Annotated in this window: 57 protein-coding genes and 2 pseudogenes (1 of these 59 only partly in view); 35 read left to right on the top strand and 24 right to left on the bottom strand. The window is 71.3% G+C overall.

Going from position 1 to position 55,752, the window contains the following annotated elements:
• The 3 genes in view from E1300_RS06405 to E1300_RS52195 are tightly spaced (at most 44 nt apart) and all read left to right on the top strand, a layout consistent with a single transcriptional unit that may run on beyond the window.
• On the top strand, positions 1-384 hold the end of the coding sequence (locus E1300_RS06405; protein WP_131755947.1) for an SDR family NAD(P)-dependent oxidoreductase. The gene continues 456 nt to the left of window position 1, outside the view; the window shows 384 of its 840 coding nt (coding positions 457-840); its start codon lies beyond the left edge, outside the window; its stop codon occupies positions 382-384.
• 37 nt (positions 385-421) lie between these two features.
• On the top strand, positions 422-1,198 hold the full coding sequence (locus E1300_RS06400) for an SDR family oxidoreductase (RefSeq protein ID WP_131755946.1): 777 nt from the start codon (positions 422-424) through the stop codon (positions 1,196-1,198).
• A gap of 44 nt (positions 1,199-1,242) precedes the next feature.
• Positions 1,243-1,479: a hypothetical protein gene (locus tag E1300_RS52195; RefSeq protein WP_242618969.1), complete on the top strand. Its 237-nt coding sequence runs from the start codon at positions 1,243-1,245 to the stop codon at positions 1,477-1,479.
• Between the two features lie 1,180 nt (positions 1,480-2,659).
• On the opposite strand, the gene E1300_RS06390 is transcribed toward E1300_RS52195, so the two are convergent.
• Together E1300_RS06390 and E1300_RS06385 are read right to left on the bottom strand one after the other, a co-directional pair.
• A complete protein-coding gene (locus E1300_RS06390; protein WP_165502704.1) occupies positions 2,660-3,091 on the bottom strand; it encodes a peptidase inhibitor family I36 protein in 432 nt (143 codons plus the stop codon).
• 309 nt (positions 3,092-3,400) lie between these two features.
• Positions 3,401-4,429, bottom strand: a complete 1,029-nt coding sequence (locus tag E1300_RS06385; protein WP_131755944.1) for a helix-turn-helix domain-containing protein — start codon at positions 4,427-4,429, stop codon at positions 3,401-3,403.
• Positions 4,430-5,294: 865 nt separating this feature from the next.
• Here E1300_RS06385 and E1300_RS53845 point away from each other — a divergent pair.
• From E1300_RS53845 to E1300_RS06360, 5 genes are all read left to right on the top strand, one after another.
• Entirely contained in the window at positions 5,295-5,465 is a 171-nt protein-coding gene (locus E1300_RS53845) for a helix-turn-helix domain-containing protein (protein WP_370784473.1), read from the top strand.
• A 451-nt stretch (positions 5,466-5,916) separates the two neighbouring features.
• On the top strand, positions 5,917-6,327 hold the full coding sequence (locus tag E1300_RS06375) for a hypothetical protein (protein WP_131755943.1): 411 nt from the start codon (positions 5,917-5,919) through the stop codon (positions 6,325-6,327).
• 450 nt (positions 6,328-6,777) lie between these two features.
• On the top strand, positions 6,778-7,536 hold the full coding sequence (locus E1300_RS06370) for an SDR family oxidoreductase (protein ID WP_131755942.1): 759 nt from the start codon (positions 6,778-6,780) through the stop codon (positions 7,534-7,536).
• Between the two features lie 278 nt (positions 7,537-7,814).
• Complete coding sequence (locus tag E1300_RS06365) at positions 7,815-8,453, top strand: alpha/beta fold hydrolase (protein WP_131755941.1); 639 nt, start codon at positions 7,815-7,817, stop codon at positions 8,451-8,453.
• A gap of 213 nt (positions 8,454-8,666) precedes the next feature.
• Positions 8,667-9,620 (top strand): RNA polymerase sigma-70 factor, encoded by a 954-nt coding sequence (locus E1300_RS06360; RefSeq protein ID WP_131755940.1) that lies wholly within the window; start codon positions 8,667-8,669, stop codon positions 9,618-9,620.
• 98 nt (positions 9,621-9,718) lie between these two features.
• On the opposite strand, the gene E1300_RS06355 is transcribed toward E1300_RS06360, so the two are convergent.
• Positions 9,719-10,555, bottom strand: coding sequence for a hypothetical protein (locus E1300_RS06355; RefSeq protein ID WP_131755939.1), 837 nt, complete (start codon positions 10,553-10,555; stop codon positions 9,719-9,721).
• Positions 10,556-10,655: 100 nt separating this feature from the next.
• Between E1300_RS06355 and E1300_RS51330 the strand changes: the two genes are divergently transcribed.
• Positions 10,656-11,171: a helix-turn-helix domain-containing protein gene (locus tag E1300_RS51330; protein ID WP_207399512.1), complete on the top strand. Its 516-nt coding sequence runs from the start codon at positions 10,656-10,658 to the stop codon at positions 11,169-11,171.
• A 295-nt stretch (positions 11,172-11,466) separates the two neighbouring features.
• Here E1300_RS51330 and E1300_RS06345 read toward each other — a convergent pair whose 3' ends face one another.
• From E1300_RS06345 to E1300_RS06330, 4 genes are all read right to left on the bottom strand, one after another.
• Positions 11,467-12,243, bottom strand: a complete 777-nt coding sequence (locus E1300_RS06345; RefSeq protein ID WP_131755938.1) for a polysaccharide deacetylase family protein — start codon at positions 12,241-12,243, stop codon at positions 11,467-11,469.
• Between the two features lie 826 nt (positions 12,244-13,069).
• Positions 13,070-13,867 (bottom strand): SDR family NAD(P)-dependent oxidoreductase, encoded by a 798-nt coding sequence (locus E1300_RS06340; protein WP_131755937.1) that lies wholly within the window; start codon positions 13,865-13,867, stop codon positions 13,070-13,072.
• The gene (locus tag E1300_RS06335) at positions 13,864-14,193 is read right to left on the bottom strand and encodes a hypothetical protein (RefSeq protein ID WP_131755936.1); all 330 of its coding nucleotides are present in this window, start codon (positions 14,191-14,193) and stop codon (positions 13,864-13,866) included. Before E1300_RS06335 ends, E1300_RS06340 begins: the two co-directional genes overlap by 4 nt.
• Positions 14,190-14,768 carry a hypothetical protein gene (locus E1300_RS06330; RefSeq protein WP_131755935.1) on the bottom strand — a complete coding sequence of 193 codons (579 nt, stop codon included), beginning with the start codon at positions 14,766-14,768 and terminating at the stop codon, positions 14,190-14,192. The genes E1300_RS06335 and E1300_RS06330 overlap by 4 nt, the downstream gene beginning before the upstream one ends.
• Before the next feature lie 79 nt (positions 14,769-14,847).
• On the opposite strand from E1300_RS06330, the gene E1300_RS06325 reads away from it, so the two are divergent.
• A complete protein-coding gene (locus E1300_RS06325; protein WP_131755934.1) occupies positions 14,848-15,405 on the top strand; it encodes a TetR/AcrR family transcriptional regulator in 558 nt (185 codons plus the stop codon).
• Between the two features lie 233 nt (positions 15,406-15,638).
• Positions 15,639-16,112 carry a helix-turn-helix domain-containing protein gene (locus E1300_RS53840; RefSeq protein ID WP_370784471.1) on the top strand — a complete coding sequence of 158 codons (474 nt, stop codon included), beginning with the start codon at positions 15,639-15,641 and terminating at the stop codon, positions 16,110-16,112.
• Here the strand turns inward: E1300_RS53840 and E1300_RS06315 are convergent.
• The 5 genes from E1300_RS06315 to E1300_RS06295 all read right to left on the bottom strand — a co-directional run bounded on the left by E1300_RS06315 (position 16,052) and on the right by E1300_RS06295 (position 20,591).
• On the bottom strand, positions 16,052-17,152 hold the full coding sequence (locus E1300_RS06315) for a hemopexin repeat-containing protein (protein WP_131755932.1): 1,101 nt from the start codon (positions 17,150-17,152) through the stop codon (positions 16,052-16,054). The two genes, E1300_RS53840 and E1300_RS06315, sit on opposite strands and share 61 nt — an antisense overlap.
• 875 nt (positions 17,153-18,027) lie before the next feature.
• Positions 18,028-18,819 carry a pentapeptide repeat-containing protein gene (locus E1300_RS06310; RefSeq protein WP_131755931.1) on the bottom strand — a complete coding sequence of 264 codons (792 nt, stop codon included), beginning with the start codon at positions 18,817-18,819 and terminating at the stop codon, positions 18,028-18,030.
• Between the two features lie 11 nt (positions 18,820-18,830).
• Positions 18,831-19,154, bottom strand: coding sequence for a hypothetical protein (locus E1300_RS06305; RefSeq protein WP_131755930.1), 324 nt, complete (start codon positions 19,152-19,154; stop codon positions 18,831-18,833).
• A gap of 185 nt (positions 19,155-19,339) precedes the next feature.
• Positions 19,340-19,669, bottom strand: a complete 330-nt coding sequence (locus tag E1300_RS06300; protein WP_131755929.1) for a histone-like nucleoid-structuring protein Lsr2 — start codon at positions 19,667-19,669, stop codon at positions 19,340-19,342.
• 427 nt (positions 19,670-20,096) lie between these two features.
• Positions 20,097-20,591: a hypothetical protein gene (locus E1300_RS06295; protein WP_131755928.1), complete on the bottom strand. Its 495-nt coding sequence runs from the start codon at positions 20,589-20,591 to the stop codon at positions 20,097-20,099.
• A 430-nt stretch (positions 20,592-21,021) separates the two neighbouring features.
• Here E1300_RS06295 and E1300_RS51325 point away from each other — a divergent pair, with 430 nt between their 5' ends.
• Positions 21,022-21,291: an integrase core domain-containing protein gene (locus E1300_RS51325; protein WP_207399511.1), complete on the top strand. Its 270-nt coding sequence runs from the start codon at positions 21,022-21,024 to the stop codon at positions 21,289-21,291.
• 723 nt (positions 21,292-22,014) lie between these two features.
• Here the strand turns inward: E1300_RS51325 and E1300_RS06285 are convergent.
• The 3 genes from E1300_RS06285 to E1300_RS06275 form a co-directional block, all read right to left on the bottom strand.
• The gene (locus tag E1300_RS06285; RefSeq protein ID WP_131755927.1) at positions 22,015-23,196 is read right to left on the bottom strand and encodes a S8 family serine peptidase; all 1,182 of its coding nucleotides are present in this window, start codon (positions 23,194-23,196) and stop codon (positions 22,015-22,017) included.
• Positions 23,190-23,885 carry a hypothetical protein gene (locus E1300_RS06280; protein ID WP_131755926.1) on the bottom strand — a complete coding sequence of 232 codons (696 nt, stop codon included), beginning with the start codon at positions 23,883-23,885 and terminating at the stop codon, positions 23,190-23,192. Before E1300_RS06280 ends, E1300_RS06285 begins: the two co-directional genes overlap by 7 nt.
• Before the next feature lie 774 nt (positions 23,886-24,659).
• Positions 24,660-25,109 carry an HTH domain-containing protein gene (locus E1300_RS06275; protein ID WP_131755925.1) on the bottom strand — a complete coding sequence of 150 codons (450 nt, stop codon included), beginning with the start codon at positions 25,107-25,109 and terminating at the stop codon, positions 24,660-24,662.
• Between the two features lie 216 nt (positions 25,110-25,325).
• Between E1300_RS06275 and E1300_RS06270 the strand changes: the two genes are divergently transcribed.
• Both E1300_RS06270 and E1300_RS06265 read left to right on the top strand, forming a co-directional pair.
• Entirely contained in the window at positions 25,326-25,541 is a 216-nt protein-coding gene (locus E1300_RS06270) for a hypothetical protein (protein ID WP_131755924.1), read from the top strand.
• Between the two features lie 414 nt (positions 25,542-25,955).
• Positions 25,956-26,315, top strand: coding sequence for a nuclear transport factor 2 family protein (locus E1300_RS06265; protein ID WP_131755923.1), 360 nt, complete (start codon positions 25,956-25,958; stop codon positions 26,313-26,315).
• Positions 26,316-26,845: 530 nt separating this feature from the next.
• On the opposite strand, the gene E1300_RS06260 is transcribed toward E1300_RS06265, so the two are convergent.
• On the bottom strand, positions 26,846-27,409 hold the full coding sequence (locus E1300_RS06260; RefSeq protein ID WP_165502703.1) for a TetR/AcrR family transcriptional regulator: 564 nt from the start codon (positions 27,407-27,409) through the stop codon (positions 26,846-26,848).
• A 104-nt stretch (positions 27,410-27,513) separates the two neighbouring features.
• Between E1300_RS06260 and E1300_RS06255 the strand changes: the two genes are divergently transcribed.
• Both E1300_RS06255 and E1300_RS06250 read left to right on the top strand, forming a co-directional pair.
• Positions 27,514-29,724: an MMPL family transporter gene (locus E1300_RS06255; protein WP_131755921.1), complete on the top strand. Its 2,211-nt coding sequence runs from the start codon at positions 27,514-27,516 to the stop codon at positions 29,722-29,724.
• Positions 29,721-30,596, top strand: coding sequence for an SDR family NAD(P)-dependent oxidoreductase (locus E1300_RS06250; protein ID WP_131755920.1), 876 nt, complete (start codon positions 29,721-29,723; stop codon positions 30,594-30,596). Before E1300_RS06255 ends, E1300_RS06250 begins: the two co-directional genes overlap by 4 nt.
• A gap of 231 nt (positions 30,597-30,827) precedes the next feature.
• Here E1300_RS06250 and E1300_RS06245 read toward each other — a convergent pair whose 3' ends face one another.
• From E1300_RS06245 to E1300_RS53835, 4 genes and pseudogenes are all read right to left on the bottom strand, one after another.
• The gene (locus tag E1300_RS06245) at positions 30,828-31,478 is read right to left on the bottom strand and encodes an FMN-binding negative transcriptional regulator (RefSeq protein WP_131755919.1); all 651 of its coding nucleotides are present in this window, start codon (positions 31,476-31,478) and stop codon (positions 30,828-30,830) included.
• Between the two features lie 28 nt (positions 31,479-31,506).
• Positions 31,507-33,021 carry an FAD-dependent monooxygenase gene (locus tag E1300_RS06240; RefSeq protein ID WP_131755918.1) on the bottom strand — a complete coding sequence of 505 codons (1,515 nt, stop codon included), beginning with the start codon at positions 33,019-33,021 and terminating at the stop codon, positions 31,507-31,509.
• Between the two features lie 25 nt (positions 33,022-33,046).
• Positions 33,047-33,346 (bottom strand): hypothetical protein, encoded by a 300-nt coding sequence (locus E1300_RS52190; RefSeq protein WP_242618968.1) that lies wholly within the window; start codon positions 33,344-33,346, stop codon positions 33,047-33,049.
• A gap of 73 nt (positions 33,347-33,419) precedes the next feature.
• Positions 33,420-33,728, bottom strand: a pseudogene (locus E1300_RS53835) (DUF4118 domain-containing protein); the annotation flags it as partial.
• A 343-nt stretch (positions 33,729-34,071) separates the two neighbouring features.
• Between E1300_RS53835 and E1300_RS06230 the strand changes: the two are divergent.
• Positions 34,072-34,749 (top strand): response regulator, encoded by a 678-nt coding sequence (locus E1300_RS06230; protein ID WP_131755916.1) that lies wholly within the window; start codon positions 34,072-34,074, stop codon positions 34,747-34,749.
• Positions 34,750-34,853: 104 nt separating this feature from the next.
• On the opposite strand, the gene E1300_RS06225 is transcribed toward E1300_RS06230, so the two are convergent.
• Positions 34,854-35,492 (bottom strand): TetR/AcrR family transcriptional regulator, encoded by a 639-nt coding sequence (locus tag E1300_RS06225; protein ID WP_131755915.1) that lies wholly within the window; start codon positions 35,490-35,492, stop codon positions 34,854-34,856.
• On the opposite strand from E1300_RS06225, the pseudogene E1300_RS53830 reads away from it, so the two are divergent.
• The 5 genes and pseudogenes from E1300_RS53830 to E1300_RS51320 all read left to right on the top strand — a co-directional run.
• Positions 35,389-36,099, top strand: a pseudogene (locus E1300_RS53830) (MFS transporter); the annotation flags it as partial. The gene E1300_RS06225 and the pseudogene E1300_RS53830 overlap by 104 nt on opposite strands.
• Positions 36,100-36,265: 166 nt before the next feature.
• Positions 36,266-36,649 (top strand): MFS transporter, encoded by a 384-nt coding sequence (locus tag E1300_RS52175; RefSeq protein WP_242618965.1) that lies wholly within the window; start codon positions 36,266-36,268, stop codon positions 36,647-36,649.
• A gap of 367 nt (positions 36,650-37,016) precedes the next feature.
• Positions 37,017-37,916, top strand: coding sequence for a hypothetical protein (locus tag E1300_RS06215; RefSeq protein WP_131755913.1), 900 nt, complete (start codon positions 37,017-37,019; stop codon positions 37,914-37,916).
• Between the two features lie 195 nt (positions 37,917-38,111).
• A complete protein-coding gene (locus tag E1300_RS06210; protein ID WP_165502701.1) occupies positions 38,112-38,717 on the top strand; it encodes a M12 family metallo-peptidase in 606 nt (201 codons plus the stop codon).
• Positions 38,718-38,719: 2 nt separating this feature from the next.
• A complete protein-coding gene (locus E1300_RS51320) occupies positions 38,720-39,700 on the top strand; it encodes a HEAT repeat domain-containing protein (RefSeq protein WP_207399510.1) in 981 nt (326 codons plus the stop codon).
• Positions 39,701-39,788: 88 nt separating this feature from the next.
• Here E1300_RS51320 and E1300_RS06200 read toward each other — a convergent pair whose 3' ends face one another.
• The gene (locus E1300_RS06200; RefSeq protein ID WP_131755911.1) at positions 39,789-40,763 is read right to left on the bottom strand and encodes a LysR substrate-binding domain-containing protein; all 975 of its coding nucleotides are present in this window, start codon (positions 40,761-40,763) and stop codon (positions 39,789-39,791) included.
• Positions 40,764-40,958: 195 nt separating this feature from the next.
• Here E1300_RS06200 and E1300_RS06195 point away from each other — a divergent pair, with 195 nt between their 5' ends.
• The 8 genes from E1300_RS06195 to E1300_RS06160 all read left to right on the top strand — a co-directional run bounded on the left by E1300_RS06195 (position 40,959) and on the right by E1300_RS06160 (position 48,288).
• Positions 40,959-42,281: an MFS transporter gene (locus E1300_RS06195; protein ID WP_131755910.1), complete on the top strand. Its 1,323-nt coding sequence runs from the start codon at positions 40,959-40,961 to the stop codon at positions 42,279-42,281.
• Positions 42,278-43,120 (top strand): MBL fold metallo-hydrolase, encoded by an 843-nt coding sequence (locus E1300_RS06190; protein ID WP_131755909.1) that lies wholly within the window; start codon positions 42,278-42,280, stop codon positions 43,118-43,120. The genes E1300_RS06195 and E1300_RS06190 overlap by 4 nt, the downstream gene beginning before the upstream one ends.
• A gap of 176 nt (positions 43,121-43,296) precedes the next feature.
• Positions 43,297-44,745 carry a 2-hydroxymuconic semialdehyde dehydrogenase gene (locus tag E1300_RS06185; RefSeq protein ID WP_131755908.1) on the top strand — a complete coding sequence of 483 codons (1,449 nt, stop codon included), beginning with the start codon at positions 43,297-43,299 and terminating at the stop codon, positions 44,743-44,745.
• A 10-nt stretch (positions 44,746-44,755) separates the two neighbouring features.
• Complete coding sequence (locus E1300_RS06180) at positions 44,756-45,541, top strand: 2-keto-4-pentenoate hydratase (protein ID WP_207399509.1); 786 nt, start codon at positions 44,756-44,758, stop codon at positions 45,539-45,541.
• On the top strand, positions 45,538-46,281 hold the full coding sequence (locus E1300_RS06175) for a 2-keto-4-pentenoate hydratase (RefSeq protein WP_131755907.1): 744 nt from the start codon (positions 45,538-45,540) through the stop codon (positions 46,279-46,281). Before E1300_RS06180 ends, E1300_RS06175 begins: the two co-directional genes overlap by 4 nt.
• The gene (locus E1300_RS06170; protein WP_131755906.1) at positions 46,278-46,724 is read left to right on the top strand and encodes a RidA family protein; all 447 of its coding nucleotides are present in this window, start codon (positions 46,278-46,280) and stop codon (positions 46,722-46,724) included. The genes E1300_RS06175 and E1300_RS06170 overlap by 4 nt, the downstream gene beginning before the upstream one ends.
• Positions 46,721-47,296 (top strand): 3-hydroxyanthranilate 3,4-dioxygenase, encoded by a 576-nt coding sequence (locus E1300_RS06165; RefSeq protein WP_131755905.1) that lies wholly within the window; start codon positions 46,721-46,723, stop codon positions 47,294-47,296. Before E1300_RS06170 ends, E1300_RS06165 begins: the two co-directional genes overlap by 4 nt.
• Complete coding sequence (locus E1300_RS06160) at positions 47,293-48,288, top strand: amidohydrolase family protein (protein ID WP_131755904.1); 996 nt, start codon at positions 47,293-47,295, stop codon at positions 48,286-48,288. The genes E1300_RS06165 and E1300_RS06160 overlap by 4 nt, the downstream gene beginning before the upstream one ends.
• A 94-nt stretch (positions 48,289-48,382) precedes the next feature.
• On the opposite strand, the gene E1300_RS06155 is transcribed toward E1300_RS06160, so the two are convergent.
• A complete protein-coding gene (locus tag E1300_RS06155) occupies positions 48,383-50,044 on the bottom strand; it encodes a thiamine pyrophosphate-binding protein (RefSeq protein WP_131755903.1) in 1,662 nt (553 codons plus the stop codon).
• 2 nt (positions 50,045-50,046) lie between these two features.
• A complete protein-coding gene (locus E1300_RS06150) occupies positions 50,047-50,919 on the bottom strand; it encodes a cyclase family protein (RefSeq protein ID WP_131755902.1) in 873 nt (290 codons plus the stop codon).
• Between the two features lie 110 nt (positions 50,920-51,029).
• Between E1300_RS06150 and E1300_RS06145 the strand changes: the two genes are divergently transcribed.
• The 5 genes from E1300_RS06145 to E1300_RS06125 all read left to right on the top strand — a co-directional run.
• Positions 51,030-51,983 (top strand): LysR substrate-binding domain-containing protein, encoded by a 954-nt coding sequence (locus E1300_RS06145; protein WP_131755901.1) that lies wholly within the window; start codon positions 51,030-51,032, stop codon positions 51,981-51,983.
• A 221-nt stretch (positions 51,984-52,204) separates the two neighbouring features.
• Positions 52,205-53,650: a purine-cytosine permease family protein gene (locus E1300_RS06140; protein WP_131755900.1), complete on the top strand. Its 1,446-nt coding sequence runs from the start codon at positions 52,205-52,207 to the stop codon at positions 53,648-53,650.
• Positions 53,647-54,762, top strand: a complete 1,116-nt coding sequence (locus E1300_RS06135) for an LLM class flavin-dependent oxidoreductase (RefSeq protein WP_131755899.1) — start codon at positions 53,647-53,649, stop codon at positions 54,760-54,762. Before E1300_RS06140 ends, E1300_RS06135 begins: the two co-directional genes overlap by 4 nt.
• Positions 54,763-54,782: 20 nt before the next feature.
• Positions 54,783-55,262: a flavin reductase family protein gene (locus tag E1300_RS06130; RefSeq protein WP_165502700.1), complete on the top strand. Its 480-nt coding sequence runs from the start codon at positions 54,783-54,785 to the stop codon at positions 55,260-55,262.
• On the top strand, positions 55,259-55,752 hold a 494-nt coding region (locus tag E1300_RS06125), incomplete at its 3' end, for an NAD(P)-binding protein (protein ID WP_131755897.1). The genes E1300_RS06130 and E1300_RS06125, both read left to right, overlap by 4 nt.

The following is a 55,752-nucleotide window of genomic DNA, read 5'->3' as shown; positions in this document are numbered from 1 at the left end:
GTCGCCGGGCTCACCGAGGCGCTCGCGGCCGAGCTCGCGCCCTTCGGCATCCGAGCCATGGTGGTCGAGCCCGGCGTGCTGCGCACCGACTTCCTGGACGCCAGCTCCCTGTCCACCGCGAGGTCGCGGATCGCCGCCTACGACGGCACCCCCGCCCACGTGACCCTCGACTGGGCAGGCAAGGCCAACCACACTCAGCTCGGCGACCCGGTCAAGGGCGCCGCGCTGATCCACGAGGTCGTCTCCCAGGACGAGCTGCCCGTCCACCTGTACCTCGGCCCCGACACGATCGACCGGCTCCAGGCCATGCTCGCCCGGGTCGAGGACGACCTGGCCTCGTGGCGTGCCAAGTCCGCCGCGACCGCCCACGACGACGCCGCCTGACCGGCCCGCACACCCGCGCGCATCAGAAGGGATCATCATGTCCGCTCTGCTCACCGGCACCCCGCTGGCCGGCCGCGTCGCCGTCGTCTCCGGTGCCTCCAGCGGCATCGGCGCGGCCACCGCGCGCCGCCTGGCCGCACTCGGCGCCTCCGTCGCCGTTCTGGCCCGCCGCAAGGACAGGCTCGACGAGCTCATCGCCGCCATCGAGGCCGACGGCGGCACCGCCCTGGCCGTCGCGGTCGACGTCACCCAGCGCGCGGCGGTGGCCGACGCCGCCGCCTTGGTCGCCGAGCGGCTCGGCCCCGCCGACCTCGTCCTGAACAACGCCGGCGTCCAGCTGATCTCCGCGATCGAGGAGCTGAAGGTCGAGGACTGGCAGCGTCAGATCGACCTCAACGTCACCGGCGTCATGAACGTCATCGCCGCGTTCCTGCCGCAGCTCACCACCGCCGCCGACGCCGGCCGCCCGGCCGACCTGATCAACACCTCCTCCATCGCGGCCACCCGCATCCTGGAGAAGTTCTCGATCTACTCCGGCACCAAGGCCTACATCAGCCACCTCACTCGCCTGATGCGCGTCGAACTCGGCCCCCGCGGCGTCCGCGTGGCCTCGATCGAACCCGGCATGGTCGACACCGAGCTGCCCAGCCACGTCACCGACCCCGACGCCAGCGCGCTGATGGAGGGCCTGCTCCATGACATCGCCCCCCTGCAGGCGGTCGACGTGGCCGAGACCATCGCCTTCATCGCCGCCTCCCCCCGCCACGTCAACCTCACCGAGATCACCGTCCTGCCCACCGCGCAGGCCGTCTAGGGCGTGTCTCGAAGGCAGGTCAGCCAGTCGTTGATGACGGCGATGTGGAGGACGGCCTCGTAGCGGACAGCGACTTCGTCGTACCGGGTGGCCACGGCGCGGTGGCGTTCGAGCCGGTTGATGCCGCACTCGACGGCATGGCGCTGCCGGTGGTCCAGGGCGCGGAATGTCGGCGGCCGCCCGCCATGCCTGCCTCGCTTGGTGCGGTTTCGGGCTTGGTCGGCTTTGACGGGGATCGCGCACTTGATGCCGCACCTGCGCAGGTAGGCGCGGCCGGCTAGGGAGCTGTATGCCTTGTCAGCCCGGACCCGCTCCGGTCGGCCGCGAGGACGTCCCGGCCCGCTCCGCGGCACCGCGATCTAGTCCAAGACGGGCCGGAACTGCGGCGAGTCACCGCGGCGGGCGGCGGTGACCAGCAACGACAGCACCTTTTGGCCCTGCTCGCACGACAGATGAATCTTGGGTGGTCAGCCCGCCGCGCGAACGCTCCAGTGCGTGATCGGCGGGCTCGCCATCATCGAGGGCGGAGGTTCGGCCTGCTGGTGGGGGCGGGTGCGGGCGCCGACGGCGTGCTGATGGGCTCGGGCGATGGTTGGTGGAGTCCACACTCACCTGCCAGCAGATCATCTCGGCCGCGTCCGCCCGCCCCCGCAGATCGGTGATGATCCGCGCCCATACTCCCGCCCGCTGCCTCAAAGCGCCGCGTCACCGCAGGGTGGCCACGAGGTCTCCGGTGTTCCTGGTTCTTTTTGGTCGTCGAACCCTCTATCGGAGACCTCGCTGTCTAGTGTCACGACACACCGTCACACACCCGGCTTCGAGACACGCCCTAGTACCAACCGCCGCAGATCCCACCTACCCGGTTCTGGGCTGGAGTGGCGCCCTCGCGCGGTCGGTCGACGCGCCGGCTGGAGCTGGTCAGCGATCATCTTCTTCTGAGGGACCGGCTCCCGCATCCGTGGCACGAGCGCTGCCCGCCGGCCTAGACGCTGGTCGCCATGGCACGGTTGGCGTAGGAGCCGGACGGGCAATACCCGTACGAGCCTCTTTCGTCACCCATGTCACGCAAGGGGCCGTAGTACCAACGGCCGTCGGTGCATTGGACCCCGCCTACATAGTGCGGGCTCGTCCCCGACCCGGAGCAAAAGCCACCTCCATGGTAGGTGTAGAGCCGGGTGTGGCACTGCGGATCGGCGGCTTGAGCGGGGCTCGCGGAGGTCAGGACCGTTGCACCGGCACTCAATGCGAGCACTGCCAGACCGAGAATTCCGCGTTTCCTTCCCGTGACCCTTTGCTTTTCCTTCACCATTGCTCATCTCCGATGCGTCGTGGCCGCCGACTCGTGCCTGTGCTCCAACATGAAGCAACAGCACACCATCACAGTGGCCGGGATTGACTGGAGGACCTCGCCACCCGCGAACGACGATCTCGCGGTTGAGGATCCTGGTCAGGGCGCGAGACTCAGCAGTAGATGTCCACTACGTCGGCGCCGATGTTCTGGTGGAAGTTCCCCTGCTGGCCGGGATAGACCCAGCCCTTCAGTTCATACGAATTGGCACCGATCCGGTTGTACACGTCGACCCTGCCGCTTCCCCTGTTGTCGATCGAGTACAGGTTGTTCTGGAGAAGTGTCCCGTCCAGGTACCACCAGCCGCAGCCCGGTGCTCTCCACCGATAGCCGGTGCCGTTGAGGCCGGTGTAGTAGCAGGAGTAACCCGCCTGGCAGTCCCAGGCGGCGGCGACCCGCTCCGGGGTGAGCACCCTCAGCTCGTTCGCGACCGTGGTCGAAGTCCGCACCACCGTCGGCTGGGGGACCGCCGATGCCGCCGCGGGCGCAGCCGATAGCGCCAGCACACTCACCGCGGCGGCGGCCATCACGATGATTCGTCTCATCGCACTCCTTCCTCTCGGAGCGGTAGCGGAGTGCCGGTCAGGTCGGCTGCTCGGCCAAGCGCGCCTTTCTGTTGATCGACGCCCGATATCGACCCTCCGCACCATCCGCCGGAACGGCTCGCGGTTTGCATGCACGGTGTTGCGGATGGCTCCATATGCGGCATTGCAGTCACCCCCGCAAGCCCTCGACTCAGCCCGGCACCGGTCAGCCGCTAACGCACTGGTATTGACGCAGGAGCCGGTGCGTACGACCCAGAACCGGAACGGCGCCTTGATGGTTGCGCCGTACCTTCACGATGCGCTGATGCGTCACCGGTGTTGTTGGTCATCAGCGCCGGGCAGTTGAGTTTCAGCGCCCGGATCCGTGCCGAGGAGGCGGCGGTGCTGTTCCTGGCGGTAGGCATGGGGACTGACCTCGAAAGCAGCTCGGAAGACCTTGCTGAAGTGAGACTTGTCGGTGAATCCCCAGCGGCTGGCGATCATCTGGATAGGGCGGCCATCCAGGGCGGGGTCGCCGAGGTCCCGGCGGCAGCGTTCGAGGCGGCGCTCGCGGATCCAGCCGGCCACCGTCAGGCCGTGGGCGTGGAAGAGCCGGTGCACCTGGCGCAGCGAGATGTGGTGGGCGGCCGCGATCATCTCCGGTGAGAGCTCGGGATCACCGAGCCGGTCCAGAGCGAACGCGCGCATCCGGGGGAGGAGGGTCCGCTCGTGCGCACCGGTCAAGGCCGTCCCAGCCGGTTCCCCGTGGTGGTGCAGCAGGACCGCCAGCAGATCCAGGAGGGCGTTCGACAGGTGATGGCCGTCGTCGGGCTGGTAGCGGTCCGCACTCGCGGCCACCTGGCGCAGTACCGTGCCGACCAGCGCTCCGATTCCCTCCTGCCCGGGAAGCCGTTGCCCTAGGAGCGGCTGGGCGTAGCGTGCGGGCGTCGGGAGAAGCCTGCGGTCGAAGGTCGCCATGATCCAGTCGTTCGGGTCCGTGGGAGTTCCGCGCCAGCCCTGGAAGGGAGAGGAGGTCTCGTAGAGCGCGAGATCACCGGGTCCCAGCCCTACGTCGTGGTCACGATGGCATACGCCGCTTCGTCCGCGTACGTTGAGGACGAGCCGGTAGGCCTCCGGATTCGACCGGCTGATCAGTCGCCGCCCTCGGAAGAACCGGTACGGTGCCTGGGAACAGACCGACGCCACCGATAGGTCGCCCAGCTCCGAACACGCCCATGTGGCCGCGAAACCAGCCGGCTCGTCGGCGGTGACAATGACTGGGACCTCTACCCCTAGCAACGCCTCGCGAAAGCGATCGGAACGTTCGGCCGGTGGAAAGTCATCGGTACAGATCAGCATGGCATCTCCCCGCGAATGCCCAGATGCACGCGACCGTGCAGACAGTCGACGCCAGAGGTGGCGGCGCAGTGCACCCCGTGACCCAACCCGGACATGCGTCGGCTACGAAGAGCACCGCGTGAGTGAGTCGGGGGGCGGGATGGAGACGGTGAGATGCCCTCCATCGATCCTCTACGGCTCGCCCAACCCGGAGGCCTGAGCGTCATGCGGCTGAGCCCAGCCAAGGAGGGCTGCTAGACGCCACTGCCGAAGACAGCGAACCCGATCACTTCACGACACCGCGCCGGGCAGCATCCTCCCCAGAACACCCGCCAGCCGCTCCTCCGCTGGCCCCTGCGCCCGTCGACGAGTCACCTTCACGATTACCTCCATCGCTGCGAACACCGCATCTCGTGGTGGTGGTTGATTCCTCTGGTTAACCCCTTGGTGGTGGTTAGGGTGCGCGTACGCGCCGAGGCGGTGCACCCGCACGTCCTGCGCCACACCGTGGCGACCCTGCTCGACGAGAAGGCGCGAGCACAGGACCTGTCGGGCTGATTTGCCACCGCGAAGGCTCCACGCATCCCGTCCGGCGCACTCTGAGTGGTTTCTAGACACACGGGAGTTGGCGTGACGCCCGCGCGGTACCGTGTCGTGCGCCGGCAGGGCTGAACGCATGCCGAGGCTGTACGCCGAGAGCCAGCGTGGCGGACCCGGTATGGCACCACCGGGACGCCGATGTCTCCCCGCTGCTCCGGACGCCGAGCGTCGGACCGGCCAGCGTCACCCACCGGGCCGGCGTGCGCGGCGCGCGTCCGGAGCGAGGAGGTGGCTGTGGTCGGCTCTGCAAGCGTGAACAACTCGCAGTCGCCCGCTCAGCCATCGGATCCGAACACCTACGCGCGTATCCGGAACGTGGCGTTGCAGGGTTCGCCGCCAAGGCGTCGCGGTGACGTCGATCCGCGACGTGGCGGCCGCCGCCGGACTGTCGCCGGGTCTCGTCCAGCATCACTTCGGACCAAGGCCCGGCTGCGCGAGGCGGTCAAGGCCTACGTGATCGCCGGCGCCGTGGAGACCTTCCGTGACCCCGTCCGGGACGGCGCGAACGAGGCGGCTTGGGGCTTGGTGGGCGATACGGTGACGAGCTGGATCCGTGGCAACACGGTCGCGCTGCGGTACCTTGCGCGAGCCCTCGCCGAGGGGGATTGGGACGCGGTGAGGATCTTCGACGCGCTGGTCCAGATCGCGCGCGCCGACTGGCTGGCCCCGCTCGATCGCTACGGGCGTTCGCGCGCCGACGCTGACTGGGACTGGGCCGCGATCCACGCGGGGTGTTCAACCTGGCCTGCGTGTCCTTCGAACCGGCGATCAGCCGCCAGTCGCCCGAGCCGTTCTTCGGCCCCGAGCAGCTCGCCCGCTGGAACGCCGCGACGACCGACCTTTACCGCCGTGCCCCGTCCACCTGACCAATACACTTGTATCTGGCTCAATATCGTACGGTCGACCTTATGACGTTATTCGTGCGGCTCTGGAAAGACGGGAACGGACAGGACATCGCTGGCCCGGTGCATGTCAGCATGAACGATTACTTTGTGCATCGGGTCCGCGACGTCCCGCGTGTGGCGATGGCCGGAATGCGGCTGCGGCACGGCTGGCCGGAAATGGACGGAGCGCTCGGCCTGTGGTTCGCCGCCGCGGCCGACGTGCGGCGCCAGATCTCGGTGTCGGTGTGGTGCGAGCCGGCCGATCTCCAGCGTTTTGTTCGCTCTCCTGCCCACCGGCGGGTCGTCCGGGACTTCCGTGACGCCGGGGCGCTCTTCACCACAGCCTGGACGGCCGAGCGGTTCGATCGGCGGCTGATCTGGGGCCAGGCCGAGGATCGCCTCACCGGCCGCCTATCCGACACCCCCCACCACTGAAGCCGGGGCTGAGGCGTACCTGCCCGGTGCACCGTGTCCGCTTTAGGAGGGCCGCGCCGTTGGCCATGTCCTCCACCGGGTTTCGATGACGCGCTGTCGAGCTGTGCCGCAAGGCCAAGCGACTGTGCCTGGAGGACGGGATCCTCTGAGTGGGCAGCCGTGTGCTTCGCGAGGTCGAACAGCGGGTTCGAGCTGGCTCGAGGCGCGGTGCGGCTCGTCGATCGCGCGCGGTCACCCGGATCCGGCACCCGGCACCTGCTGGCGGCACGGCTTGCTCCCGTTTTCGCGCCATGCCGCGAAGACAGGGCCGCGCCCGCGTTTGTGACGGGCTGCGCCGGACCCGACCGCGTCCCGGATTCTTTCGCCGGAGCCGTCACAGCCCGGACGGGTGCCCTGTCTTAGCTGGCGACCGGGCGGTGACCGACGGCCCGGCGAACCGGAGGGACTCTCATGAAGATCGTGGTCATCGGCGGCACCGGCCTGATCGGCTCGAAGGCCGTGCAAGAGCTCCGGCGGCACGGGCACGAGGCGGTGCCGGCGGCGCCGAACACCGGCGTCGACACCCTCACCGGCGAGGGGCTGGCCGAGGTGCTGGAGGGCGCGTCCGTGGTGGTCGACGTGTCCAACTCCCCGTCCTTCGAGGACGAGGCGGTGCTGCACTTCTTCACGACCTCGACCGGCAACCTGCTGGCGGCGGAGCGGAAGGCGGGCGTGGGCCACCACGTCGCGCTGACGATCGTGAACACCGACCGGCGGCCCGACATCGGCTACTTCCGGGCGAAGCTCGCGCAGGAGAGGCTGATCGAGGAGTCGCCGATCCCGTTCTCGCTGGTGCACGCGACGCAGTTCTTCGAGTTCGGGCGCAGGATCGCCGACGAGGCCGCCGCCGGCGGCGACACCGTCCCGATGCCGCCGGTGCTCTTCCAGCCGATCGCCGGCGAGGAGGTGTCCCGGACGATCGCCAGGACCGCGGCGGGCGCGCCGCTGAACGGCCGGATCCAGATCGCCGGCCCCGAGGTGTCCCGGATGGACGAGTTCTTCCGCAGGGCGCTGGCGGCGTGGGGCGATCCGCGCGAGGTGGTCACCGACCCGCACGCGCACTACTTCGGCGCCGAGATGCGCGAGCGCGACCTCGTCCCCGACGAGGGTGCCGCGACCCTCGGCGAGATCACCTACGCCGACTGGCTGGCCGCGAACCCCGTCAAGTGACCGCCGTCCGCACTGACGCGTCGAGGAGGTTCGTCGATGTCCGGTTCTGAGTCCGCCGCCGCGCCGGAGCCCCGGTTGACCGCGTGGCAGACCGTGCTCAGATCGAGCCGCCCTTCGTTCCGGCCGGTGCGCACGCGATGACCGTGGTCATCGAGTGCCCGCCCGGAGGCCCCGGCGCGCCGCCGCGTCGGCATCCGCGGCACCCAGGACTCCCGGGCCGCGACCATCCAGGCCATCGCGGTCCTCCGGGCCGCACTGAGCACCGGAGCGGACAACACGTGGCCACCGGGAAGCCAGTCGTCGTCCTGGTCCATGGAGCGTTCACCGGATCGGCGAGATGGGACCGCGTCACCCGGCGTCTGAACGGCCACGGGCTCTGCGCCCTCGCCGTGGCCAACCCGCTGCGCGACCTGGCGGGCGACGCCGCGCACGTGCGCGACGTCGTCGCCGGGATCGGCCGTCTTGTGGTCCTCGCCGGCCACTCCTACGGCGGCACGGTGATCACTGCGGTGGTCGGCGACCCGGCCGTCCGCTCGCTGGTCTACGTCGGCGCCTTCGCCCCCGAGGCCGGCGAGAGCGCCCTGCAACTGTCCGGCGAGTTCGAGGGCAGTATCCTGGCCAGCGCACTTGTCGCCTACCCGGTCGCGTCCGGCGGCGTCGAGTTCCGGATCGACGAGGAGAAGTACCACCACCAGTTCTGCGCCGACCTCGACGCGCTCGATGTGAGCGGGCCGGGGTGGCACACCAGGCCTTCCTGGTTCGTGTTCGGCGGCGACGACCGCAACATCCCGGCCGAGGCGATCCGGTTCATGGACGAGCGGGCCTCCTCCCGCGGGACCCGGGAGGTCACCGGCGCCTCGCAGTTCGGCGCCGTGGCGGCCGCCATCCTCGACGCCGTGGACGGCCGATCTGGGTGAGGCGTGGCGGACGCGTCGCGCGGGCGTCGCGGATTCCCGCAGCCGCGCGATGCGTCCGCCGGATCCGGGTAGGACCTGTGACGGCTCGGCGTTCCTTCGACCGCGTCCACGAGGTCATCGGCGCCGGTTGTCACAGGACCCCGGCCTCGCTTGTCTGAGCTGTGCGAGGGCGGGTGCGACCGGACCGGCCCGCGATCCGGAACGAGGGCGATCATGGTGGCGGACGACTCGCAGGCGGCGCACGGTCCGGGCGCGGCGCACGGTCCGGGCGCACGGAGCGGTCCGGGCGCCGTGCCGTCGGACGATCTCGACCGTGCCGCCGCGGTCTTCGCCGAGGTGCGGCCGCGCCTGTTCGGTATCGCGTACCGGATGCTGGGCAGCGCCGCCGAGGCCGAGGACCTGGTGCAGGAGGTCTGGCTGCGCTGGCAGGCCTGCGACCGCGCCGCCGTGGCCGACCCCGCGGCGTTCCTGGCGACGGCGGCCACGCGGCTGGCGATCAACGTCCTGCGGTCCGCCCGGGTCCGGCGGGAGACCTACGTCGGCCCCTGGCTGCCCGAACCCGTCGACACCGGCGCCGACCCGTACCTCGGCGCCGAACGGGGCGAGGCGCTCGACCTCGCGGTGCTGATGCTGCTGGAGCGGCTGTCGCCGACCGAGCGCGCCGCCTACGTGCTGCGGGAGGCGTTCGACTATCCGTACCCGCAGATCGCCGCGATCGTGCAGGTCGGCGAGGCGGCGGCGCGGCAGCTCGTCAGCCGGGCCCGCAAGCACCTGCGGTCCGAGCGGCGGGCGCCGGTGACCGGGGCCGAGCAGCGCAGGCTGCTGACCGCCTTCGTCGCCGCCGCCCGCGCCGGCGACCTCGCCGCCCTGGAGGACCTCCTCGCCGCGGACGCGGTCAGCTACTCCGACGGCGGCGGCGCGGCCCGGGCGTCCCGCTTCCCCGTGGTGGGCGCGATCCGGGTCGCCAAGTACGTCACGGCGTTCGCGGATCGGTTCTGGGACGGCGTCGACGTCGAATGGGCCACCCTCAACGGGCAGGCGGCCGCGCTGCTGCGCCGCGGCGGCGAGGTCTTCACCGTCCTGACCGTCGATGCCTCCGAGCGCGGCATCGGCCGGGTCCTGTGGATGATGAACCCCGCCAAGATCGCCGCGGTCTCCGCCGCCTGACCGCCGCTCGGGCGACCGGGTGAAGTGGGGACGAACGTGCGGACGGCCGGTCCGGGCGGCACCCCTCGCCACCATCACCCGCACCACACCTCGCTCGGTCATGAGGATCGAAGACGGCTCCTCAATGTGGTTCTGTAAGGGTTCGCCCGAAAGAACTTCCGGTCGATGGCGTCGTCTGGTATCTGCAACCGCATGGCGTCGGCCTGATCGCAGACAACGCGCATCTGCTCGGTGGTCAAGCGCCGCGCCTCCCAGATCAGCGCCGCCACGTCGGCGGCTGCTGGATCCTCGCGAACAGATTCGTCGGGCACTACGATACCGGTGATCGCGGCGAGATCGCTAACGGGGAAATCCAGCAGGGTGGCCATGTTGGCCAGCCGGTCCGAGGTCAACTCACTCTTGCCCGAGGCGATGCGCAAAATCGTGGAAGCGGCTACGTACATGCGGCCATTCGAGGTACACGCAAGCACCTTGGCTGCTCCCGCCGGGCCCAGGTTCCGGTTGGCGTACAGCATGTTCCCGACCATCGCGCCAAACCCCGCCTCGTGCGGGTCGAACACCCTGGAGGCCTTGAAGGGACTCTTGCGCGGCTCTTGGGGCAGGCTTCGAATCAGCCGGTGAAGCTGGGAGCGTTGGTCCTGCGGAAGGCAGATCGCGTCCGTCACCAGATCCTCGACGTACCGGCTAGCCGATGCGTCCACCGGGGCAAGCTCGTCCGGAACCGCCAGGCCGGCGACCGCGAAGAGATCCGCCGCATGCAGATTCAACGCTGGAGCCAGCGCCTTAAGCATCGCAGGACCGGGTTGACGGCCACTGAGGACGCTCCGCAGCTCGAACTCGGAAACACCAGCGGTCTGGGCCAGCGAACCGATGGCCATCCGCCGGTGGTCGAGTAGACGTGCCAGCAGCACGCCGAATCCCGGAAAGGCTGCCATCAGGCCAGATTAGACGTCCACGACAGGCAAAACCACGCCGGAGCAGCGGCCATCCCCGCCTACTAGAGATCTTTGGAGGCGGGGGTTATCTTGCCGGGGAATGGACGCCGGCTGCTCGGAAGGCTTGGTCGGCGGTATGCGGTATCCCGATGGTGGTGGTTTGGACGCCACGGAGCGGTCGCGGCGTGAGGTGGTGCGGTTGCGGGCTGCGGACATGATCGAGGACGGCGCCATCGATGCGCAGGTGGCGCGGTACTTCCGGGTGACGGTGGTGTCGGCCAACCGGTGGCGGCGGGCGCTGGCCGCCGGCGGCCGCGAGGCGTTGTTGTCCGAGGGCGCCGCCGGTGCCCGCTGCCGCCTGGACGATTGGCAGCTGACCCGGTTGCAGGCGTTGCTGGAGGCCGGCGCCGCCGTACACGGCTGGGACGACGACCAGGGCTGGACGCTGGCCCGGATCACCGAGCTGATCACGTCCGAGTTCGGGGTCGGTTACACCGTCGGCGGGGTGTGTTACCTGCGGGGACGGCGCGGCCGCACGCCGATCGTGAAGGTGACCGCGCGTGGCTCGGCGCGGGTGTCGCTGGCCGCTTTGATCTGCACGATCAAAGATCTCTAGCGGGAAGACGCAGGACGACCCGCGCCCACGGCGGCATCGACGAGAGCTGAGCCGGACGAATGTCCTGCCCGGTGCGCGTGGCATCTGACATGCCGAGCTGTGCGGTGCCGTGTCCAGCAACGACCAGCAGAAGGCGAACTATCCCGGCTCACGTTGGGTGAACGATGCCCTCTGGCCCCAGCGAGCGGTCGCTGGGGCGTAGTCGCTCGTCCGCAGTGATCTCGGCGAGAAGGTAAGGGCGTGCGGCTGGGAATTGTGAGCCGTGCCCTGTCGCGGTACGGCGCGGTGCTTGATGTCAGAGGGCGACGAAGGTGAGGCCGCGCTGCTTGAGGGCGGGGATGGCGGTGCGGAGCGCGGCGACGGTCTGGGAGCGGTCGCCGCCGCCGTCGTGGCATAGCAGAATGTCGCCGGCCTTGGCCTGCTCAAGGCTCCCGGTGATGTGCGGGATGCCGGGACGGGCCCAGTCGCGGGGGTCCACCCCCCAGCCCACGCAGATCATCTGGTGGGCGGCGGCGATCTCCAGGACCTGCGGCGACCAGGCGCCGCCGGGGGAGCGGAAGAAGCGCGGGGCGACCGAGCACGCCTGGGCGATCCGGTCGTGGGTCTCGGCGATCTCCTGCTGGATGCGTGCGGCGGGCAGCGCGGGCAGGTTGATCGGGTGGGTGAGGGTGTGGTCGGCGATCTGGTGGCCGGCGGTGACGATCCGCTGGACGAGCCGGGCGTTTCCCGGCACCTGCTCGCCGATCACGTGGAAGGTCGCGCGCACCTCGAACTCGGCGAGCACGTCGAGGATCTTGGGCGTCCAGTACGGGTGGGGCCCATCGTCGATGGTCAGCGCCACGGCGTTCGCGGGCGCCGCCGGAGTGAGGTCGTGCAGGGTGCGGACGGGACTGGTCACGGCCTTCATCCTCGCCGCGGGCGCGTAGCCGGGGTCGGGCGGTGGGACCGGTGTCCGCCGCGGGTGAGCCTGCGCCGAGCCGTGCCGTCCCGAATGCAGGAACGCGGGGCCCGCTCCGGCGGTCACGCCCGCCGCCGCGGCGGCGAGCACGGTGAGTGCCTGGCGGCGGTCCATCGCGGTCTCCCCTTCTGTCGCGGTCCTTGATTCATGAGACGACCTGAACACCACGTGTGTTGGCGGACAATCCCGAGTACGTCGCCGGATATCGCCTTACCTGCCGATCGGAGATCGTATGCCGAGCGGAGCGCGCCCGCGGTGCGGCGCGTCCTCGCCTTCCCGCGGCGGTGGCGGCCTGCTCGGCCTCCTGAGTGCGGGCGGATCGATGTTTGCCGTCCTCGCCTTGGTCTATGGAGCGGGCCTGCCGTTGTCCGAGGCGATACCGGCCTCCCTGCTGGTGGGTCTCTCCTCGACCACAGCCGCCCGCCGCGCATCCGTGCCCGGCAGGTGCGTTGGCGCGTCGCCGCTGTCGTCGGCGGCGCTGGCGCGATGGCCGCGTTCGCCGTACGGCCTTCAACCGGCTGCTGCCCGAACGCGTGGTGCGGCTCGGCTTGCCGCCCTCGTGGTGGTCGTCGGCTGGCGGATGCTGGCCGCCCGGCGGTGTGAACTGGCGCCGATGCCTGCCCAAGTCTTTCCGTCGGCCCGACCTCGGCGCCACCGGCTTCCGCGCGCTCCGCGTCGCCGACCAGCCCGACCGGGATGAAGATCAGTCATAGTGCCTGCTACTGGATCCGCCGGGGTCGCCGGGAAGCGAGGGCACGAAATCTGGTCTTGTTCACGGATCCAGCGGTGGAGCGGACGGCGTCTGCCGCGTCCCCGCCGTCCGATGCCGCCCGGTCGCCGCTCGCCTCGCCGGGGTGTCTGACAAGTTCCCGATGGGCTTCGGGGTGTGGTCGGGCTTTGCGGTAGGTCGGGCCGGTGGCCGGTGCACGGAGGTGAGGGTTCAGCTGTTCTTGAAGGGGTTGAGGGTGCGTCCTGCGAGGTAGCCCAGGCGGACGGGCAGGGGTGTCATGGCGGCGGCGGAGATCTTGTTGACGAGGCCGGGGACGCACACGGGTTTGCCGTTCTGGACGGCTTTCCAGCCTTCGGCCACGACGGCTTCGGGTTGCTGCCACAGGATGCGGGGGAGGTGGTTGGCCTTGTCGCGGGTGCCCATGACGTCGTGGAATTCGGTGTGAGTAAAGCCGGGGCACAGGGCGGTGACGTGGATGCCGTGCGGTTTGAGTTCCATGTCGAGGGCTTGTGAGGTGTTGAGGACGTAGGACTTGATGCCGGTGTAGAGCAGGCTGGCTGCGGGTGGTGCGAATGCGGCGACCGAGGACAGGTTGACGATGCGTCCCCAGCGGCGCTTCTTCATGCCGGGGATGACCAGGTGGGCGAGTTCGGTCTGGGCGGTCACCATCAGCTGGATCTCCCCGGCCAGGGTGTCCCAGGGGGTGTCGGCGAACGCGGTCTTGCCCGACAGTCCGGCGTTGTTGATGAGGACGTCGATGTCCAGGCCCTGGGCGTTCGCGTAGTCCATGATCGCCTTGGGGGCGGCGGGGTCGGTGAGGTCGGCGCCGAACACCTCATAGCGCCGCCCACTGTGCTGCCGGGTCAGCTCCGCGGCCAGCTGCTGGAGGCGGTCGGTGCGGCGGGCGACCAGCAGGAGCTGGTAGCCGCGGGCGGCGAGGTGGCGGGCGAACGTGGCGCCGATGCCGGCGGAGGCGCCGGTGATGAGCGCGGTGCGGGGGGTGGTCACTGGTGGGTTCCTTCGGTTGCGTGGGGGGTGCTGATGGTGAGGGGGCTGCTGCCGGGGAGCCGGGTGATGAGGTCGGCGCCGGACAGGGTCGCGGGCATGTGCGCGCCAGCACGGGGGGCTAGGCCGTCGATCTGGCGGGCGTAGGCGAAGACGTCCATCTCGCCAGTGATGTCGAGGTAGTGAGTGCGGGTGCGCACACAGGCCAGCGGCTTGACCGCCGCGAGGTTCCGGCTGGCGAGGACCGGTTGCAGGCCTCTCTTGCGGGTCTCCCGGGCGATCAGCTCACCGGTATAGCCGTTGGCGCCGTACAGCAGCCACCTCCTCACTGGGCGGCTTCCTTCGCGCCGGGCAGTTCACGCGGGCCCGGGGTGAAGCCGCGGCGGGCTGCGCCGATGTCACCGCGGTAGGCGCCGACGGGGCCGGTGAGCAGGAAGGGCAGCGGGACGCGGCGCTGACGCGCGGTGAATCCCCACGTCCCGATGCCCAGGTAGACGCCGGGCGCCGCGCGGCGGACCTCGTCGACCATGTTGATCGCCCCGCACATCGAGGCGTAGGCGCGGTAGACGAGCGTGTAGGCGGGACGGCCGTCATAGCGCGACGGCGCGATGAGCGTGTGCATCGCATAGCGCCGCCGGACGCGGCCGAACTGGCGGAAGGTGTTGTAGCCGCGCCCGTTCCGGCCGTCGACCGGCCGGAACGCCTTGCACAGCCACGGCGCGAGCGGATTGGACACCGTCGCGCGCCCGGTCACCGAGGCGAACACGCCGGGCTGGGCCAGCAGCAGGGCGGTGTACTCCCCGTCCATCTCCTCGATGGACGGGGCGGGCAGCGTGGCGAAGAACGCCAGCAGCCCGGTCGTGTCCAGCCCGAGCAACTCGGCAGCCGCGTGGTCGGTCTCCATGGTGGTCCCACCTCATGTCTTGAATGGCCCTCAAGAAACCTAGCGCCTTCTTGAGGGCCGTTCAAGATAGGATGTGGGGGTGCCCCGGAACCGACGCCCCCAGGACCGCGAGGAGAAACGCGAGGAGATCCTCGCCGCCGCCCAGCGGCTGTTCATCGACGACGGCTACGAGTCGGCGTCCATGGGCCAGATCGCCAAGAACGCCGGCGTCACCGTCAACACGATCTACTGGTACTTCCGCGACAAGGACGACCTGCTCATCGCCGTCCTGGACCGCCTGCTGGCCGAAGCCCTCGCCCAGTACGCCACCATCGCCGACCGGCCGCTGGGCGACCGGCTCCTCTGGGCCCTCGACCGGCTCGAACGGCTGCACGGCCTCGTCAACACCGTCCACACCCGTGCCGCGGCCTCACCCGCCGTCCACGCATGGCACACCGGCTTCCACGAACTCGCCGACACTCTGGTCGCCGACGACCTCCGCAAGGCCGGCGCCGCCGAAGCCGACCTCCCCGCCATGACCGCGATCGGCACCTTCGTCATCGAAGGCCTCCTCACCCACCGCCGCGACGACGCCGGCAAACGAGCCGTGATCGACCTTCTCGTCCACAACCTCACCACCGCGCCGACCCGAACCTGACCGCAAGCCATCTCGCCGCGCCATGCAGGCCCGCAACGAAACGGCGAACGGCGGCAACCCCTCGCTCCGGACGGACTGTCGAGCTCGTCCTGGACTCAAGTGATCAATGCACCACCGATAATCCGGGACTACGGGTTCTCTCTTGAGCGGCAGGACGAGCTGTGGCGGCGCTGGGGGGATGGTGAGTCGCTCGGGGCTTTCGACCCGAGCCGCAGCATGTGCGCCGGTTCTTGATGCAGGCAGGCGGCTTGCGGGTGCCGACGCGGCGCCGGTCCTGCCGTCATCTGAACGCGGTCGAGCGCGAAGAGATCTCGCGTGGGATCGCGGCTGGTCCGTCAGCTCGGGCGATCGGCCGACTGCTGGAGCGGCCAGCATCGACCATCTCGCGGGAGATCCGTCGTAACGGCGCCCGAGCGGCCTATCGGGCGTGTGAGGCTGATGCTGCGGCTCAGCTGCGAGCGCGGCGCCCCAAGCAAGCCAAGCCGGCTTCCCGGCCCGAGCTGCGGGCGCTGGTCCAGCAATGCCTGGACCAGCGCTGGTCGCCTGAGCAGAGCAGCGGCTTTCAGAGGGGACGTCCGTGGGTGCGGCAGCCAGTGGGGTGCCGCACCCAGGACGGTCTTGGTGCAGATGGTCGGGGCCGGACGGGTCAGGTGGACGAGGTGATGGTGACCTCGACGGTGACGCTGCCGTCGCCGGTGACGGTGTAGGAGCCGTTGCCGGTGAAGTCCTTGGTGCCGTGGGCGAGGATGTCGTCGGAGCCGATCGGGTCGTATTCGTCGACCCAGAACCCGACCTGGGCGATGTCGGCTGCGGTGAAGGGCAGGTTCATCGAGGGGGCGGCGTTCCAGCGGGTGGGGATGGAGCCGCCCTGGTTCTGCTGGGTCCAGATCCTGAAGTGGCCGCCGTCCTTGAGGTCGAAGCTGATCGAGCCGTAGGGCTCGGGGTCGGCCTCGCCGGCGTTGACGAAGGTGATCTTGAAGTCGGCGTGGGCCTTGACCGGCTGGAACGGCGGCGCGGGGGCGGCCGAGGCGAACGGGGTGCCCTTCAGCCCGTACCAGAAGTCGCTGATGGGGACGGCGCCGGTCAGCGGCTTCCAGTCCTCCATGTCGAAGTGCAGGACCTTGTCGCCCTTGACGAAGTAGCAGTACCGGTGGTTCGGCCCGGCCAGTACCTGGGCGGGCTGGATGTAGTACACCACCGCGTCCAGGTCGCGGTCCATTTCGGCGTCGGCCAGCCCGGGCCAGCCGTCGGCGATGCGGCGGGGGCCGTCGGACACCCGGTCGGCCAGGCCGTCGTAGAGGAGGTACTTGTCGCCCTTGAAGAAGACGTAGGTGTCCACCGTCCCGAAGGGGACGTCGCGGTGGTCCAGGAAGGCGGCGTCGATGTCGCGGTCGAACCCGGCGTCCTTCATGCCCGGCCACCACTGGGCGATGTCGAGCGGACCGTAGATGATCTTGTCGTCGGAGAAGTTGTAGCGCACGTACTGGTCGCCGCGGAAGATGTACATGTAGTCCTTCTCGGGCGGCAGTGTGACCGACATCGGGTCGAAGCGGAACGAGAAGGGGACCGCGGCGTCGATGGCGCCGCCGAACTGGGTGTCGCTCAGCCCCGGCCAGCCGGTGGCGATGGCCCGCGGGCCCAGGCTGACGGAGTTGTCGGTCAGGCTGTAGAGCAGGTACTGGTCGCCCAGGAACATGTAGGTGTCCCACTTGAGCTGGGAGCGGTTGAAGGTGGCCTGGATCGTCACGGGATCCTCCCGGGGAGCCGGGGCGGGGTGTCCGGTACGGCCCGGTCGCCGTACCGCGCTGCCGCCTGTCGGCTCCCACGCTGCAACGCGGTGACGGGCCGGTCCAGGGCGGCCGGGCCGCCGGCGACCGCGGCGCCGGCCGCCGCCGGACTTGTCGTGGCGGCGATGCCGCCACCATCCCGGCCGCCGGGCCGGCGATCGCCGCAGACCCTCTCCAGCCGGAAGAAGAAATCTGCCGGAGTCGGCAACGAATACGTCAGGCGTTTTCTGGACCCTGTGTCCGATACCGGCCGGGCCCTGCACCACCCCTGCTTACTCAACCACCCCACACGTCCAGCGCAATGCCGACCGCCCCGACAGCCGTACCGAGATCAGATGTCACGCCACCTCAAAGGCAAAGGTGATACTCGGGCGATTCACATCGCCTGATCGGCTGTGCGGCACGGTGGGCGTCGTCGATCTGCGCCCGGTTCTATTGCCTCGGGTACACCCCCCGGGGCCCGCAGCTGCTCCCGCTCACCGGCCTAACCCGCGACGGTATGTCTCTCGTCGAGGACGCGAGGTCGTCGGAGCCGTGAACAACTCCGAAGAACGTCACGATCGACAGCAGCCAGAGCGGGTCGTCGTTCCGGTCGCACGTTCCGTCGGTCATGCACTCGCCAAGGCCACTGTCCAGGGCCACCAGCCAGGCGGCGACTCGTGAGCGGAAGCGGTGCTGTCAGCAGGATGGTCGCGCAGGTCCGGGCCTGGTCCTCGGGCGGTGGATGCGTAACGGTCTCGGTCGTGCCCGCCTCCGTGGGAGAGGGCGTGGGCTGGCGGGGCCGGACGCGGGCGATCAGTCTGGCAGGGCCGGTGTAGGTACTTGAGGTCGCTCGTCAGAATCTGGTGCCCCGGGTGTCTTTGGCTGCTGCGCGTATCTCCTGCGGGGTGATGCCTTTGACGCCACGTAGGTCGGCGGCCGCGAGGTTCGCCTCTTTCAGGTTCGTTGGATAACTGGAATAGCTTCCGCCGCTCGGCGAGTCCCGCAAAGCAGTCATGTCAGCGTCCCGCAGATCGGCTCGGGACAGGTTGGCGGCGCCGAAGGAGGTGCCCCTCAGGTCGGCTCCCGACAGGTCCGCCGATGACAGATCGGCTCCTTGAAGATTGGCCGAGGTCATGTCGGTTCGGGAAAGGTCGGCTTGATGGAGGTCGGCACGCGGCAACCACGAGGAGCGCAGAGAGGCGCCGGACAAGTCCGCGCGGGATAGATCGATTCCGGCGTTGAGCAGGAGGTCGAGGGTGCGCGTCAAGTCGAGCCCGTGCAGATCGAGGGGGACGCCGGTGCCCCAGAACCGGTTGTGCAGTCCGGCGAGCACGCTCAGCGCGGCATGCACGTCGCTGGACGGGACGGGACGGGCGCCTCGGGCGGGAGCGCGGGCATCGACGCGGATGTGCTCGGCGACGTAGGTGCCGAGGACGTTGATGATGGTGCGCTCGTCGCGCTTGGAGTCCTCGGCGAGCCGGCCCAGCGCGTAGATCGCGCCGATCCGGGCATCGCGCGAGTCGTGGTTGCCGAGCTGTTCGACGGCCCTGGTGTAGCGATCGGTCACCTGCGCTTGCTGGGTGGCGCGCAGCGTGCGGGCGGTATAGGCCAGGCTGATGGCGGTGAAGACGACTCCGGCCAGCACTCCCAGGCCGGTCAGTGTCTGTGTTCGGGCGTGCGTTCGCTGAACCTGAGCTCCTCCCGGTCCTTGACGGGCAGCATCGCGACCTCGGCGGCCAGGTCCCGCCGCGCAGCCCTGGCGGCAGGCCGCTGATACCAGGCGACGCCTGTCACCGCCAGAGCCACTGTGCCCGCCGTCCACGACCACGCACCGAGTGGCACGCCCAGAGCGGAGCAGGCGAGCAGGCTCAGCGAGGCGGCTAGCAATCCCACCAGCGGCACGATGGCATGACGCCTTATCCGTGGCCACGTCCACTGCCAAGCCCGGTACACCGGATCGTTGACCGGTTCTTCGTTCACCAACCTATGGTCGTCCGAACGGACGCTCCGCAGCTGTTCTGGCTCTGCCTTGGCCTAGTACGGACAGTCGCGAGGGGCGACTCCTGTCGGGCCGGTTCAACGACCGGGAGAGCCGGGATGGCTCTCGCGGGCAGGTGACGCGAGAGGTCAGGATCCGGCCCCGCCCCTCGATCGATACGGCCCTGTTAGTGGGACGCCTCGTACTTCTCGATCACGTTCGCGGGGATCCGGCCTCGCTCGTTGACCTGGATGCCGTTGCTCTTAGCCCATTCGCGGATCTCAGCGGACCGTTCGCGACTGCTGGTCGTGCGATTGCCGCGGCCCGCGCGACCGGTGGCCTTGCGGGCCCTGCGCGCGCTGGCGACGAACGGCTCCAAGCCCTTGCGGAGTTTGGTGGCGTTCTTCTTGCTGAGGTCGATCTCGTAGGTGGTGCCATCGAGGGAAAAGCTGATGGTCTCGTCAGCCTCTCCGCCGTCGATGTCGTCCACGAGCAGGACTTCGACCTTCTGGGCCATAACACTTCTCCTTCGTCGAGGCTCTCCCTGAGATCGTCTCACATCAGCGGAGTCATCGCGCAGAGCCCCCGCATTCTTTCCTCTCGATCGCGACTCCCAGGTTGAGATGGCTGACCAAGCACGGCATGGGGGTTGGCCGGTTTCTCGGCATCCGGCAGGTACGGCTACGACAATGAGGTGAGGGATCGACAGACTCTGCACACCGGCGAATTCTGCACATGACCGGCATTCTTGGCACCGGTATGGGTTTCCGGCGGTCGAACCTCCTTGAGCGGCTCCTGCTGGCAAGATCCGGGGAAGAAGCGAACGTTCGCCCCCCGTCCGGGCGCTACGGGCCCATCATCACCGACTGGGACTGTACGTTCTGTCGACTGAACAGATCCGTCGGAGATCGTGGTCTTGGCGGTGACGACCGGCCGGTACCTGGCTAGGCGGAGGCAGTGGCGGTTTCTAGCAGGCCCGTGACCGTCAGGAGATCGCGGGTGCGGAGGTAGGCCAGAGGATCATTCTGAGCGATGCCAGGCCGCAGGCGCTGCTGGAGGGCGGTCTTGCAATCGGTGAGGATCTGGTGCTGTGCGGCTGTGAGCGAGCCACCTGACTCAAGGCAGGCGGCTACACAGGCGTGTAGGTCTTCGGCGACGTGGTCAGATTCAGTGAGAAGGTCGGGAAGGCGTCTGCGGCACCAAAACTTCAGAGCGTGCAGAGCCGCCTCTTGCCGAGCGCCATACCAGTGGTCGGGGAAGTGGCTGGGATTGGGATCGGTGGGACGAGGGCTTCGCTGACCCCGAAGCTTCAGTCGTCGGCGCTGGGCGGCATAGTCGCGGACGTCGGCCTTCCACAGCTCGCGGCTGATCGTGAGCAGTTCGAGGGCGCGCAGCAGCGCCTGCTCATCGCGTCGGAACGGCCCCGCGATCTCCTCCAAGTAGCTGAGGGTCGCGTGAAACCCGAGAGGACGATACAACTGCACGCAGGATCGGAGATCTGCGACGCGCCGACGGTACGGCCGGGTGGGATCGCATACCTTCCGTGCGTATAAACCGAAGCTCACGCATGCAGGCTAATACGACCGACGCACGCACCCCGTCCAGTGGCAGGAGCTCGGCTACCGGGTCCGTCAGGACGCCGAGCCGATCGTGTTGTCGGTTCCGGAGACGACCGCTGGCCTGATCGTCCTGATGGACATCCCGGTTACCCCGGCCACGATCCTGCGCTGGCACCGCCGCCTGGTCGCCCGGACGTGGTTTTAGACTGACCGGCGCCGACCGGGACGGCCGCCTACCGGCGTTTCGATCAAGACGCTGATGGTTGGGAGGCGCGGGAGAACCCGACCTGGAGGCACAGACGCATCCAGGGTGAACGCCATCTGCGAACGCGTCATCGGGACCCTCCGCCGCGAACTGCTGGACCGGACTCTGCTCCTCGGCGAACACCACCTGGTGATGGTGCTCGGCGAGTATCTGATCCACTACAACCGCCACCGGCCGCACCAGTCCCGGCAACAGCAGCCACCGGACATCGAGAGGCAACCGACCTGGGACGCTCGCGGGCCCGTCGACCTATGCCGCGTCCGCCGAGAACGCGTCGTCACAGGCATGATCAGGGAGTATCACCACGCCGCATAGCCACAGGTCACGCCATGTGATCCGGTATCCGAGCGCCACACGACCGCGGCCTCTGGGTGTGCGCCGGTCGAGCGGGGCGACGTACCCGCTACGTGCTGCTCGACGGCTCGACCCGGTCGGCGTGGCAGGCGTCCCGCAGTTCTCGAGCCGACCTGGGGTTTCCTGTCACGCAGTTACATCCGTGACGGCCAGCGCGGTTTTCGGAGTCTGCTCTGAACAGGTACTCGACGTCCTGTGCGGCGCCTGGCAGGTCACCCTCATCGATCCGACTCCCGACCGGCCGCCGCGAGGTCTGGGACGCTACGGGCGTCCTGGCGGAAGTCCTCGCCGACTGAGCTTCCTTGGGCCGAGCGGGTGAGGAGAACGGGGCTTCGGACACCAAGGGGCTCGGCGTCGAAGAATCCGAGGGCGGCGACCATCGCGCCGCGATCTGGGAACTGGCCGCGGAGACCCGCTCGGCCGCTCGGCCGCCCGGGCACGCACGCTCAGCACGGGGACGCTCCGCGACTGGCGGGTGACCGATCCCGCCGACGTCGACGACCGTCCGGTTCGCGCGCGGACTGAACGTCCTCGATGGGCACAGCCTCGCCACAGCCGCCCCGTCGCCCCCGCCGCCACGACCGCCTGGCCCGAGCCCGCGCCCGCCCGTCACAACGGCACCGGCACGGCCGCGCCACAACACGGCGCAGGGACGCGTCAACGCCAACGGCACTCGAAGGCGCGTTACGACGGTGGCATCGGGACGGGCGCGCTCGCGGGCTCTGCCGGCTCGTGACGGCGTTTCCGCAGGGCGAGCCACAGTGCGCCGCCGAGCGCGACCAGCCCCGCGATGGCGAGGGCCCCGAATCCGCCGAGCCACGCCTCATCGCGCGGGACGGCCCGGATCGCTTCCGGCCGCTTCCCGAGCGACTCACCGGCGGGCACGGACGCCTCGGCGGTCATCGCGGGCATCGGTCCCGCGTACAGCCGCCGCGCCTCGGACAGCGCGCCGGCCGGGTTGAGGTAGCCGAATCCGAGGTCGGTGTCGTAGCGCCCCTTCCCCTTCGGATGGCGCGCCGACACCGACAGCACCTGGACGATCTGCGGCGGCGTGATCTGCGGATACCTCGCCTTCAGCATGGCGGCCGCCGCCGTCCCGAACAGGAACGCCGTGGTGTCCCCCTGGATCGTCCAGGCCCGGCCGTCCGGGCCTGCCACCGGCACCGTGGTGCCGGGTGCGGAGACGAGCAGCCCACTGCCGGCAGCGGTCCACTTCCCGTCGCGCCGCCCGTCGTTGTCGACGACGCCGATGCTGACCACGCCCGGCGAGCCTGCCGGATACTGCGGCCGCTGTGCGTCCTGGCGGCCACTCGTAGCGACCACGACGGCGTTCTTGGCTCGCGCGTAGGCGATCGCACCCTCGATGGTGCCGTAGTCGCTGAAGGAGTAGTCGACCGCGTAGGCCGCGACGGCGATGACGTTCGCGCCCTGCTCGGCGGCGTACCTGATGCCGTCGGCGAGGTTGTCCGTCCATTCGTCGCTGTCCCGCCAGTCCTTGCCGCCCGGTTCGTCATCCGTCGCGTAGACCCGCACCGGCAGGATGGTCGCGGCGGGAACGAAGGCGTCGTCGTGCCCGGTGAGCAGCGAGGCGAGCAGCGTGCCGAGCACCCGCTTCGGCCGGGGCGTGCCGACCAGGTCCTTCTCCTTCTCGACCGCGCCCTTCAGGCCCTTCGCGTCGCGGACGACGCCGTCGGCCAGCAGGGCGACCTTCACCTTGCCGCCGCGTGCGGTGGTGCGCGCCTCCTCGAAGTCGCGGCCGAACTGCCGCACCCATGCCGTGTCGGCGCCGGCGTCGTTCGTCAGAGGCGGGGCCAGCCCGAGGAGGAGGGCGGCGGTCAGCGGCACGGCCACGCGGCGCGTCAGCATCGCACTCCCTTGCGGTCGCAGGGCTCGTCCGTCACGGCGAAGCCCTGGGTGACCCTGTTCAGCGCCGTGTCGGCGAAGGCGAAGGTGTCGGCGAGGATCGGCCTCACGCGGCCGCCCCTGCCGGTGGTCCAGCCGCTGGACCGGAAGAACAGGTACGGGGTGCCGTTGGAGCCGAACCAGAAGTCCTGGCGCCCGGAGTCGTCGAAGTCCCGGACGACCGTGCCGGCGAAGGCGAGCGCGCGCACGCCGTACCGCTCGCGAACCGCGTCGCCGCCGAGCCGGGTACCGAAGTCGCCCTCCGCGGCGGACGCCCTTCCCGTGTCCGGCATCACCGCGATGCCGAGCGTGGTCGCCAGCGTCCCGCCGGCGTCGACGTAGGTGGCGCGCAGCACCGTCCGGCAGCCGTGGGCGACCAGCACGTTCGCGAGCTTCCGGTCGAAGCCCTCGGCGCAGGACGCCGCCGGGGCGATCCCCACCCGCACCGCGACCCGGGTGGCCACCCCGCCGGTCTTCTCCGTGCTCTCGATCCGCGCGGGGAAGATCTCCCCAGCGTCCATGAGGCGCCAGCGCTCCGCCAGCTCCTTCTGACCGGCCGCGCGCACCTGGCTCGCGCTGGGGGAGCGGTTCAGCTCCACGGCGATGGCCGCACCGCCACCGGCGACCGCCGCCACACCCGCCACCGCGAGCACGACGATCAGCGGCCACGGCCGGCGAGTCCGCCGGGACGCCCCAACGGGAGCCACACCCGCGGCGGAGGGGACGGCTTCTTCGGGGGCCGCCTCAGTGGGAGGGGTGTCTAACGGGCCCGTGTCAGCGGGGCCCGCATCGTCGTTCGGAGACACAGGCTGATCTAACCAGCAATCGGTGGCACTCTGGAGCCCTACGTGCCGGTTCGGCCGAATCCGGCCTTTCCGGGTCGACAGTCCCTGGGACGCCGCCAGCCCATGGTGTGGGTCCAGCTTGGCGGGCATCGGTCGATCACCCACACCTCCTCGTCGTTTTCGGACGGCGGTTCCGGCGGCTCGTCGGAGAGGCGAGCCAGATGCCACTCGATGTGGGCCAGCGGTCCCCGCCATCCCGCCAGCAGGTCGGCCAGCGGACGCGGCGGGCCAGGCGGCCCGAGCGGGCGCGGGTCGGGCAGCTCACCTTCTCACAGCGCGTCGTCACAGTCGGCGGCCCAATCTTCCGGCGCCTCCAGCACCTCCTGCGAGTCGCGGGCCAGCTCGCCCAGTGACCGCAGCGCCATCGCGTCCTGGATCATCCGTTCGCGCGCGTCGTAGGGCAGGTCGCGGTCGAACTCCGGCGGGAACGGCGGACGGCGGCCGTCCAGGACCGGGTCGTCGCCCGTCGCGGCGGCGCGGGCCGCCGCGAACTGCCAGCACCTCCACTCCGCCAGATGCCCGAGGACGCCGCGCAGCGCCGCCGCGCCCTCACGGCCGCTGCGGACCTCGGCGGTCGCGTCCTCACCGCCGCCGCGTCCTCACCGCCGCCGCGGACGTCGGCGGTCGCGTCCCGGCCTCGCGAGCGGACGAGATCAAGCCCGTCCAGCGTCCCACCCGCGCGCCCGTGCCGCCCCCGCGAGACCGCGCGGCCCCGGTTCGGCGGGTGGCTGCGGCATCGGCATGTGCAGCGCCGCCAGTAGCGTGTCCAGGTCGCGCGAGGGTGCCACGCACCGGGCCCATCAGCGACCCGACCTCGCTCAACGGGGTGGGCGGCGTCGGGTCGGGCAGGACGCATCCGTGCCCCTTCGCGGCCTCGACCGGCAGGCCGCCGTGCGTGAGCAGTTCGAGGTCGCGCCGCACCGTCCGCTCGCTCACCCCGAGCCGTTCGGCGAGCGCGGCGTGCTCCAGCGGGTCCGGTGCGGCCGCGCGCAACTCGGGGACGAGCGCGAGCAACCGATCTCCGCGGTTCACCCCACCATGGCGACCCGGACCACTGACGTTCAGCATCGGTCCCGTAAGCGCGGCCGCTCGTTTAGTGCAACGGTCGTGCACTCGGTAGAGGAATCGGATAGCCACCGGAGCAGTCTGCTCGCCTTGCCGCAGGGAATTGTACTCGCGCGGATACACACGGCAACGAGTCAGTACTTTACGTTACCGAGAGTCGTTTCCCGTATCGAGGAGCAGATCATGCGACACCGCCTCGCACGCTGTATCCGCGCGCCGCTCGCAGTGGCGTCCGCCGCCGTCCTTCTCGCCGTCGTCGCGCCTCCGGTCGCCGCCGCCATCACCGGCGTCACCGGTCAGCAATGCGTTGACGGCGGTGGAGTGATCATCGGGGACGATCCGATCCCGCCCGGCTTCTGCGTGGGCGGAAAGTACGACGGGCAAGTGATCGACGACTGATCCCCGATCTCCTGCCGCCCGGCCGTACTGCCGCGGCACCGCTCGGCGCCGTGCGGCGGCCACATTGTGCGGCCGGTGGGATGAGGCTCCGGCGGTGACCCGCTGCGCTAGCGATGCGGACCGTCCGCGCGCCCCGAACTTGCGCAGGGACCCCAGCAGGAGTGCCGGCTCGTCGAGGGAGACGTGCGCGGCCCGTCCAGCAGAGCAGCCACGGTGCTCGGGTCGACGAGCGGGGAGTCGGTGACCCATCGCTGGACGAGCATCGCGAACCGGCCGGGTCAAGGCCGGAACTTCACCGCCCCCACCCGTCCCGCAGTTCGTGGGGTGCGACGCCGGTGGGTGATCGATCGGCGAAGATCAGCTCAGCGTGAACGTCCTGGTGCGGAGACGGCGCTGGCTGGGAGGGTGGGCCTCATGGAAGACTTGCGGGACGCCGAGCGCCGACTACAGACCGCGCAACTCGCTGGGGACGTCGAGGCGCTGGATCGGCTGCTGGACGATCGGCTGCTCTTCACCTTCGGTGCCAATGTGCAGACCAAGGCGGACGATCTGGAGCTGCACCGCACTCGGGCGCAGGTGCTGACGAAGGTGGCGGAGGAAGAGCTGACCGTCCTCGCTGACGGGCGCACCGGGGTGACCTGGTTCCTCGGCACCGTCGAGGGGACCGTCTCCGGGACGCCGTTCACGGCCAGAATGCGCTACACCCGCACCTGGATATACGACGACACGCACGGCTGGCGAATCATCGCCGTGCACGCCAGCACGGCCGATTGACACAGCCGACACACCGTCCGGCGACCGTCAGCCGCATGGTCGCCGGCGGGGCTCGACCGAAAGGACTGCGGTCACCCACCGCACCGCCACCAACTGAGCGCGAACCCCAGCTCCCACCGCCGTGCGACGCGCTCGACCGGCCGGGGGAGTGGCAGTCGCTCGCGGTAAGCACCGTGGCCAGGTGGAAGTACACGGTCTTGTGAAGCCAGCCGCCCCAGCGGGCAGCTTGTCGTAGTCGGGGGTCGTACAGCGCCACGCCGACCCGGCCCGGCCCGGTCGATCGCGGCGGCCCCCTCGCCAAGCTGATCGGCGACCGTGATCCACTGCACGCGGAGCCAGTCCTCTTGTCCTCCGGCGCGGGTCCTGTGCGCGCGAGTCCGTGCTGGCTTGCGTAGCCAGCCCAGCATCGGGCGGCAGGTCGGTGCCTGGCCGGTCGACTCATGCGATGCTCGCCGCGCCTTGTTGAACGCTGGCGCCGGCCGGTAGCACGAAGCGGATCTGAGTCGCGCGTCCGGGGCAGTACGTGTGGGTCAGCCGTGGTCGAGGACGCCGTCGAGGAAGACGGCGGTGATCGCGGCGCTGGCCTGCTCGACGCCGAGCTGGTCCTGGATCACCCGGGAGACGGCTCCTTCGAGGAGTGCGAAGTAGACCTCGGCGAGCGTCTGGGCGGGCAGGTCGCCGCGGAACGCTCCCTCGGCCTCGCCGCGCTCGAACACCGCGCGCAGCGGCGCGGTGAGCTGAAGGTCCGCCTGGCGCGACTCGTCGGGGGTCTTCTTGAAGAGCCCGAGTGCGCGGTACTTGCTGGTCGCCGCGATCACCGCGCGGGTCATCCGGGCGATCGCCTCGCCGATCGGCGCCGTGCCGAGCTGGGCGTCGGCGATCCGCGCGGTGAGGTCGGCGAACGCCGCCTCGTAGAGGGCGCGGAGCAGCGCGTCCCGGTTGGGGAAGTAGCGGTACAGCGTGGCCCGCGCGACGCCGGCCGCCTCGGCGATGTCGACCATGCTCGCCGCGTCGCCGCGCTCGGCGAGGACGGTGGCGGCGACGTCGAGGATTCCGGCGGCTACATGGTCGCGGAGGACCGAACTCCTGGTCATCGTCCGCCAGGGTACATCGGCGACCCCATAGTTGACACTGTCGCTCGCTGGAGAGACGCTATGTCTCATTCATGAGGCATCCCGTTCGACGAGGGGAGTCCGTCGTGGCCGTACGCCTGTACCGGCTCGGCCGGTTCGCGTTCCGCCGCAGGTGGCTGGTCGCGCTGTCCTGGCTCGGCGTTCTCGGCTGGCTCATCGCCGGAGCGATGACCCTCTCCGGGCCGTCCTCCAGCTCCTTCTCGATCCCGGGCACCGAGGCGCAGCGGGCCATCGACATGCTCGCCGAGAGGTTCCCGCAGGCCGCGGCCGGCGGCGCCACCGCGCGGGTGGTGTTCGCCCCGTCCGACGGCAGGCCGCTGACCGCCCCGGAGAACAAGGCCGCCGTCGAGGACGTCGTGCGGCGGCTCCGAACCGGGCCGCAGGTGGCGAACGTGACCGACCCGTTCGGCGCCGGTGCCGTCAACCCGGCCCGGACGGTCGCCTACGCGCAGGTCACCTACCGGGTTCCGGCGGTCGACCTGCCGGACGCGGCCCGCGAGGCGCTGTCCCGGGCGGTGGAGCCGGGACGGGACGCGGGGCTGACCGTCGAGATGGGCGGCAACGCGGCGGAGGAGCCGTCCGGCCAGAGCCTCAAGGAGATCGTCGGCGTGGCGGTCGCGGCGGTCGTCCTGGTGGTCGCGCTCGGGTCCGTCGTGGCCGCCGGGCTGCCGCTGCTGACCGCGGCGATCGCGATCGCCGTCAGCATGACCGCGATCAGCACGGCGACCGGATTCGTCGAGCTGAGCGCGTCGACCCCGACCCTCGCGATCATGCTGGGGCTCGCCGTCTCGATCGACTACGCGCTGTTCATCGTCTTCCGGTACCGGCACGAACTGCACCTGGGCCACGGACCGGACGAGGCCACCGGGCGTGCTCTGGGCACCGCCGGCTCGGCCGTCGTCTTCGCGGGGCTCACCGTGGTGATCGCCTTGGCCGGCCTGTCGGTGGTGGGGATCCCGGTGCTGACCCAGATGGGACTGGCCGCCGCGGCCGCCGTACTTGTCGCGGTGCTCATCGCCCTCACCCTGGTGCCCGCGCTGCTCGGCCTCGTCGGCGAGCGGCTGCGGCCCGCGGCGGTCCGGACGCGAGGGCCGCGGTGGGCGCGGTCGGTGACGGGCCGTCCGGTCCCGGTGCTGATCGCCGCGGCGCTCGGCACGGCGGTCCTCGCGACGCCCGCGCTGAGCCTGCGGCTCGGCCTGCCCGACGACAGCGTCGCTGCTCCCGGCACCACTCAGCGCAAGGCGTACGACATGCTGGCCGACGGATTCGGTGCCGGCTTCAACGGGCCGCTCACCGTGGTGGTCGACGCCGCCGGCGGCACCGCCCCCGAAGACGCCGCCGGCGGCACCGCCCCCGAGGACGCCGCCCGCGGCACCGACCCCAAGGACGCCGCCCGCCGCGTCGCCGGCACCATCGCTCAATTGCCGGGCGTCGCCGCGGTCGCCCCGCCGGTGTTCAACCCGTCCGGTGACACCGCGCTGGTGACCGTCGTGCCGCGCAGCGCGCCCGGCAGCGCGGCGACCGCCGGTCTGGTCACCGCCATCCGCGGCGAGGCGTCCGGCATCCGCGCCGAAACCGGCGCGAGCATCGCGGTGACCGGCCTGACGGCGCTCGACATCGACATGTCGGACAAGCTCGCCGGCGCGCTGGCGCCCTACCTCGCCCTCGTGATCGGCCTGGCGGTCGTCCTGCTGACGCTCGTCTTCCGGTCGGTGCTCGTCCCGATCACAGCGACCCTGGGGTTCCTGCTCAGCGTCGCCGCGACGTTCGGCGCCGTGGTCGCGGTGTTCCAGTGGGGCTGGCTCGCCGGGCTCTTCGGCGTCTCCCAGACCGCCCCCGTCCTCAGCGCGCTGCCGATCTTCGTGATCGGTGTCGTGTTCGGCCTGGCCATGGACTACCAGGTCTTCCTCGTCACCCGCATCCGTGAGGCCCACGTCCGCGGGGAGGACCCCGTGCCCGCGGTCGTCACCGGGTTCGGCCACAGCGCCCGCGTCGTCACGGCCGCCGCCGTCATCATGGTCGCGGTGTTCTCCGGCTTCATGCTCTCCGCGGACCCGCTGGTCAAGTCGATCGGCTTCGCGCTGGCCGCCGCCACGCTGTTCGACGCGTTCGTGATCCGCATGACGATCGTGCCCGCCGTCATGACGCTCCTCGGCCGCAGCGCCTGGTGGCTGCCGCGGTGGCTCGGCCGGGCACTGCCGGACGTCGACATCGAGGGCCGCACCCTCGACCGCCCGTCCGTGGCACCCATGGTCGCGGTGGAGGGACGCCGATGACCGACCTGACGGGCAAGACCGTCGTGATCACCGGCGCCAGCTCCGGCATCGGAGCCGCCGCCGCCCGCCGGTTCGCCGATCTCGGAGCCGGCGTCGTCCCGGTGGGCCGCTCTCCTGAACGCACCGAGCAGGTGGCCGCGCAGATCGGCGCCGAACCGTTCATCGCGGACTTCGCCCATCTCGAACAGGTGCGCCACCTGGCCTCGACGCTGCTCGAACGCCTGCCGCGCATCGACGTGCTCGCCAACAACGCCGGCGCTCTCGTCCCCTCCCGGCGGGTCACGGCCGACGGGCACGAGCTGACCTTCCAGGCCAACCACCTCGCCCCGTTCCTGCTCACGCACCTGCTCCTGCCCCGGCTCCGGGAGAGCGCCCAGCAGGGCCCCGTCCGCGTCGTCACCACCTCCAGCCTCGGGAACCGGTTCGGCAGGCTGCGCATGGACGACCTCGAATGGGAGAAGCGCCGCTACGGCGAAGGCTGGATCGCCTACTCCACCACCAAGCTGATGAACATCCTGTTCACCCGCGAACTCGCCCGCCGCAACACCGAGATCGAAGCGTTCTCCTTCAACCCCGACCCCGGACGGCGGAAGAAGAACCGCGACGCCGATGCCGTCGCGACGAGGTTCGCCGCCGAGACGCGGCTCGGGCGGCTGATCGTCCGCACCCCGCTGCGCAGGATCCGGCTCACCGGGGACGACGGCGCCGGGCCGCTGGTCTGGCTCGCCACGTCCCCCGAGGTCGGCGGCGCCAGCGGCGCCTACTTCGACGGTTTCGCCAAGGACGCCAAGGTGCACCGCCAGGCCGACGATCCCGGCCTCGCCGCCCAACTCTGGGAACGCTCGGCCGAACTCGTCAAGCCCTACATCTGACGGTTCACTTCGCCATGAAGCGAGCCAGAACTCGGTCCGGAATCTCGACATAGTCTCCGCTGAGGGGGGCTGGTCGGAGAGCCACTTACGCGTTCTAGCTGGGCAGACGCGAACGTCGCCGATCTGGTCGATGTTCGCCCCTGTCTCGTCCACGTTTCTCCAGCTCAGAGGTCACTATCCAAGGCGCCGGCGGGTGACGTGAGGCTTCAGGATTTGGGTGATGGAGTCGCGTTATCGCGTGGTCTGGGCTAGGCGGTCCATCAGGCCGGCCACCGCGCGGCATTGTGCGTTCGGGTGGCCGCCGAACGAGCGCCGGACGCGCTCGCGGACCTCGCTGCTCTGCTCCTGGCTCAGCTTGAACATGCCCTCGGCGCCGGTCACCCGGACGCGGAAGGCGCCGACCCCCGGCACGATCTCGCGGAAGTAGCCGATCGACTCGGTCATGTCCCAGTCGCTGCCGAACCGGCTCTCGAACGCACGCACCGTGGCCGTGACCACGTCGAGCGTCGCCTCGATCGAATCGATCTTCTGTACGGTCCCGCGGACGTGGATCGAGGTGAAGTTCCAGGTCGGCGCGGCCGGCGTGTACTCGTAGACGGTCGGAGTGACGTATCCGTGGGGGCCGGTGAACGTCAGCAGCACGGCGGCGCCGTCCTCCAGGGCCGACCAGTGCGGGTTCATCCGGTTCATGTGGCACAGCAGGACGCTGCCCGACAGGTCGGCCGACCCGGTGTCGAGAGATTCCGGGATCGACGGGAGATGGGTGGCGAACGGGACGCCTCCGGGCGGGCCGTTGCTCGTCAGCAGCGCCAGCGGGTTGCCCGTGATGGTCTCGACCATCCACGAGCTGTCGGGCGGACGGTAGAAGTCGGGTACGAACATCGGTGCCTCCCCTGAGCCGGGTGGTGCCTCACCGCTGCGCGGCAGGGCCGAACCAGGTGGCGAGGGCGGTCCGGAGCTCGGACCTGTGCGGCCGTCCGCCGCCGGTCGCCCAGGCGACATGGCCGTCGGGACGGATGAGGAGTGCGGCGGGGGCGGGGATCTCGCCGGCGCCCGGGACGGGCCAGCGGTCGTCCTCGCTGCGGGCCTCGACGATGTCGACGCGGTCGGTCCAGCCGTCGGCGACCCTCACCACCGCGGCGCCGCCGCGCAGGTCGAGCAGGACGGGGCGGGCCGCGCGCAGCAGCTCGTGGACGCGGGAGGTGCCGTCCGGCGTCTTGAGGTCGGCGTCGGGGACGCGGCGGCCCACCAGCGGGTGGTGGCCGTCGGCCGGGTACCGGATGTCCAGGCCGGTGATCATTCCGCACAGGTACCGGTTGACGTCGTCGAACGCGATGAGGGAACCGATCACGTCGCGCAGCGCGTCCGTCTGGGCGCCGGGACGGGCCAGCGCCGACTGCGCCCGGGTGTTGTGCAGGACGCGTTCCGCGACGGGATGGCGCTCGGCGTGGTAGCTGTCGAGAAGGCTCTCCGGCGCCCGGCCGCGCACGACCAGGCCCAGCTTCCACCCGAGGTTGACCGCGTCCTGCACTCCCACGTTCAGGCCCTGCCCGCCGGCGGGGTAGTGGATGTGCGCCGCGTCGCCCGCGAGCAGCACCCGTCCCTCCCGGTACCTGGACGCCTGCCGCGCGGCGTCGCCGAACCGGGAGACCCACCGCGGGCCGCGCATGCCCCAGTCGGTGCCCGCGAGCCTGATCAGCGACTCCCGGAGCCGCTCGAACGTCGCGGGCCCCTCGCACTCCGCGACGTGGTCGTACTCGGACGTGATCACTCGGTGCCAGCCCGGTTCGAGCGCGATCACCGAGAAGTGGCCGCCCGGGCATCGCCGCATGAAGATGTACTCCTCGGGCAGATCGGGGAGCTCGACGTCGCCGAGCAGCGCGGTCATCGTCGCCGGGGAGCCGGGGAAGGGGATGCCCGCGAGCTTGCGTACCGTGCTGCGCCCGCCGTCGCAGCCCACCGCGTAGCGGGCGCGCAGCGTCGCGCGTGCCGCGTCCCCCGTGCCCAGCTCGACCGTCACCCCGGCTCCGTCCTGGCGGATCCCGGTCACCTCGGACGACCAGCGCACCCGCGCGCCGAGCTCGGCGGCCCACTCCTCCAGCAGCAGCTCGATGGCGGACTGCAGGATCATCAGCGGGCGGGGGTGCCGGGAGTCGGAGTCGTCGAAGTCGAGCCAGAGCCCGGAGAAGTGGCCGACCGACTGCACCTCGCCGGCCGCCAGGAAGCGGTCCAGGACGCCTCGCTGGTCGAGCACCTCCAGGGTGCGGGCGTGGATCCCGCCGGCCCGCGACTCGCCGGTCCGTCCCGCGAGCCGGTCGGCGATGACGACGTCGGCGCCCGCCAGCCTGAGCTCGCAGGCGAGCATCAGCCCCGTCGGCCCGGCGCCCGCGATCACCACGTCCGTGTCGAAGCCGGGATGGTCCACGTCGTCTCCCCTCCAAGGAGCTCGATCAGAGCGGGTTCACGCGGTACAGCGGGAAGTAGGAGCCGATCCTGCCGCCGGCGTAGTCGTCGGCCAGCTCGGGCACCTGGTCGAAGTCGTAGGTCACGTCCGATCCCTTCGGCGCGATCCAGTCGCCGGCCTCCTGGAAGTCCCGGATCTCCGGTGACTCCGGCAGCCGCCACACGTGCGTGTTCACGTGGAGATGCCTGCTGATGCACTCGGCACCCCGCAGATACGACATGCGCATCCCCGCCTTCCAGCCGCAGGTGGCGACGGCCCCCTCGCGGGCCAGGGCCCGCAGGGTCACCTTCGCTCCCGGCCCGGACGGCCCAGCGCCGCCGCCGCTCCGCCAGATCGACCACCAGCGACACCACGGCCGCGACCACCACCGACAGCACCAGCGCGAGGACATGCTCGACATCGGCGATGGTGAGCGTGTGATAGGGCGGGGTGAAGAACCAGTTCGTCAGGAGATTCCCGGCGATCGCGGTGAACAGCGCCGGGCCGAGCCCGCCCACGAGCGCGACGAGGACGGTGAAGGTCAGGAACACGAGCACTTCGGACGCGACGCCTAATTCGCCGCGCCACGGCGATAACAGCACGGTCAGCAGTGGCGGCCCGGCGAGTGCCAGGGCCCATCCGGCGAGCGTCCTGCGGCGGCTCAGCGCGCCGTCCTTCGCCGTCCTCATGACGACCTCATGACCACCTCAGCGTACGAGCGACCCCGCGTCACCCGCCCGCCAACGTCCGGGACCGGCCGCGAAAAGGCTCCGCCGGTGCTTTCCGGGCCGTCCGTAAGTGATCACCAAGAATGGGAGGGCGAGCGGCCGACAAGGGTGCCGCCGTTTTCTCGGCGCCCGCGCCGGAACCCGATGCCCCGCTCCGCCGGAGGCTCTTTCACGCGAAGCACCGTGATGGCAAAATCGCCGCAATGGGAATCGGCCGCTCGGCCGCCGGCCGGTGACCAGGGCTCCTTCTCTATCTCCGCACCGAATCCGGCCGACGAGAACCTGAACCGCCGAGGTGAACGCGATGACGCGTGTACTGGTGGTGGACGACTCCCCGCAGATCCTCGCGACCCTGCGGCTCAACCTCCGGGCCCGCGGCTACCGGGTTCAGGTCGCGCCGGACGGCGAGAGGGCCCTGACCATCGCCACGGAATGGCAGCCGGCCCTGGTGATCCTCGACCTCGGGCTGCCCGACATGGACGGGATCGCCGTGATCCGCGGGCTGCGCGGCTGGTCGACGGTGCCGATCATCGTGCTGTCCGGGCGGGCCGGGAGCCGCGACAAGGTCGACGCCCTGGACGCCGGCGCCGACGACTATGTCACCAAGCCCTTCGGCATCGACGAGCTGCTCGCCCGGATCCGCGCGATCACCCGCCGGGCGCCCGCCGACGAGGAACTGCCGACCGTGGACGTCGGCCGCCACTCGGTCGACCTCAACGGCAAGATCGTCTACGGTCCGGGCGGGGAACGCGTCCATCTGACCCCCATCGAATGGGGACTGCTGGAGATCCTGGTGCGCAACCCCGGCAAGCTGATCTCCCAGCGCCGGCTCCTCACCGAGGTGTGGAGCCCGAACCACCTCAGCGAGACCAACTACCTGCGCGTCTACCTGGCCTCGCTGCGCCGGAAACTGGAGCACGACCCGTCCCGTCCGAGGCACTTCATCACCGAGCCCGGTATGGGCTACCGGTTCGAGCCCTGACCGGCCCATGGGGCCGGCGGCCGGCGATGCCCCGGGTTCCGGGCTCATGACCGCGAGGTGGCCGCACTTGAGGGCGGCCGCTGAACGAGGGTGGGAAGGCGAGCTCAGCGGGTGGCGTAGGCGCGGACGAAGGCGCGGGCCCCGTCGGTCATGATCTTGCGGATGCGGCCGGGGTCGGCGGTGGCGGGGTCGGGCTGGTCGTTGTAGGCCAGCAGAACGGTCAGCGCGGCGAGGTGGGAGGCGGCGGTGCGCGCATCGTCGGTGTCGAGGAGGCCCGAGTCCGCGAAGTGGGCGAGGCGCTCGGCGAGGGCCCGCTCGGATGACGCGGTCTCGACGTCGTCGCGGCTGCCGGGCTCGCGCCAGCGCCGCTGGGCGACGAGCGCGAACGCCGCAGCGTGGTCGGCGGAGCCGACGAGCGTCCTGCCGAGCTCGACGACCAGCGCGGTCAGCGCCTCCTCCAGCTCGCCGACCGTGGTGATCGTCCCGTCGGTGGGCAGGTGCTCGTCGAGGGCGCGCTGGACGGAGGCGTTCAGCGCCTCGGAGGTCTCGGACAGGATGGCCGGGAACAGGCCGTTCTTGTCGCCGTAGTAGTCGTAGACGGTCCGCTTGGAGACCTCGGCCTTCGCCGCGACGGCGTCCATGCTCACCGCGTCCACCCCGCGGCGCGCGAACAGGACGCGCGCCGCGGCGATGATCGCCGCCCTCTTGTCCGCCGAGGTGACCGATCGCCGGCTGACGCTCATCGGCCTGGTCCTGGCGCTGGGCGCGTTCACCACGCTCCTGGACACCACGATCGTCAACATCGCCCTGGACCATCTGGGCGCCCGGTTCGGTGCCGAGGTCGGCACGACCCAGTGGGTCGTGAGCGGCTACCTGCTGGCGTACGTGGCCGTGATCCCGGTGAGCGGGTGGGCCTGCGAGCGGCTGGGCGCCCGCAATGCGTGGCTGCTGGCCGTCGGCGCGTTCCTGGCCGGGTCGCTCCTGTGCGGCCTGGCGGGCTCACTGCCCGCGCTGGTGGCCTTCCGGGTGGTGCAGGGGATCGGCGGCGTGATCATCCCGATCACCATGTCGATCCTCGCCCAGGCGGCCGGGCCCGACCGCCTCGACAAGGCGATGCTCCCCGTCGGGCTGCCGAGCCTGCTCGGCCCGGTCCTCGGCTCGGTGCTGGGCGGCGTCCTGCTGCGATGGGCGGACTGGCGGTGGCTCTTCCTGGTGAACGTCCCGGTCTGCCTGGCCGCGCTCGCGCTCGGCGCCCGGCTGCTGCCCGCCACCGCGGGCCGGCGCGGTCACCGGTTCGACACGGCCGGTTTCCTCCTGCTGACGCCCGGCGTCGTCGCCCTGGCCTACGGCATCAGCCAGGCGCCCGGCCGCGGCGGCTTCGCCGCCACCTCCGCCTGGCTTCCCCTCCTGGCCGGAGCCGCGCTCATCGCCGCGTTCACCGCGTACTCGCTGCGCGCCCGCGGCCGCGCCCTCATCGACGTGCGGGTATTCGCGCGCCGCGGGCGTGCTGCTGACCATGGCCGGGATCGCACCGTTCGCCCTCGCCGGCACCCACGGCGGCACCGTCTTGCTGCTGGGCGGCCAATACCTGCAAGGCCTCGGCTTCGGCGCCACGACCTTCCCGCTGATGATCCTCGCCCTGTCCGGCCTGAGCCACGACGAGGCCCCGCGCGGCAGCGCCGCCTTCACCGTCGTCCAGCGCGTCGGCGCACCTTTCGGCGTCGCGGTCATCCTCCAAAGCCTCCTCGCCGACGCGGCCGGGCCTGAGGACGGCCTCGCAGCGTTCTCCACCACCTTCTGGTGGACATTCGGCCTCAGCGCCCTCCCGCTCATGCTCGCCCTCCTCGTGCCGAAGGCCGACACCGCCAAAAGCGCGGCGTCCCCCGCCGCGGCGGCGTGACCGCTCCGCCCGGAAGGACACCACCCACGCCGCAGGTACCCAAGCTCGTCGGCAAGCTCACCGAATCCTTCATTGCGGCATACGCCGGAGTACGCGCCTGTGCAACATCTTTCGCTAACTCGACAGTGCGTCCCGCGGGCAACTGAAACCACTCCGACCTCACCCTCGGGGAATTTGCTTTCGGCCTCCTTGGAATCGGAGTTTCGGATGCCGCGCGGCGACTCGGCCAATTCATTTTTCCATCCTGGTGTGGCATTGTACGAGTGCGGACGCCTTCATCGCTTGCGGCGGGGCCGCCATTGGGCCGGGCGTGTCCGTGTCACCAGGGGTGCTCTCGAAGAAGTCGTGGCATCACAAGGGAGGCGCCATGCCCGAGGTCTTCACCGGAAAGGTCGAGTTCAAGAACAAGAACGGCACCACGATCCTCACGATCGATCCCGACTCCGGATTCGTCGACATCGTCTACAAGACGTCCGGCGGCCAGCAGATGATGCAGCTGACCAATACCGGATCGTTCAGCCTCGCGGGACCGGGCGACGACCACGGCGCGCGGATGGACGGGTCGCTGGGAGACCTGTTCCTCGGTGGCGGCGGAAAGGTCGGCACCATTCGTATTCGCGACGCCGTCCGGAACGACGTCATCGTGCTCGAAGGGGCCGACGGGACCGTCTCCATCGGTTCGAGCGGCCACGAGGGGAACGTCATCCTCCGCGACGGCTCCGGGCGCACCGTCTTCGAGATCGACGGGAACACCGCGGGGGTCTTCGTCGGGGCCAACGGGAACGAGGGTGACGTCGTCGTCCGCAACGGCTCCGGCGCCGAGACCATCCGCCTCGACGGCGGGTCGGGGGACATCATCCTCACCAACGCCGACTGCGCCGAGGACTTCGAGGCGTCCGCGGACGCCGAGGCCGGCACCGTCATGGTGCTCAGCGAGGGCGGCGCCGTCGTCCCGTGCGAATCCCCTTATGACCGAAGGGTCGCCGGGGTCGTCTCCGGCGCGGGTGGTCTGCGTCCCGGCATCGTCCTCGGCAGGCGGCCCGCGGAGACGCGATGCCCGCTCGCACTGATCGGCAAGGTGTTCTGCAAGGCGGACGCGGACCACGGCCCCATCGGGCTGGGTGACATGCTCACCACGTCGCCCACGCAAGGCCACGCCATGCGTGCGCTCGATCCCATGCGTGCGTTCGGGTCCGTCCTCGGCAAGGCGCTGGGCGAGTTGCGCTCGGGCCAGGGCCTCGTTCCAGTCTTGGTGGCACTCCAATGACGGCGGGTGGGGTCAATGGCCAGCGTTAAGGCCACCATGCAGTGTCTTGGCATCGATACCGGCGGCAGCGTTTCCGTGCTGGGCGACTTCTTCGGGTTCATCCGGAAGCGGGTTCCGACCGATCCGGTGAGCACGGCCACGGCACAGGTCTCCGTACTCGGGCAGATTCGAGCATGCCAGGGCCAGCATATTCATGTGAACGTCATCCGCGTCGGATTCGACGCGATCTCCGGCGGCTCCACCGCGCTCGACGCCGCGTTCGAGAAGCTCGATTACGCGATCTTCCGGACCCGCACGATCTACCAGCAGATCAACCTGGGAGTCGGCCGGGTCCTGCACTGGTTCATCACGGCGGCCGAGGCCAACGGAGCCGACGACCTCGGCAGCGAGGGGGAGTGCGACGACCTCATCGCCGACTGGTCGGTGCAGAACGACGGCGTGGACGCTTTCGTGGTCCGCAACATCAGCGACACCGACTTCGTCGGCAGGGCCTCCGCCATACCGGGCGAGTGCGACAAGGACGCCAAGGACGACGGGCTGTGCGCCGGTGAGATCGGCCGAGCCGCCGAGGGATTCGCCCGTACCTTCGCCCACGAGCTCGGCCACCACCTCGGCCTGAGCCACAATCACGGCGGTGCGAACTGCCCGGGCACGACGGCGGGGTGCAACAACCTCATGGCCCAGACCCGGTGCGCGACCAGTTGCGGCGGCGGCATCCGGACGGCCGTCCTGCTGACCGCGTCCCAAGGGTCCACCATCTTGACCGCGCCCGCGCACTGCGCGGTCCAGAGCGGGTGTTGACGATGAGCCTCAGCGACGTGGAGACCCGCCCCGAGCTCGACGAGGACACGCTGGTGGACCAGGTCGATCGAGGGGACCCGCAGGAGCGGGGCGAGGCGCTGAAGGAGTTGCTGCGGCGCGAGTCGTCCCGCGTCCGGCCGTTCCTGGGACGGATCGTCGCCGACCGGACGGCACCGTCCGGGCTCCGGACGACGGCCGCCGTCGCCCTCGGCAAGGAGGCGACGCCGGAGAACGAGCGTGCGCTGATCACCGCCCTCGCCGCGGACGATCCCGCGGTGGTGGCCGCGGCGGCCAGAGGCCTGGGCCGCATCGGAGGACCTGAGGCGTTCGGCGCGCTCACACGCACCACCGGGCGCGGCGTCGACTTCGCCCAGACGCTCATCTCCTACCGCCTGGGCCTCGGTTCGCGGCGGCTGGCCGAGCCGGAGGCCGCGGCGCTGCTCGACCTCGACCCGCGCAGAGCGATCACCTTCCGGTTCGAGCCGCCGGCGGACCGGCCGGCCGACGCGGCGCTGCGGCGCGAACTCCCGGCGATCCCCGTGGCCGAGACAGGCTCCGTGCGGTTCCGCTGCCGCAACGAGCACCTCTGGATCCTGGTCTCCGGGGACGCCGCGCGCGCCCCCCGGGGACTCACCGAGCGGGACCTGGTGACCGCGGTGGTGCTGAAGGAGTCGACGTGCCCTGACGGGTGGCAGGTGTACGAGTACATCGTCGCCCACCCGCGCAAGGACGGAGGTGCGGCCATGTTCGGAGTGCGCCCGACGGGCAGGCTCGTCCATTTCGGTCTGCTGGCCCAGACCGACGTCAACGCCGACATCAGGCTCCAGGCGCTGGACGCGCCGGGAGTCATGGCTCTCGAATTCACAGCGGAGTACATCGCCGCGGACGGCTCCCTGGTACCGAGGAGCGCCCAGGGCTCGCCGCCGTCCGGTCGGCGCAGAAACCCGCCCGCTTCCCCAGCCCGGGCCCCGACGCAGGACTGACCGAGAGGGGGATCGGCGGGCGGCTAGAGCCCATCGCACCACACACTCGAACACCCGAGCCAAGTGGCGCTTCCGCGCGACAGTGAGCTCAGGCTGGAGGACCGTTTCCTGACGGCCCGCCCTCGGTGGGGGAGAGGCGCGCCGAGAGCTCGGCCGCCTGCTCGCGCAGGTGGCCGAGCATCAGCCGGGCCGAGGGCGTCGGCGGGCGGCGCGCCGGCATCGTCACGCCGACCCGGCGCCGCACCTGGGCCAGCGGCACGGGCAGCGGCTCGATGCCGCCTCCGGCGCGGGCCACGAGCTCGGGCAGCGCGGCGATCGTGTCGGTGTCGTGGACGAGGCTCCGCACGGTCAGGTTCGAGGTGCACTCGACCAGGTCGGCGGGGAGCGGCAGACCCTGGCCGTGGAACACCTCCTCCAGCTCCTGCCGCAGCGCCGTGCGCTGGAGCGGGAGCACCCACGGGTAGTCCAGCAGGTCGGCGAGGCTCAGGTCCGGCCGGCCGCGCGCCGGGTGCCCCTCCCGCGCGACCAGCCGCACGGGCTCGCTGTAGAGGTCGACCTGGCGGAGCCCGGGGGTGTCGTCGATCGGGTTGAGCCGGCTCAGCACCAGGTCGACCTCGCCGTCCATCAGCCGCGGGACCAGTGTGTCGAAGGTGGCCTCCTGGACGATCACGGTGATGCCGGGCCGGTCCCGCTTGAGCGCCGCGATCGCGCGCGGCAGCAGGACGTTCGAGCCGGCGAGCACGGTGCCGATGGTGACGGTGCCGACGGCGCCGTCGGCCAGCCCGGTGATCCGCTCGCCGGCGCGGCGCAGTTCCGCCAGCACCGCCCGGGCGTGCTCGACGAACGCCTCGCCGAACAGTGTCGGGGTCATCCCGCGCGGCCCGCGGGTGAACAGCTCCACGTCCAGGATGCCCTCCACCTCGCGGAGGCTCCGGGTGACCGCGGGCTGGGCGAGCCGCAGGTGCTCGGCGGCCCGCAGGACGCTGCCCTGGTCGGCGATCGCCACCACCAGGACCAGGTGCCGCAGCTTGAGGCGTCCGTTGAGCAGGTCGATCGCGCGCATGACCCCTTGATATCACGGTATGGCCATGGGCTAAGGCGGTGACATCACGACTTGGTTATGCATGGAGAAGAGCGTCCCGGCCCGCTATATCCGTGCGCGCATACCGGCCCGGGCAAACGATATTAGTGCGATATGCCGCATGTCACTTAGCGTTCCGACACACAGCGCCGGGGCTGTTCGAGTGGGAGGACGCACGTGGGCACCGACACCAGACCACGGAACCGCGCGGTCGCGGCCAGTTTCGTCGGCACCGCCATCGAGTGGTACGACTTCTTCATCTACAGCACCGCCGCGGCGCTGGTCTTCGGCAAGCAGTTCTTCCCCGACTTCGCCCCCATGGTCGGCACGCTGCTGTCGTTCTCCACCTTCGTGGTCGGGTTCGTCGCGCGGCCGATCGGCGGCGTGCTGTTCGGGCACCTCGGCGATCGGGCGGGACGCAAGTCCGTGCTCGTGGTCACGCTGTCCCTGATGGGCGCCTGCACCTTCGTCATCGGCCTCCTGCCGACGTACGCGCAGGTCGGCGTCTGGGCGCCGATCCTGCTGGTGACCGTCCGCTTCGTGCAGGGCATCGCGCTCGGCGGGGAGTACGGCGGCGCCGTCCTCATGGCGGTCGAGCATTCGAGCCCCGCCCGCCGCGGCTTCTTCGGAAGCTGGGTCCAGGTCGGGGTCCCGGTAGGGCTCGCCCTCTCCAACCTCGTGTTCCTGCTCATCCAGCTCCTCCCCGACGGCGCCCTGGAGAGCTGGGGCTGGCGGGTGCCGTTCCTGCTGAGCGCGCTGCTGGTCGCGGTCGGCTTCTTCATCCGGCTCCGGGTCGACGAGAGCCCGGAGTTCCGCGAGGTGGCGGAGCGCGGCGCGGCACGGCGGCCGGCGGTCGAGGCCGTCAAGCGGTCGTGGGCACCGATCCTGCTCTGCGCCGCCGCGGGGCTGGCGCCCGGCACGATGTTCTACGCCACCATGGTCTTCGGCCTCAGCTACGGCACCGACCACGTCGAGGTGAGCCGCGGGACGATGCTGGGCCTGACGCTGCTCTCGATGGCCGTGGTGCTGCCCTGCCTGCTCTGGTTCGGCGCGCTGTCGGACCGGGTCGGCCGCAAGCCGGTCTTCGCCGGCGGCGTGCTGGGCATGGCGCTGACCGCGTTCCCGTGGCTGCTGCTGGTCGACACCGGCTCGTTCGTCCCGATGCTGATCGGCTACCTGCTGGTCTCGGTGCCGTTCAGTGCCGCGTACGGGACGCTGGCGACGCTGCTGGCCGAGCTGTTCCCGGCCGGCGTGCGGTACTCGGCGGTCAACATCTCCTACGCGATCTCCAACGTCTTCGGGGCGGGGATGGCGCCGATCGTCGCCACCTCGCTGCTGCTCCGCACCGACTCGGGACTCCCGATCGCCGGGTACATCGTCCTGGTGTGCGGGGTGTCGTTCGTCTGCCTGGCGGCGCTGCGGGAGACCGCGGCGCGCCGGGCCGGGGACGGCGCCGCCGCGACGGCGGACGCCGCGGTCGCCGACGGAGCGGCCCGGTGAGCGCGGCGCCGCCGCCGAGCCTGGACCTCGGCGGGATCGCGGTCACCTGGCTGGCGGACATCCCGAGCATGGACTTCGCCCCGGACGACCTGCTGGTCCCCGAGGGCGACGACCGAGGACCCGGCGCCGACCTCGACCTGACGTTCGGCGGCTACCTGATCACCACCGGTACCGGCACCGTGCTGGTCGACACGGGAGTGGGGGACGGCAAGGCCCGGTCCCGCCCCGGCTGGAACCGGCGGTCGGACGGCGCGCTGCCCGCCGCGCTGGAGCGGACCGGCCGCGCCCTCGCCGACGTCGGCACCGTCTTCCTCACCCACCTGCACGCTGACCACGTCGGCTGGAACACCAGCTGGGGCGGGGACGCCTGGGTGCCCACCTTCCCCGAGGCGACATACCTGGCCCTGGCGGACGAGCTGGACTGGGGGCGCGGGGAGTACGCCCGCGACCACGGCTTCATGTACGGGTCCTATGCCGACAGCGTCGTGCCATTGATCGAGCGGGGGCGCCTGGAGGCGGCCGAGGACGGCTCCCGCCTCGGCGACCGGATCGAGGTCCGCGCCGTGCCGGGCCACACGCCCGGCTCCGCGGCGGTGATCGTCCGGGGGAGCCGGGAGACCGCCGTGCTCTCGGGCGACCTGATCCACCACCCGCACCAGTTCGCCCATCCAATGACCTGCTCGCGCTTCTGCGTGGACCGCGCGGCGTCCGCCAAGGCCAGGCACACGCTCCTGGACTGGACGGCGCGGCACGGCGCGGTCCTCATGCCGGCGCACTTCGGCTGGGGACGCGTCGAGGCCGCGAACGGCCGGTTCCGCTTCCAGCCGCTTCCGCGCTGATATAGCCGACGGCGCATAGGTGCCAGTGCCATAGGTATTGGACAGTTATAACGCGCGGTGACGATGATGAACGGCACGACCTGCGCGGAAGCGTCCGGACCGGTGCTTCCGAGGGGCGGTCTCACACCCCGCGAGCCCGGCTCCGCCGGGACCAGAAGAGGAGCGGTGACACCTTCATGAAGCCGGCCCACTACGTCGGCGGGGCCTTCCTCGCCGGCGAGCCCGGCGGGACCTCGTTCCCGCTGATCGACCCGACCGACGGGACCGAACGCGGACAGGTCCCCGAGGCCGCCCGGGAGACGGTCGACGCGGCCGTCCGGGCGGCGCGCGGAGCCCTGGAAGGCGGCTGGGGCGCGGCCGGCGACACCGAGCGGGCCGCCGCGCTCCGCCGGATCGCCGACGGGATCGAGGCCCGGTTCGACGAGTTCGTGGACGCGGAGGCCCTCGACACCGGCAAGCCCCGCGAGCTGGCGGCGACCATCGACGTCCCGCGCGCGATCGGCAACTTCCGCGCCTACGCCGATCTCCTCTACGGGCGCCCCGAGCGGGCGTACACCACGCAGATCCCCGGCTGGAGCGCCGGGGCGGGCGGGCAGGCGCTCAACTACACCGTCCGCCGCCCGCTCGGCGTCGTCGCGGTCATCTCGCCGTGGAACCTCCCGCTGCTGCTCCTGACCTGGAAGGTCGCCCCCGCGCTCGCCGCCGGGAACGCCGTGGTCGCCAAGCCGTCGGAGGAGACGCCGTCCACCGCCACGCTGCTCGCCTCCGTGATCGACGAGGCCGGGCTGCCCGCCGGCGCGTTCAACCTCGTGCACGGGCACGGCGCGGGCGCGGCCGGGGAGTTCCTCACGGGGCATCCGGGTGTGGACGCGATCGCGTTCACCGGCGAGTCGGCGACCGGTGCGGCGATCATGCGCAACGCCGCCGATCATGTCACGCCGGTGTCGTTCGAGCTCGGCGGCAAGAACCCGGCGGTGGTGTTCGCCGACGCGGACCTGGACGCGGCCGTCGAGGGCACGGTCCGCTCCACGTTCACCCATTCCGGGCAGATCTGCCTGTGCACCGAGCGCGTCTACGTGCAGCGGCCGATCTTCGACGAGTTCGTCGAGGCGCTGGGAGCACGGGCCCGCGCCCTGGACGGCTACGGCCCGATGATCTCGGCGGAGCACCGCGACAAGGTCCTGTCCTACTACCGGCTCGCCCGCGAGGAGGGCGCCACGGTGGTCGCGGGCGGCGGCGCCCCGGAGTTCGGCGACCGCCGCGACGGCGGCTTCCACGTGGAGCCGACCGTGCTGACCGGGCTGCCCGAGGCCGCCCGGACCGTCCGCGAAGAGATCTTCGGGCCGGTCTGCCACGTCGCCCCGTTCGACACCGAGGACGAGGCGCTGCGGCTGGCCAACGACAGTCCCTACGGGCTGGCCGCGACGGTGTGGACCCGCGACCTGTCCCGGGCGCACCGGGTCGCGCCGCGCGTCGAGACCGGCATCGTCTGGGTCAACTGCTGGAACCTGCGCGACCTCCGCACCCCGTTCGGCGGCGTCAAGGCATCCGGCATCGGACGCGAGGGCGGGGAGTACTCCCTGGACTTCTTCTCCGAGCCCGTCAACGTGTGCGTCCAGATCTGAGAGCGAACCCGTGACAGAGACATCCATCGCCGCCGCGGCGGACCGCCTCCTGGAGGCGCACGCGACCGGCGTCCCCTGCGCGCCCGTCCGCGACCTGATCGGCCCGGACGACGCGTACACCGTACAGCGGCGCCTCACCGAGCGCTGGCTGGCCGAGGGCCGCCGTCCGGTCGGCCGCAAGACCGGCCTGACCTCGCCGGCCGTGCAGCGGCAGCTCGGCGCGGACAGCCCCGGCTTCGGGACGCTGTGGGCCGACACGGCCGTCCCGGACGGCGCCGAGATCCCCGCCGGCTCCGTGCTCCAGGGGCACGCCCAGGCCGAGGTGGCGCTCGTCCTGGAGCGCGACCTCCCGCACGAGCGCACCACCGCCGCCGACCTCATCCGCGCGACCGCGTTCGCGCTGCCCGCCATCGAAGTCGCGGGCAGCCGCGTCCGCGACTGGGACGTCGCCCTCGCCGACACCGTCGCCGACAACGCCTCGTCCGGAATGTACGTGCTGGGCAACCGGCCCGTCCCGCTGGACCGGGTGGACCTGCGGCTGTGCGGCATGGTGCTGGAGCGCCGCGGCGAGCAGGTCTCGACCGGCACCGGCGCCGCCTGCCTCGGCCATCCGCTGAACGCGGCGCTCTGGCTCGCCGGGACGCTCGCGCGGGCCGGCGAACCGCTGCGCGCCGGCGACACGGTCCTGACCGGCGCGCTCGGCCCGATGGTCGCGGCCGTCCCCGGCGACGTGCTGGAGGCCCGCATCGAGGGGCTCGGCGACGTCCGCGTCGCCTTCGCGAAGGAGGACTCATGAGCGACGCCGAGGCACTGGCCGACCGCCTCGAAACCGCGGCGCGGGACGTCCGGGCGATCCCGAAGCTGACCGGCGCCGCCGACCTGGACGTGGCGGACGCCTACACGGTGCAGCGCACGGTGATCGACCGGCGGCTCGCCCGCGGCGAGCGGCTCGCCGGGGTGAAGATGGGCTTCACCAGCAGGGCCAAGATGATCCAGATGGGCGTCCACGACGTCATCTGGGGGCTGCTGACCGACGCGATGCTGGTCGAGTCGCGCATCGACACCGGCCGGCTGATCCACCCCCGCATCGAGCCGGAGATCGCGTACCTGATCGGCCGCCCGGTCCGCTCGCCCGCCGACGTGGACGCCGCCGTCGCCGGCGTCGCGGTCGGCTTCGAGGTGCTCGACTCCCGCTACGAGGACTTCGCGTTCACGCTGCCCGACGTGATCGCCGACAACGCGTCCGCCGCCGGGTACGGCGTCGGCGCCTGGCACCAGCCGCGCGACGTGTCCAACGTCGGGATGCTGATGGAGATCGACGGACGGGCCGTCCAGACCGGGTCGTCGGCGGCGATCCTCGGCGACCCGATGCGCTCGCTGCGCGCCGCCGCCCGGCTCTGCGGGCAGGCGGGCATCGCGCTGGAACCGGGCCACGTCGTGCTCGCGGGCGCGGCCACCGCGGCCGTCCCGCTGCCCGCGGGCGCGCATGTGCGGGTCACCGCGTCCGGCCTCGGCTCGGTCGAGGTGACCACATGACCGCCCGCGACGGGAACGGGGACGCGCTGCTGGTCGAGGGCAAGGCCCGGCCCCGCGGCCGGTTCCCGCACCTCAGGCGGGCGGGCGACCTGGTCTTCGTGTCCGGCACCAGCTCCCGCCGCCCCGACGGCACCTTCGCGGGCGCGACCGCCGACGCGATGGGCGTCACCGACCTCGACATCCGCGCGCAGACCCGCGCCGTCATCGAGAACGTCCGCGACCTGCTGAAGGCGGCCGGGGGAGACCTGCCCGACCTGGTCGCCATCACGGCCTACCTGGTCAACATGAACGACTTCGGCGGCTACAACGAGGTCTACGCCGAGTACTTCGACGAGACCGGGCCGGCCCGCACGACCGTGGCCGTCCACCAGCTGCCGCACCCGCACCTGCTGATCGAGATCGCCTGCACGGCGTACCTCCCCGCGAAGGAGCCCGGAGCATGACCGCCCTGCCGAAACTGTCCTTCGGGCAGCCGTTCAACTTCGAGCGGTGGATCGACGAGCACCGCCACCTGCTCAGGCCCCCGGTCGGCAACGCCCAGGTCTGGGAGGGCTCCGACCTGGTCGTGATGGTGATCGGCGGCCCGAACCAGCGCACCGACTTCCACGACGACCCGGCCGAGGAGTACTTCTACCAGCTCAAGGGCAACTTGGTGCTGCGCGTCATGGAGGAGGAGGGCAGGCCGCCGGTCGACGTGCAGATCAACGAGGGGGACGTGTTCCTGCTGCCGCCGCACGTCCGGCACTCCCCGCAGCGGCCCGAGGAGGGCAGCATCGGGCTCGTCGTGGAGACCGCCCGGCCTGAGGGCACGGAGGAGGCGTTCGAGTGGTACTGCACGAACTGCCACCACCTCGTCCGCCGCGTCCAGTTGCAGGTGCGCTCGATCGTCGACGACCTGCCGCCCGCGTTCGAGGGCTTCTACGACGGTGACCGCACCTGCGGCAACTGCGGCGCCGTCCACCCGGGCAGGCTGTGGCCGGCGGAGATGCGGCCCAGGACCGAGGTCCGCGCGTGACGGTCATCGACGTGCACGCCCACGTGTTCCCGCGCATCTCGCGGGCCGAGGCGCGCGTGCTCGGCGCGGACGAGCCGTGGCTGCGCGAGAACGGCGACGGCACCGGCATGATGATGAGCGGGGACGCCGAGTACCGTCCGGTCGACGCGGGGCTGTGGGACCCGGAGGCCCGCGTCGCGGCCATGGACGCCGCCGGCGTGGACGTCCAGGCGGTCTCCTCGACCCCGCTGCTGTTCGGCTACGACGCCGAGCCCGCACGCGCGGCCGACTGGTGCGAGCTGGTCAACCGGCGGATCCTCGACCACTGCGCGCAGGCGCCCGGACGGCTGCTGCCGCTGTGCCAGGTCCCGCTGCAGGACGTCGGGCTGGCCTGCGAGACCGTCGGGAAGGCGGCCGCCGCCGGGCACAAGGGCGTGCACATCGGCAACCACGTCGGCGCGCGCTACCCCGACGACGCGGAGTTCACCGAGTTCCTCGCGCACTGCGCCCGCGAGGGCATGCCGGTCCTCATGCACCCGTGGGACATGCTCGGCGAGGACCGCATGGCCGGCCGCTACATGCTGCCCTGGCTCGTCGGCATGGGCGCCGAGACGCAGCTCTCGATCCTGTCGCTGATCCTGTCGGGCGCGTTCGAGCGCATCCCCGCGTCGCTGCGGCTGTGCTTCTGCCACGGCGGCGGCAGCTTCGCCTACCTGCTCGGACGGGCCGACAACGCCTGGCACAACCGCGACATCGTCCGCGCGGACTCGCCGCGCCCGCCGTCGGCCTACACCGACCGGTTCCACGTCGACTCGGCCGTCTTCGACCCGCGCGCCCTGCGCCTGCTGGTCGAGGTCATGGGCGCCGAGCGGGTCATGCTCGGCACCGACTACCCGTTCCCTTTGGGCGAGCTGGAACCCGGCGCGACCGTCCGCGCGTGCGACGCCCTGGGCGACGACGCCCGCGCCGCGATCCTCGGCGGCAACGCTCGCCGCTTCTTCGGACTGGCCTGACACCGGATCCACAGCGAACCGGGCCGCCTCCCACCAGGGAAGCGGCCCGGTTCGTTCGGGGTCCCGCGTGGTAGCGGCCTCCCCGTTGACGGTTTCAGTGGCCGAACGCCTCCTGGAGCCACCAGGAGCCCTCGTCGGACGTGATCCTGGCGTCGATGACCATGGGGCGGTGCTTCGGGCCCTGGATCCACTCCTTGAGTTCCGCCAGGTCGCCCGGCTGCGTGACCGTCAGGGCCTCGCAGCCGTGACCGCGGGCGATGGCGGCGATGTCCGTGCGGGGGAAGGTGACGGCGGACAGGTCGGGGCGCTCCCTGTCTCCGCCGCTGAAGTGGTGGACCTCGGCGCCGTACATGGCGTCGTTGTAGACGACCACCAGCATGGGGATGCCGAGCCGGACGACGGTCTCCAGCTCGGAGATGCCCATCAGGAAACCGCCGTCGCCGCAGGCCGCGACCGGCAGCCGGTCCGGGCGGGCGAGCGCGGCGCCGATCGCGGTGGCCAGGCCGAGCCCCACCGACTGGAACGCCTGGGTGAAGCAGAAGCCGCGGTGGTCCGGGACGTCGAGGAACATGCTCGGGTAGCCGAGGAAGTTGCCCGAGTCGACCGAGACGATCCGCTCGCGGGGGAGCAGGCGGTCGAGCTCGATGGTGAGCGTGCGGGGGTCGATGCGTCCGCCACCGGTCGCGTCCCGGTAGGGGACCTGCTTCCAGGAGCCCTCGGCGGCGATCCGGGCCGCGATCTCCGGGCCGCGGTAGCCGGTCGCGGCGCCGGGGTCCTGCTCGGCGGAGCCGCCGAGCAGGGCCAGGGTGTCGCGCGCGGTCTCGGCCACGCCGCCCCACAGGCCGAGGTCGACGGGACGGTGGCGGCCGATCGCCGCGCGTTCCAGGTCCACCTGGACGACGGCGGCGTCCGCGGAGATCAGGCGCCCGTGCCGCATGGTCCACATGTTGAGGGCGCAGCCCCAGCCGACGATCAGGTCGGCGCCGGAGATGAGCTCGGCGGCGAGCGGGGTGGCGAAGCCGCCCGACACGTCGACGCTCCAGGGGCTGCCGTTGAACAGGCCGCGCGCGACGGCGGAGGTGGCGAGCAGGGCCCCGGTCCGCTCGGCGAGCGCGGCGATCGCCTCCCCGGCACCGGCGGAGCGGGCGCCGCGGCCCGCGACGAAGACCGGGCGCTCGGCCCGCCGCAGCAGCTCGGCGAACGCCTCGACATCGGCGGCGGCCGGACGCGGGTTCCCGACGGCGGGACGGTGCCCGGCGCGTGCTCCCTCGGGAAGCGGCTCGTCCTGGACGTCGATCGGCACGTTCAGGACCACGGTCCGCCGTTCCCGGGCGCAGACCTCGTAGGCGCGGGTGACGTCGTCCACGGCGGTCCGCGGGGACCGTACCGCGGCCGCGACCGCGCCGACGCCCTCGGCGATGCCGCGCTGGTCGACGTGGAAGTTCGACGACGGCTCGGTGGCCTCCGCGGTGACGACCAGCAGCGGGGTGCGGCTCTTGGCGGCCTCGGTGACGCCGGTGAGGGCGTTGGTGTACCCGCATCCCTGGTGGAGGCTGAGCACGGCGACCTCGTCGCTCATCCGGGCGTAGGCGTCCGCCATGACCGCCGCCCCGCCCTCGTGCCGGGCGGCGGTGAACGTGGCACCGGCCTCGGCCAGCGCGTTGGTGAAGTGGAAGTTGCCGCTACCCACCACACCGAACGCCGCCCGGACGCCGAGGTCGTGGAGGGTGCGGCCGATCGCCTCGCGTACCAGCATCGTCAGTCGTCTCCGTCCGTGTCGTTCGAGGGGTTCGCGTCGTTCGAGGGATTCGCGTCGCCGGTGCCGCCGGTGCCGTCGGCGCGCTGCGCGCCGGTCAGCGCCATGACGCGTGCCGGGCTGCCGGACCCGCCGACGATGCGGAGCGGGGCGACGACGAGCACCGCGCCCAGCGGCGGGAGCGAGGCGAGATTCTGGAGCTGGGTGAGGCCGTACTTGCCCGCGCCGAGCAGGTGCTCGTGGGCGGGGAAGGGCGGGTCGAAGCGGAACGCCTGGCCCGCGTCGATGCCGACCGTCTCGACCCCGAGCCCCACGACCGGGGCCTCCTCGGCCAGCCAGCGGGCGCACTCGGGGGATATGCCCGGCGTGTGCGGGCCGTCCTCCCCGGCGTTGAGGAAGAGGTCCTGGTCGTGGGAGCGGGCGTCCCAGCCGGTGCGGTACAGCAGCCAGCCGCCGCCGGGGAGCGGCCCGTGCTCGTCCTGCCAGGCCAGGACGTCCTCGATCCGCAGCAGGTGGTCGGGGTCCTCGGCGCATCGCGCGCTGTGGTCGATGACGGCGGCGGGGCCGACGAGCCGCGACACCGGGACGCTCCCGACGTCCTCCAGGCGGCGTCCGCTGGCCCAGTGGCAGGGCGCGTCGAAGTGGGTGCCCACGTGCTCGCCCGTGTGGATGCCGTTCTGGAGGGCGGGCTCGCCCGGCGTGTCGTAGTGCGCGACCTGCTCCAGGCGGAACGGCGGGATCGGCGCCATGCCCTCGGGGAGCGGCAGGACCGGGGTTCGCGCGGACAGCGGCGCGGTGAGGTCGATGACGTGCGTCCCCTCGGCGAACGCCGCCTGGACGGCGTCCGGTAGGGGAGGGCGCGGGAAGACGGGCATGAGGCTCATCCTGTGGGTTCGGAACACCGGAGCACCATTGCCCTTTCACATGCTGTTATGTTCATACGGGCATAGCGTGGAGCCGTGGCTCGGAAAGCGGGAGGCGTCGCATGGCCGTGCCGAGGAAGATCGACTGGCTGCTCGACGGACGCTTCAAGCTCCGCCACCTGACGCTGGTCGGCGCCATCGCCGAGCAGGGGTCGCTGGTCGGGGCCGCGCAGGCCCTGCACATCACCCAGCCGGTGATCACCCGCGGGCTGAAGGAGGCCGAGGAGGTGCTCGGCGTGCGCCTGTTCGAGCGCGGGCCCCGCGGGGTGACGCCGACGGTGTACGGGGAACTGCTCGTCGAGCACGCCCGGATGATCCTCGGCAACCTGCGCGAGGTCGGCGAGAACATCGAGCAGATCCGGCGCGCGGGCGACCGTCCCGTGCGGGTCGGCACCAACCTGGCCGGGGCGTACACGCTGCTGCCGCGGGCCGTGGTGGCGCTCAAGTCCGAACGCCCGAGAACCGTGGTCTCGGTGACGGAGGGGGTGCCCGACGAGCTGGTCAAGCTGCTCCGCAGGCACGAGGTCGACCTGCTGGTGGGGCGGCTGGCCCCCGAGCGGGACGACGCCGGCCTGCGCCGGATGCGGCTGTACGAGGAGCCCGTCCGGATCGTCGTGCGGCGCGGCCACCCTGCGCTGGACGACCCGGCGCCGACGCTGGCGGCGCTCGGCGGCTACCCGTGGATCCTGCCGAACCGGCCGGCGCTGCTGCGCGACGAGCTCGACGATCTGTTCGCCGAGCGCGGCCTCGAACCGCCGGAGAACGTCATCGAGTGCGTCACGATCCTCACCATCCGGGCCATCCTCACCGCGACCGACGCCGTGGCGCCGCTGCCCTCGCTGATCGCCGCCGGTGACGAGCGGCTGGACGTGCTGGCGATCGAGCTGGGCACGGTGCCGCAGACCATCGGCGTCACCTGGCGGGCCGACCAGGAGCTGAGCGACGGCGCCCGCGCGATCGTCGGCCACCTCCGGCGGGTGGCCGAGTCGATCACCGCCGAGATGAGGGGCTCCTGAGCGCGCTTCGACGCCGAGGCCTGTGATCACTGCTATGCCCTCACGGGCATAGCGCGACGTTGATAGGCATTGGTCGGACGCTACCGCCGCTGCCAGCATGACCTGCACCACAGCCCGCCACCGCCCACCCGTCTCCCTCCCCGGCACGGACGTCCGTCCCGCCGGGCGCGGTACGGGCTGTCGTATGCGCCGTCACGCACTCGGCAGGACAGGAGACGTCCATGCAGGAATCGTTGCCGCAGGAATCCTCGCCCGCATCCCGACCATCCGATCTCCGGTCCGTCATCGAGGACCACGCCCTCGTCCCGGTCCCCGAGCAGGAGCGCCGCGGCGGCTGGGCCCTGGCCTTCAACACCTGCGGCGCCGGCACGACCCTGGTCGTCCTCGGCATCGGCGGCGGCGTCAGCCAGACCGCCGGCACCCGCTGGGGCATCGCCGTCGGCATCGTCGCGGCGGTGTTCGGCTCGCTGCTCGGCTGGGCCGTCGGGCACGTCTGCCAGGTCGCGGGAACGTCGTCCACCGTGACCAGCCGGTCCTACGGGCTCGGCGTCCGCGGCTCCGCGCTCGCGTCGCTGATCTTCGCGTTCATGGTGCTCGGCTTCCTCGCGCTGGAGAACGCGCTGCTGTACTACGGCACCCTGTTCATGTTCGGGTGGTCGCCGACGGACGCCAACGCCATCGCGATCTACGGCGTCCTCACCGTGGCCTGGATCGTGCTGACGACGTTCGGGCTGAAGCTGGTGCAGCGCACGTCCGCCGTCCTGACGGTGCTGGCGGCCGTCCTCGTCCTCGCGGTCACCGCCATGGCGGTGAGCAAGTCCGACGTCGGCCTCGGCGACATCTGGGCGTACAGCCCCGAGCGGCTGTCCCCGGGGGACGTCACCGCGGCGCTGAGCGCGATCGCGGGCATCGCCGGAGCCCTCGCGCTGACCGGCGCCGACTTCGGCCGCTTCGCCCGCACGTCCCGTGACGTCGGCATCATGTCCGTCGTCGGCTCCATCGTGGTCAACATCGTCGTGGTGGTCGTCGGCACGCTGATCTTCCAGGCGGGCGACGCCGTGGTCACCGACTACCTCAACGACCCGGCCCACGCGGGCGTGGCCGCCACGCAGGCCGGCGCGACCACGGCGGAGAAGCTGGCGTTCATGGCGCACAGCAACGCCGGCGCCTACTTCATCGTCCTGGCCGGGACGCTCGGCTTCCTCGTCATGTACGCCGCCCAGGCCAAGGCACAGGTGATCAACACCTACTCGGGGTCGCTCGCGCTGAGCAACCTCGCCGACGCGGTCGCGGGGCGCGGCCCCGGCCGGTTCTGGATGGTCGTCGTGGGCAACGTCATCGGCCTGCTCGCCATCAAGGCCGACATCCTCGACCTCATCAACACCTGGCTCGGCCTGCTCGGCATCCTTACCACCTCCCTGTGCACGCTGATGATCGTCGACTTCTTCGTGGTCCGGCGGCGCGTGCCCGCCGACCCCGGGCGGGCCGAGAACGTCAACTGGGCCGGGGCCGTTGCGCTGCTCGTCTCGTCCGGCGTCGCCTACGCGCTGACCGAGACCGGCGTCACCTCCCTCGGTTTCCTGGTCGCGCTGGTCCTCACGGCGGTGCTGTACCTGGCCCTGCGGCGGGTGCTGCCCGCCGCCGCATCTGAAGGAGCATCCGGATGACCCGTCCCCTCCTCCGCGGCGACGGCTTCAAGCTGGGCCTGTTCTCCGCCAACTGCTCCAGCGGCATGGCGATCACCAAGGCCCCCGGGCGCTGGTCGGCGAGCTGGGCCGACAACGTCCGGCTGGCCCGCGTCGCCGACGCCGCCGGGATCGACTTCCTGCTGCCGATCGCCCGGTTCATCGGGTACGGCGGCGAGACCAACTTCCACGAGGGCGTGCTCGACCCCGTCGCCTGGGCCGCGGGCCTCCTCTCGGTCACCGAGCGGATCACCGTCGTCTCGACCGTGCACACCGCGTTCAACCATCCCGTGGTCGCGGCCAAGCAGCTCGCCACGATCGACCACATCGGCGCGGGCCGCGCCGGGCTCAACATCGTCGCGGGCTGGAACAAGCCCGAGTACGACGCGCTCGGCTCCGACCTCCCCACCGCGCACGACGACCGCTACGCCCAGGCGCAGGAGTGGTGGGAGGTCGTCGAGAAGATCTGGACGGTCGACGGGCGCTTCGACCACGACGGCCGGTTCTACTCCCTCAAGGGCGCCGAGGGGCTGCCGAAGCCGGTGGACGGCAGGCTGCCGCTGCTGAACGCCGGCTCGTCCCCGCAGGGCCGCGGGTTCGCGGCCCGCAACGCCGACTACGGGTTCACCATCGTCGACGGGCCGGTGGACGGCGCCGAGATCGTCGCCTCGATGCGGGACCGGGCGCGTGCGGAGTTCGACCGCGACATCGGCGTCCTCACCCTCGGCCACGTCGTGTGCCGCGAGACGGAGAAGGAGGCCCGGGACTTCCTGCGCTGGTACGCCGAGGACAACGCCGACTGGCCCGCCGTGGACACCATCATGCGCCTCATGGGCGCCCACGCCCGGTCCTTCACGCCCGAGATGCTCCGCACGTACCGGCTGCGGTTCGCCGCGGGCCACGGCTCCGTCCCGCTGGTCGGCACGCCCGGCCAGGTCGCCGCGCGGATCAAGGAGTTCGCCGACGCCGGGTTCGCCGGGATGACGCTGGCGTTCTTCGACTACGCCGGGGAACTGCCGTACTTCGCCAGGACCGTCCTGCCGCGCCTTGAGGAGATGGGCGTGCGCCCCCGGGCCCGCTCGGCGGCGCGGTGACGGCCGCCGCCTTCCCGCGGGTGACCGGCGCGGAACTGCGGCGTGTGGCCGCCGCCTTCGCCACCGGCGTGTGCGTGGTCACGGCGCAGGACGCCGCCCTCGGCCCGCACGGGATGACCGTCAACGCGTTCACCACGCTCAGCCTGGACCCCCCGACCGTGCTGCTGTGCCTGAACCGGGCCAGCACCACGCGCGGGGTGCTGGCCGGCGCCCCGTACTTCGCGGTCAACGTGCTCCGCGCCGGCCAGGCTCCGCTCGCCCGCCGGTTCGCCACCCGCTCCAACGGAAAGTTCGACGGGATCGGCTGGCACCGGACGGCGCGGGACGTCCCCGTCCTGGACGGCGCCCTGGCGCTGCTGGAGTGCGAGCCGGCCGAGTCCTTCGACGTCCACACCCACAGCGTGCTGGTGGGCAACGTGCTCAGCGCCGCCGTGGACGAGGGGTCCCCGCTGCTGTTCCACCGGGGCCGGATGATCGGCGAGGCGGGCGCGGCGCGATGAGCCGGACCGAGTACGACGCCGTCGTGGTCGGCGCCGGGATCAACGGGATGGTCGCGGCGGCCGTGCTCGGGCTGGCCGGCCGGCGGGTGGCGCTGGTCGAGGCCCGGGACCGGATCGGCGGGTTCATCGCCTCCCACACCGGCCCGGACGGATACACGCACGACACGTTCTCGTCCTGGCATCCGCAGTTCACCGGAGGCCCCGCCTACCCGGTCCTCGGGGAGCGCCTCCTGCGGCACGGGCTGGAGTACCGGACGAGCGGCGACCTGCTCACGGCGTCCGTCGCGGACGACGGCCGCACCACGCTCGCCCACCGCGACCCCGCCGCGACGGCGGCCTCGTTCGCGGATCCGGGCGACCGGGACCGCTACCCCCGCATGATCGCGCGGTTCGCCCGCGTGCTGGCGGCGGCGTGCGGTGGTCAGCGCGTGATGGCGGCGCGGAACGCCTCGTCCTTGAGGAACAGGGAGGTGTTGTCGGCGCCGAGATG

The sequence above is a fragment of the Actinomadura fibrosa genome (assembly GCF_900659615.1).
Taxonomy (GTDB): Bacteria; Actinomycetota; Actinomycetes; order Streptosporangiales; family Streptosporangiaceae; genus Spirillospora; species Spirillospora fibrosa.
The sequence above is the reverse complement of the archived record's forward strand: the minus strand, read 5'-3'. Positions and strand labels throughout refer to the sequence as shown.

What these genes read in the sequence shown, in the direction of transcription:
- E1300_RS06400 (WP_131755946.1), top strand. Translation starts at nt 422, where the DNA reads ATGTCCGCTCTGCTCACCGGCACCCCGCTGGCCGGCCGCGTCGCCGTC.
- E1300_RS06390 (WP_165502704.1), bottom strand. Translation starts at nt 3,091, where the DNA reads ATGAGACGAATCATCGTGATGGCCGCCGCCGCGGTGAGTGTGCTGGCG.
- E1300_RS06385 (WP_131755944.1), bottom strand. Translation starts at nt 4,429, where the DNA reads ATGCTGATCTGTACCGATGACTTTCCACCGGCCGAACGTTCCGATCGC.
- E1300_RS06375 (WP_131755943.1), top strand. Translation starts at nt 5,917, where the DNA reads ATGACGTTATTCGTGCGGCTCTGGAAAGACGGGAACGGACAGGACATC.
- E1300_RS06370 (WP_131755942.1), top strand. Translation starts at nt 6,778, where the DNA reads ATGAAGATCGTGGTCATCGGCGGCACCGGCCTGATCGGCTCGAAGGCC.
- E1300_RS06360 (WP_131755940.1), top strand. Translation starts at nt 8,667, where the DNA reads ATGGTGGCGGACGACTCGCAGGCGGCGCACGGTCCGGGCGCGGCGCAC.
- E1300_RS06355 (WP_131755939.1), bottom strand. Translation starts at nt 10,555, where the DNA reads ATGGCAGCCTTTCCGGGATTCGGCGTGCTGCTGGCACGTCTACTCGAC.
- E1300_RS51330 (WP_207399512.1), top strand. Translation starts at nt 10,656, where the DNA reads ATGGACGCCGGCTGCTCGGAAGGCTTGGTCGGCGGTATGCGGTATCCC.
- E1300_RS06345 (WP_131755938.1), bottom strand. Translation starts at nt 12,243, where the DNA reads ATGGACCGCCGCCAGGCACTCACCGTGCTCGCCGCCGCGGCGGCGGGC.
- E1300_RS06330 (WP_131755935.1), bottom strand. Translation starts at nt 14,768, where the DNA reads ATGGAGACCGACCACGCGGCTGCCGAGTTGCTCGGGCTGGACACGACC.
- E1300_RS53840 (WP_370784471.1), top strand. Translation starts at nt 15,639, where the DNA reads ATGCAGGCAGGCGGCTTGCGGGTGCCGACGCGGCGCCGGTCCTGCCGT.
- E1300_RS06300 (WP_131755929.1), bottom strand. Translation starts at nt 19,669, where the DNA reads ATGGCCCAGAAGGTCGAAGTCCTGCTCGTGGACGACATCGACGGCGGA.
- E1300_RS06285 (WP_131755927.1), bottom strand. Translation starts at nt 23,196, where the DNA reads ATGCTGACGCGCCGCGTGGCCGTGCCGCTGACCGCCGCCCTCCTCCTC.
- E1300_RS06270 (WP_131755924.1), top strand. Translation starts at nt 25,326, where the DNA reads ATGCGACACCGCCTCGCACGCTGTATCCGCGCGCCGCTCGCAGTGGCG.
- E1300_RS06265 (WP_131755923.1), top strand. Translation starts at nt 25,956, where the DNA reads ATGGAAGACTTGCGGGACGCCGAGCGCCGACTACAGACCGCGCAACTC.
- E1300_RS06260 (WP_165502703.1), bottom strand. Translation starts at nt 27,409, where the DNA reads ATGACCAGGAGTTCGGTCCTCCGCGACCATGTAGCCGCCGGAATCCTC.
- E1300_RS06250 (WP_131755920.1), top strand. Translation starts at nt 29,721, where the DNA reads ATGACCGACCTGACGGGCAAGACCGTCGTGATCACCGGCGCCAGCTCC.
- E1300_RS06245 (WP_131755919.1), bottom strand. Translation starts at nt 31,478, where the DNA reads ATGTTCGTACCCGACTTCTACCGTCCGCCCGACAGCTCGTGGATGGTC.
- E1300_RS06230 (WP_131755916.1), top strand. Translation starts at nt 34,072, where the DNA reads ATGACGCGTGTACTGGTGGTGGACGACTCCCCGCAGATCCTCGCGACC.
- E1300_RS06225 (WP_131755915.1), bottom strand. Translation starts at nt 35,492, where the DNA reads ATGAGCGTCAGCCGGCGATCGGTCACCTCGGCGGACAAGAGGGCGGCG.
- E1300_RS52175 (WP_242618965.1), top strand. Translation starts at nt 36,266, where the DNA reads ATGGCCGGGATCGCACCGTTCGCCCTCGCCGGCACCCACGGCGGCACC.
- E1300_RS06215 (WP_131755913.1), top strand. Translation starts at nt 37,017, where the DNA reads ATGCCCGAGGTCTTCACCGGAAAGGTCGAGTTCAAGAACAAGAACGGC.
- E1300_RS51320 (WP_207399510.1), top strand. Translation starts at nt 38,720, where the DNA reads ATGAGCCTCAGCGACGTGGAGACCCGCCCCGAGCTCGACGAGGACACG.
- E1300_RS06200 (WP_131755911.1), bottom strand. Translation starts at nt 40,763, where the DNA reads ATGCGCGCGATCGACCTGCTCAACGGACGCCTCAAGCTGCGGCACCTG.
- E1300_RS06185 (WP_131755908.1), top strand. Translation starts at nt 43,297, where the DNA reads ATGAAGCCGGCCCACTACGTCGGCGGGGCCTTCCTCGCCGGCGAGCCC.
- E1300_RS06175 (WP_131755907.1), top strand. Translation starts at nt 45,538, where the DNA reads ATGAGCGACGCCGAGGCACTGGCCGACCGCCTCGAAACCGCGGCGCGG.
- E1300_RS06170 (WP_131755906.1), top strand. Translation starts at nt 46,278, where the DNA reads ATGACCGCCCGCGACGGGAACGGGGACGCGCTGCTGGTCGAGGGCAAG.
- E1300_RS06165 (WP_131755905.1), top strand. Translation starts at nt 46,721, where the DNA reads ATGACCGCCCTGCCGAAACTGTCCTTCGGGCAGCCGTTCAACTTCGAG.
- E1300_RS06155 (WP_131755903.1), bottom strand. Translation starts at nt 50,044, where the DNA reads ATGCTGGTACGCGAGGCGATCGGCCGCACCCTCCACGACCTCGGCGTC.
- E1300_RS06150 (WP_131755902.1), bottom strand. Translation starts at nt 50,919, where the DNA reads ATGCCCGTCTTCCCGCGCCCTCCCCTACCGGACGCCGTCCAGGCGGCG.
- E1300_RS06145 (WP_131755901.1), top strand. Translation starts at nt 51,030, where the DNA reads ATGGCCGTGCCGAGGAAGATCGACTGGCTGCTCGACGGACGCTTCAAG.
- E1300_RS06140 (WP_131755900.1), top strand. Translation starts at nt 52,205, where the DNA reads ATGCAGGAATCGTTGCCGCAGGAATCCTCGCCCGCATCCCGACCATCC.
- E1300_RS06135 (WP_131755899.1), top strand. Translation starts at nt 53,647, where the DNA reads ATGACCCGTCCCCTCCTCCGCGGCGACGGCTTCAAGCTGGGCCTGTTC.